Source organism: Methylomonas methanica, assembly GCF_001644035.1.
GTDB lineage: Bacteria > Pseudomonadota > Gammaproteobacteria > Methylococcales > Methylomonadaceae > Methylomonas > Methylomonas methanica_A.
This window is the reverse complement of the sequence record NZ_LUUG01000049.1, coordinates 171,659-228,199: the sequence shown is the minus strand read 5'-3', so window position 1 is coordinate 228,199 and position 56,541 is coordinate 171,659. Positions and strand designations below refer to the sequence as shown.

Genomic DNA, 56,541 nt, shown 5'->3' with positions numbered 1-56,541 from the left:
CGGTTTCGATGATTTTTCCGCTGGCGGCGTCCACTTCAATTTTGGTTTCCAGACCTTTGTCGTTGACGATGTCGAATTCATAAGACGAGCCGCCGTTTTCCTCGACTTCGTATTCGACTTCCTGAATCGTGCCGGGGAAGGCTTTTAGCGCAATCGCCGCAGCATCTTCTTCAGTGACTTTGACATTCTTTTTGAATGCCTGGCTATTCGGATCGGCCACTTCAGATTCTTTTTCAGTCAGCTTGCCGCTGTCGGCGTCGCACATGAATTCCCATTCCTGGCGATTGCTGTCGCGCAATTCCAGTTCATAAGCCCCTTTGCCGGCTACGTTGAGCTTTTCCAGTTTGACCAGTTCGCCAGTTTTTTCTTTTTTTACGGCTTGGATGCAGTTTTCCAGGCCTTGATCGGCTGCCACGGCACTAGCGGACAACATGCTAAAACCGGCTAATACAGATAATGTTAATAATGACTTTTTCATAAGCTACCTCGCAAAAAAAGGAAAAATTCCCGAATAACGGGAATCATACGCTGTTATCGATAATCAAGCCATGGCAATTCGCAAACTTTTTTATATCTTCCCGGTTCTCAAGAGCCAGTTTAAGTTTGATCTGGGTTTGGCAATTGGACACGGTTTTACTGCTGATAGCCAATTGTGTGGCGATGGTTTGTAACGAGCAGCCTTCGGCTAACAGACAGAACACATCGAACTCACGCGAGCTCAGCGAAATAAACGGGTCCAGTTGCTTTTTGATTTGCCGCATGGCCAAGAGCTGAGCAATGTCTTGATCCAGGTAATAGTGACCTTGCACAATCTTGCGGATGATCTCGGCCAACTTCACCGCGTCGGGAAGCGCTGCCAACAATCCCGTCACACCGGCCTGCATATAGGTTACGGCATGGGCGCTGGAATGGCGAAGCAAGACCATAAATTTACTGGAGGGTGCAATGGCTTTTATCTGATCGATCAGGGCCAGATTGTCTTGCAAGGCCGCATCACCATCGATCAGGACTATGTCCATAGCCGCGAAATTCATCGGTTCCGTAGGATTTGGCTCGGTTGTTATGACAACAATACCTTGTTTCTCCAGCTCTTCCGGCTTAAGGCTAATTTCTGCAAACCCTTGCGCGGGTAGCAATAGTCTGATGACTGACACGATATCTTGCCTTTTGTCTAAACGGGTGTAATTGCAAAGCCAAGCCCTTGTGGTACAGAAGGCATTGTTCTCTCTGGCGTCGATGGCTATCGGTGAACTTGCCTTTTGATTAGGGTTTTGCTTTGAGCCTAGCTGTCGTTGGAGATTAACAGAAACAGGGCGTGTTAACGCTGATCTAATGACTATCGATGTTTTTCAGCATCCGTTCTATAGATTGCATGTAGATCTGCACGCTGCTCTCAAAAGCCGGCGAAATGGCGGTAAATTGAAAACCTATCCGATGCGCCGTGGTTATCGTGCTGGTTTTGACATCGATACTGTATTTGGCGAGCAACCCGACGTCGGCGTGGTGATGTTCATGGTCGTGCAGGAATAACATGCAACTGCTGGCTTCAATAGTGACCAATTCCTGCTGTAAATCATGATCCGGATTGAATAAAGCCAGCCCGCATAAGCCAATATCCATGAGCTTGAATACTTTAACGAGGGATTTTTGCTCGCCATTCGCATCGGTCACGTTAAAACCGAATTGGCAATACGTGCCTGCATGCGATTGCGGTACTTTCACCCGATAATAATTACGCCGCTGCCGCCAATACAGCCTATCCGGCAAAGGCATGGTCAACACCGCGCCATGCTCGCCTTGCGCCAATTTGATGTTCAACCCATGGAATGCCGCCTCGATCCCGTCCACCTGGGTGGAGAAATGCACACGCTCGCTCAATAACAAGCGATCAGTCAATTCTTGTTTAGGCGCCACGTCTATCGCCAAGACATTGCGCTTTGGGTCAATTTGCACAATCGCGGTTAGAAACGCTTGATTATCGGCCCCATAGCGAGCGGATAAAATGCAATTACGCTGCTGGATTTCCGTTAGGTAATTGACAATCTGTTTCTGGGTAAAAATCGCGTAGTCGTTTTCCATCGATAGTGATCATCGGGTTTGCAAATATTCGGAAAATATACGTTAAAAAGCGGATTGTTGCAGGCTTGAAACCGGTGGTATTTAATTATTTAATGCGGTGAAGTGTAGACATGTAGGTCAGACGTGTAGGTCAGGGTACGCGACAGCGTTCCCTGACTTAGCGAACTCTATGAATCCAGGAGGCACGGTAACGCAGGAGCAGCCAAATTGTCAGGGAACGCTAGCGTGCACCCTGACCTACGCATTGGCAAATGTCCAAGCAACTCCTGAGAAGAAACTGCCAACATCAATGACCAACATCCGCAGATACCCCGCAAACAACCAGCCGATTTTCATTACGGCGGTTTGTTATCGGCGCAAACCGATACTCGCCGGCGCATCCGAAAAGGAGTTGTTGTTAAGCGTGATGCGCGAAGTCAAAGCAAATATAACATTCCGCATGTTAGCCTATGCCGTTCTCGACGACCATTTCCATTGGCTTATCTTACCGGAGCCGGATAACGACTTTTCCGGCATCGTGCAATCGGTAAAGCTGCGTTTCACCCATCGCTGGAAGCGGGAACATAACGCCAACCAACCCGTCACGCTTTGGCAACGGCGATTTTGGGATCATCTGATCCGCGATACCGACGACCTGCACCGGCATATGGACTACATCCATTACAATCCGGTCAAACACCGGCTAGTATCCGATCCGGCGGCTTACCCTTGGTCGTCGTTTTTGGCCCACCAAGCCAAGGGTCGCTATCCAAAGGGTTGGGGCGTTCAGCAAGCACCCGACAGCATAAAAGCTTTGAATTTTGAGTAAACCGGATTTCGTAGGTCACGTTGGTGCGATACGACTGCATGGATGCAGGAGGTAGGGCAACGCAGGAGCAGTTGCCGAGCGGCTACGTGACATATCGAAGCTAGGTTGTCAGGGAACGCTATCGCGAACCCTGACAACCTGACTATCCAAAGGGTTGGGGCGTTCAGCAAGTACCCGACAGCATAGAAGCTTTGAATTTTGAGTGACTCTTTTGTAGGTCACGTTAGCGCGATACGACTGCATGGATGCAGGAGGTAGGGAAACGCAGGAGCAGTTGCCGAGCGGTTACGTGACGAATCGAACCTAAGTTGTCAGGGAACGCTATCGCGTACCCTGACCTACCTGACTGCATGGATGCAGGAGGTAGGACAACGCAGGAGCAGTTGCCGAGCGGTTACGTGACAAATCGAAGCTAAGTTGTCAGGGAACGCTATCGCGCCCCCTGACCTACGTGGCTGCGATAAGCGTTTCATGTTGATTGCCCAACGATAGCCATGCGCATCCACAATAAAGGTAAGCTCGCGCAGGCCAATGTCCAGAAGGCCTTAAACGAAACAACGAGAATGGATGCTGCTCAAAAAGTGAAAAAATATATCGAAAATAGGAAATAAAGAGATGAGTCCGAATTTCGCCTCAGTGATTTCAAGTGGTTCAAAACTTAAGAAAGATCTGATTTGTTCTGTTTTAACTATTTGTACGCATTATTTATTTAATAAAATTTTATTTGACGTAAATATTTTTGAGCTTTTGGGAGGCAAGGCTGTAGTCATCTTTAATGTAAGTGATTTTCTTGATATTTCATTGGGAAAATATATTGAAAGACTTGGGGTTATGGTTTTTTTTTCCTCCTTGTATGTACTATTTCAAGGTTTATATGCCTTATTCTTTTCTAGTGAACTCTTTTTTGGAAAAGAACTTGGATTTAGTAAGGCAGCGGCCGGCGTCAAAAGTAGAGGTGTTGTTGTAGTTTTTACTTTGTTTTTGTTTAAGATGCTTCAGGTGTTTGTGTGGGCGTTAATAATTCTTAGTATTGATGGAAATAGGTCGGTTCTGGATAACTTTGCTTTATTTTCCGTTTTTATTGTTGGGAGTTTTGTTTTAGGTGAAATGATTTTGTCTTCTATCTTTTCGTTTAGATTTATGTTGAGTTTTATTTGCAATAAAGGGAGGTTTATGTGGTTGTAAAATCTGATTTATTTAATAATAAATATATAGGCTTAGGCATATATTTGATAGAGATGGGTAATACATTCAATGATGCAATGGCCTTGTATCAATCTTATCTCTCACCAGTTTCGTAGGTCACGTTGGCGCGATAGCGGCTACGTGACGAATCGAAGCCAAATTGTCAGGGAACGCTAACGCGCACCTTGGCCTACCTGACTGATATTTAGACGCTTATCTTTTTTTAAGGCGGCTTCTGCGGCCTTGGCTAAATTGGCCTTGCGCTCTTCGGTCAAAACCGATTCGAATTCTTCGGCTTCGAAAGCAGTCAATAGGGCCTGTTCTTCTTGGTCCAGTTTTAAGTTAGTCATGTCCGCCTCGTAGGCAGTGTTTGGTCGCGTTGAGGCGGGCGACGTTAGATTTCAGGAAAATATGTCTGACCGTCGGCTTTTAAGCAGTCCTAATCTCGTCCAGCAAATGTGGATGCCTGTCCAAGACTTTCAGCAGTTTCACTAAAGCCAACGGTGGCTTGGTTTTGCCGGTTTCGTAGCGGGAAAACGCATTGATACCGCCACCGAAAATCTCGGCGGCCTCGCGCTGATCCAAGGCCAGTTTCTTGCGCACTTGAGCAATGAAATTTGGATCGATGATGGATGCATTGACCTGTTTATTAAACTCCAGCATCAGGGCCATGGTCCTTTTGGATTCCTCGGGATCGGTGCAAGCCTCGCCGCAGGCTGGACAAAAGTCGCCGGTGACATCTGGTATCACGGTAGATTTACCTTTGTAAGAGTAAGGCATATCTCGGGTGTCATGCAGCAGTTCGGCCGTTGCGCAGGATGGGCATTTCATAGTCAAAGCTCCTTAAACGAGACGACGAGAACATCGTCGACGACGGTTAATTTCAGATAAACCGGACCTGCGGCCGTCATCGGCCGATACACGTCCTGCCAAATGCGGTGGTCGTGATGGCTAGTCATGCTTTTGTAAAAATCCGCCTGGGTCAGCGACATCAACACGCCAAGCATGCCATCAAAATCAAACCCCAATGCTGTAGCACCTTCGCGGGCGGTTCTGGTAGTTCTCACCTTGCCGGCAGAAATCAAGCTCTTGATAGTAGCAAGCTTGCAATGGGGTGAACTTTTTTCTATATGACTACGAATGCTAACCTAATTGGTTAATTGAGACAACTGGCATTCATTTGCCGACTCAACGATCTTGAAATGCAAAACCAACCGGAGTAGCCGGCAAACTCAACACCGCTTCAGCCCCACCGTCCTCGGCATTGCCAACCTTGATCTCCCCACCATGCAATACAGCCACCTCCCGAACAAAGGCCAAGCCCAAGCCGGTACTCTTACGGCCATTGTTGGGGCGCGGCAGGGAATAGAAGCGTTCGAAGACACGCTCCAGCGCGTAGTCTGGGATGCCGGGGCCGTGGTCGCGGATGCGCAAGATGATTTGTTTGCCGTCGCGGCGGCCGTCGATTTCGATCACTGAAGCGGCGGGTGCAAAGGCCAAGGCGTTGTCCAGTAAATTGGAAATGGCCTGCCGCAATAAAAACTCCTCTCCTAGTACGGGTAAGGGTTCCTCTAGCGACACGGCGGTTTGCAAATTTAGTTGCAGCATTTGCGGGGCTTTTTCGGCCAGGACACTATTCAGCAATTCGCCCAAATCCAATATTTGTGGGTCGGATAACTGTTGACGTTGTTCTAATTCCGCCAATCCCAATAGCCGTTCGATCAATTGATCCAGGCGTTCGGCCTGGTCTTTGGCATTGTCGGCGAAACGGCGGCGGTCGGCATCCGGTAGCGGTTCTTCCAGCAATTCCGCTGCACCACGTATCGCGGCCAGCGGGCTTTTCATTTCGTGGGTCAGGGTTTGTACGTAACGCTCGACGTATTGTTTGCCTTCCAATTCCCGGCGCATGGTTTCCAGGGCATGTGCCAGTGTGGACAGTTCGACGCTGCGCAATTTGGGCGGACTGGCTTTGCCGCCGGACGCGACGCTACGGGCGTAGCCGACCAATAAGTCGATGGCGCGGGTCAAGCGCCAGTTGAATATCGCGCCGAACAGCAAAGCGCCGCCGAACAGCCAGAATGCACCGCGTTGTATGGCATTTTTGCTGGCGTCGACGATGGGTTGCAGCAGGGCGGTGGGGTAGGCGACGGTGACCACGCCGATCAACTTTTCGCCGTCGCGTACCGGCGCGGCGACATGCATGGTCGAGCTGGTTTTATCGCCGGGATCGGCTTGCGACGAGCGCGCGCCGTATTGGCCTTGCAGGGTCAGATACACATCGTTCCAGCGCGAGTAATTTTCGCCAAGTGCCGCACCCGCCGAGTCGAACCGGACAATGCCGGTCGAGTCGGTAACGTAAACCCGGTAATCCAGGCTTTGCTTCGGAAACCCGAAGATGGTCGCTGACACCGGCCGCTTGCTGTAACGTTTGACCGCCTGGGCGAAATGGCCGTCGGCGATGTTACCCTGCAACAAATCCGGCGCGGCCAGTTCGGCCAGCAGGTTGGCGGTATCGACGAGGCTGGCTTCCAGCGCGGTGCGCACGCCGGGGGCGATCTGTTTCACCACCAGCAACAGCACCAACTGCCCGGTCACGGCGACCAGCAGGAAATATCCCAAAAACAGCCGTACCGATAACTTCATCGGCTTTGCAAGCTATAACCCAGGCCGCGATGGGTGCGTATCGGGTCTTGGTCGGCGGCGGCCAAGCGTAGTTTGGCGCGCAAGGTTTTGATGTGGGTATCGACGGTGCGGTCGAACACGTCGCCGGGGTCTTGCCAGATTCTTTCCAACAATTGTTCGCGGGAAAAAATCCGTTCCGGGTGTTCGATCAGCAGTTTCAGCAATAGAAATTCGTAACGGGTCAAATCCAGCAAGTGCCCGTAATAGCGGATGCGGCCGGCTTGGCTATCCAGTTCGAATTGTCCGGCAAGCGTCGCCGCTTGATCAGTGCCGGTGGCCGCACTGAGCCGGCGCAGGATTACCCCAACTCTGGCCGCCACTTCGCGCGGACTAAACGGCTTGGTCACATAGTCGTCGGCGCCGATTTCCAAACCGACGATGCGGTCGATTTCGTCGCCGTGCGCGGTCAGAAAAATCACCGGGATGTCGGAGAAGCGGCGCAACTGCCGGCACAAGTCAAAGCCGTTGCCGTCCGGCAGGCCGACGTCGAGAATAGCCAGGGAGAACGAGTCGGTTTGCAGCCTGGATAACGCGGTTTGCAGCAAGCCGACGTGCTCGGTCTGATAACCGCTGCTGTTCAGCACGTAAATCAAAGTATCGGCAATCGCCGGTTCGTCTTCGACGATTAAGATGCGTTTGGCGTTAGACACAGCGTTAATAGGTCATGCAGGCCGCGCTCAATAAGCCCGCCGCCAGCGCAAAACCGGCCAACACGATGGCGGGTCCCAGTTCGTCGTCGGCGATGCGTTTGCACAGGTCCGCAAAGGCTAGTCTCAGGCCAACGAACACCAACACCTGCAAAAATAAAGCAATACTGGCCCAGATCAACATGTCGATGAACGACACGCTGTTGGCGACGGCCCCGGACAGCGCCAACACAAAGCCGAGCAGTGCGGCGCTAAACGCCACTGCCGGCGCGGTTTTGCCCTCGCGGATCAGCTTGAATTCGGCGTAGGGCGTAATCCACAGATAACAGAACGCAAACAAGCCGGTCAGTGCCGCAGCGGCGACGAAGTGCAGAAAAAAGCCGTTGGCGCCGGCCAGGATGTGAGTGATATCTAGCGATTCCATAGTTAATTCTCGACGAAATAATGCGGGATGAAGCGGCTATTGTTGCCGGTGATTTCGGTTTTGTCTTCGCGGATGCCAATGCCGGCGGGTTGATCGGCGATGATCCAGGAGCCGATCACCGGAAAATTGCCGGCAAAATCGGGTAGCGGCGTATGCCGTTGATAAATGTAAGCTGCGCCGCCGTAACTGCCGTCAGTTTCGATGACGCTGGCGCCACGGCGAATCTGGATGTTGGCGCCTTCGCGGGAATATAGCGGTTTGCGCACATAGTCGCCCAGCAACGGTTGGTCGGCGAAACTAGCCGGCAGCAGGTTGGGATGGTTGGGAAACAATTCCCACAAAATCGGCAGGATGCCTTTGTTGCTGAGCAGAAGTTTCCAGGGTGGTTCCAATATCGCGGGCCGGGCTTGCGGCAGGTAAGGGCCAAACTCCTCGTGCAACAGCCACTCCCAGGGATAAAGCTTGAACAGTGCGCGGATGGGGTTATTGCGCAGATCGACAAAGCGTTCTCCGCTGGAGTCCCAGCCGATTTGATCGATAGCCAGGCGTTGGGTTTGCAGCCCGGCTTGCACGGCGGTATCGCGCAAATATTCCAGGTTACCGCTATCTTCGTCGCTGGTGTCCACGCCGGCAAAATGCAGGCTGGGCTGGCCTTGCCGGTAATGCTGCCAAAAGCCGAGCAGTTTTTCGTGTATCGAATTAAATTGATCGGCGTCCGGATAGCAATCCCGCAACCAGAACCATTGCACCACCGCCGCTTCCAGCAGCGCGGTGGGGGTGTCGGCGTTGTATTCCAGCAATTTGGGCTGGCCGCTACCGTCCCAGGCCAGATCGAAACGGCCGTAAACGCTGGGTTCGCGGCGCTCCCACGAGTCGACGATATAGGGCACGGCCCAATCCGGAACTAACAGCTTGTTGAACAGATTGCGGTCGATGATGGCCTGGACGGCTTTTAGACACAGCGCGTGCAGTTCGGCGGTGGCGTCGTCGAGAATATCGATTTGGTTGGCCGTGAATCGATAACAAGCCGATTCATCCCAGTAGGCTTCGTTGTCCAGGGTGTGATAATTCATACCCACGGCCTCCACCCGCTGCTGCCAGTCGGCGCGGGGAGTTAGCGCTATACGTTGCATCCTTAGCCGCCGAAGGAGCTGTGCGAGCCGCCGAAGAAACCGAAGCCGCCGCGTCTTGTCGAGCTATGGCTGTCCGAGCCGCCATTGCCGCGATAGCTGGAGCTAGAACCGCCGCCGTGGCTGCCGCTGCTTTGGCATTCGACCGGGTTGCCTTTGTCGTCGACGCAATCTTGTTGACGTATCCGAAAATCGTTCGGGTTGCCGGCATAGCTGGCGAGCGATAAACCGCCCAATAAAGCCAAGGACACCTGCATGGAACGGCGGGGAACCGCAGTTTGGACCGATTGGGCTTCCGGGGCGGCTTGCAACACGCTTTCCCAGGTGGATAGCCGGGGATAAAAGTCGTAGTGATAAATTGCGCCTATCGACAACAGCAGATAAAAGTCCAGTCTGTTACCGCACAGCAGAAACAGCGGCAAACCCAACCAGGCCACGCCGTTGGCGATCAATGCGGAACGGAAGGCCTGCTGCTGGGCTTGTGCAACGCGTAAGGAATAGTTCGGCACATTGACGGGTGGCTTAGTCAGCGCTTGCAATAGCGGATACGCCGCCAACGCAATGGCAACAAACACTAAGCGCATCGGCCACGCCGGCCACTGCGGCGCGTAACCGGCAAATACCGGATATTGCCAGTACAGCATGGTTGCATAAATCACATACACCAACAGATATACGCCGGTCAGCACGGCCATGAAACGGAAAGACGACACCGCTTTTTCGAATTCCACGCAGACGGCGCTGTTACTGCTCAACGGACGGCTGGAAAAATTGCCTAACCGATAGATGTTGCGGTGATACGAATCCAGCCATAATCTCAACTCTGGCGACAAAAAATTGCCCGCCACCCGAATAGACTCGCGCCTGTTTTTGTTGGAGCCATGAAAAAAGCGCCAGGATTTCACGCTATCCTGATCCTGGCTATCGGCTACCAACAAGGTATGGGTTGGAATGGTGGTTTCGCCTAGCCAACTACGTTTGACGATTTTGTTTGGATAAAAGCTAATCGATATAGTCGATACAGTGTCAAGAATCACCCAAGCCCAATAAGCGCCTAACAAAATAAAACTAACTTCGAGGATGAAAAAATTGCTCAGAAATCCGGCCCAAGCCATTAGCAAGGCTAGCGCTAATCCCAATAGAGCTAATAGTTTTTTCCAGGAGCTGTAAGTAATGACCAGTTTTTTATTAAGCGACGACGATGGCATAGGCTCGGCTACATAGGGCGATGACGTTAGAATCGGTTACTGGGTAAACGTCGGCGAAGCATAGCCGCTACTCGGCGTTTTTGCTGAAAATAGCGGATGGGAGTCTGTCGCCGGTTATCGATGCTGATTTGGAGGTTACTGGCAAACGTATCTCAGATTTATCTTTGCCTGTTTTGGTGCGTTGATAGTCCGTTTTGGTGCGCAATGTAGGTTTGGCTTAATTAGGTTAGCGGCGCAAAGCTTGCCGAGGCTGCATTTATAACGCTGGCACAATCCGTGCTGCAATTTACGCGGTGCAATGGCGCACCCTCGGTTCCCTTCAACAACGGCGTTGAAACGTTGCTGGTTTTATACCCGCAGCATGGTTTACTCGTCCGTTGTGCCTGCCTTTAATTCCTTCAGGACCTTCGCTTACGAGTAACACACCCGTTTTCAGGGGAGCCTTAGCTTGCGCACACAGGCTTAATCAAACGAATGGCGGTGCTTTTAAAACACCGACATTCATTTTGTTCCCACATTTAAAAGGTGAGTTATGTCCTATCTGGTCCCTTCGGAATTCGTCACTAAGATGGTCGATGCCGGTGAATCCAAAATCTTCATGTCAACCCGCGATACTTTAATCCGCGCCTATATGGCCGGGGCGATCCTGGCTTTGGCGGCAGTATTTGCGGTGTCGATTACCGTGCAAACCAACTCGCCGATCTTTGGAGCGATTCTATTTCCGGTTGGTTTTTGCATGTTGTATTTACTGGGGTTTGATTTGCTGACCGGCGTGTTCGTATTGACACCGTTGGCCTGGCTGGACAGGCGCGCCGGCGTGACGCTGGGCGGCATCCTCAGAAATTGGGGCTTGGTGTTTTTAGGCAATTTTCTCGGCGCTTTGACGGTGGCGGTCATGATGGCCATCGTGTTTACTTATGGATTTTCGGTCGAGCCGGACGCGGTCGGCAAAAAACTGGCTGGCATCGGCGAAGCCCGGACCTTGGGTTACGCCAAATACGGCATCGCCGGCTGGTTTACGATCTTTATTCGCGGCATGCTGTGTAACTGGATGGTATCCACTGGCGTGGTCGGGGCGATGATTTCCACCTCCGTCAGCGGTAAGGTAATCGCGATGTGGATGCCGATTATGCTGTTCTTCGGCATGACGTTCGAACATTCGGTGGTGAACATGTTTTTATTCCCGTCCGGTCTGCTGATGGGCGGTAATTTTTCGATTATGGATTATTTTGTCTGGAACGAGATTCCGACCGTGTTGGGCAACCTGGTCGGCGGCTTGGCCTTTACTGGCTTGACGCTGTATTCCACGCATATCAGAACCGCGCCGAAACGCTCTTTCAACTAATCCTTATTCGATCCGGCCTCGCCGCTGTTAAGCCAGAGGCCTTTTTCTCGCTGTTCAATGGGCAAAGGAGTTAAAGATGACACGCAACGAAGTGACCGAATTGGTCGTTACCCAAAAACTGGCCAAACAACTGAGCTGGGCGCAACTAGCCGAGGCGATTGGTTTAAGTAAGGAATGGACCACCGCCGCATTGCTGGGGCAGATGACCTTGAACGCCGATCAAGCGGCCACCATCGGTGCGCTGCTGGATTTGCCGCCAGAGGCTATCGCCCAGCTGCAAGTGGTGCCGTACAAGGGTTCGCTGCCAACTGCGGTGCCGACCGATCCGTTGATTTACCGTTTTTACGAGCTGGTGAATGTCTACGGCACGACGTTTAAGGCCTTGATTCACGAGGAGTTCGGCGACGGCATCATGAGTGCCATCGACTTTAGTATGGATTTGCAGCGCGAAGCCGATCCGAAAGGCGACCGAGTCAAGATTGTAATGAGCGGGAAGTTTCTGCCGTATAAGAGTTACTGAGGCGGATTTGCCGTAGACCATGTCCGGTCAATTAAACGTCGTCGTCGGTCAATACTCCGATAAGGGCCGCAAGGCGCTGAATCAGGATTTTCACGGCGTTTATATCGCCAAGGAACCGCAGTTAAGCGCCAAAGGCATTGCGATCGCCTTGGCTGACGGCATCAGCAGCAGCGAGGTCAGCCACATTGCCAGCCAAGCGGCGGTGACCGGCTTTCTGGCGGATTATTTTTGTACCTCGGAAGCCTGGTCGGTGAAGAAGTCGGTGCAGCGGGTGTTGACCGCCACCAATTCCTGGTTATACGCGCAAACTCGGCAAAGCCGCGATTGTTACGACATGGATCGCGGCTATGTCTGCACCTTGAGCGCGCTGGTGATCAAATCCACCACCGCGCATCTATTCCATGTCGGCGACACGCGGATTTACCGGGTGCAGGGCGACGAGTTGGAGCAGTTGACCCGCGACCACCGCTTATGGATTTCTCAGGAGAACAGCTATCTGAGTCGCGCCATGGGCATGGATTCGCGTCTGGAAATCGACTATCAAGCGCTGACCGTCAGTCAAGGCGATATGTTCGTGTTGGCGACCGATGGTGTTTACGAATACGTCAACTCCCGGTTTGTGTCCCAAACCATCCGCCAAGCCGGCGACGATCTGGACGGTGCGGCCAAAGCCATCGTTGACGCTGCCTACGAAAATGGCAGCGGCGATAATCTGACGATACAAATTGTGCGCATCGACCAGTTGCCCTTACCCAGCGCCAACGAACTGTATCAGTCCTTAACCGATTTGCCGTTCCCGCCGCAGTTGGACGCCAGAATGGCGTTCGACGGTTACACCATTGTCCGGCAGTTACACGCCAGCAGCCGTAGCCATATTTATCTGGCGGTGGACAGCGAGACCCAGGCGCAGGTGGTGATTAAAACCCCGTCCATCGACTTGCGCGGCGATCCGGCATACCTGGAACGCTTTCTGATGGAAGACTGGATTGCCCGGCGCATCAACAACCCGCATGTATTAAAGCCGTGCGCGCAGACCCGCAAACGCAATTTTCTGTATGTTGCCACGGAGTTCATCGACGGCCAGACCCTGAAACAATGGATGATCGACCATCCGCAGCCGGATCTGGAAACCGTGCGCGGCATCGTCGAGCAAATCGCCAAGGGCTTGCGGGGTTTTCATCGTCTGGAAATGCTGCATCAGGATCTGCGGCCCGATAACATCATGATAGACGGCACCGGCACGGTGAAAATCATCGATTTTGGTTCTACCCGGGTGGCGGGGGTGATGGAAATGGGTATTCCCATCGGTCACCAGCATATGCTCGGCACCGCGCAGTATGCCGCGCCGGAGTATTTTCTGGGCGAGCCGGGCTCGGTGCGTTCCGAGCAGTTTTCCCTGGCGGTGATTGCCTATCAAATGCTGACCGGCAAACTGCCTTACGGCGCGGAAGTGGCTAAATGCAAATCCATGGCTGCGCAAAATAAGCTCAGCTACGACGCCACCTTGTACCGTAACCGGGATATTCCGGGCTGGATCGACGACACCCTCCGCAAGGCCGCGCATCCCGACCCGTATAAACGCTACGAAGACTTGTCAGAGTTTATCTTTGATTTACGCCATCCCAACCCGGCGTTCTTGAACAAGACCGGTCCGGCATTGCTGGAACGCAACCCGGCGGCGTTCTGGAAAGGTGTGTCGTTTATTCTGGCGGCGGTGATTGTCGGTTTGTTGCTTAGGTGAAATGCCAGTCAGCTGAGTTAACGTTCCCGATTTACCGGCAAGGCCGCGATACGCTGTTCGATGTCTTGCATCAGTTGTTTGTAGGCTTCGCCGTCGGTGCCGCCAAAGCGGCGGATAAACTCGGCTTCGCTTAGCGATTCCGGTAAATCGGCGGTGGCCGGCATCATTTGATTTTCATCGGCGCTGGCTAATATTGATTGGATTTTCCGCGCCAGTGCCGGGCTGGTGACGGCTTGTTCGCCCATGCGCGTGCCGGCCCGGTCGGCGGCGATGTCGTTAAACGAAAAGCCGCTGCCGCCGCGCGAATCTTCTATTTCCTTAAACAAACCTACCGCATCGGCTAAAGGCGTGCGGGAATAGGCGGCCAGCATCGCCGAAACCAGGTAATGCTTGGTCAGATCGTCGCGGCCGTTCAGCGTAACCTTGCGCCAAATCGGGCGTGGCCATAACCGTGATTCCGGGACGATTTTGATTAGACGCTGTTGGTTGACGTATAGCGTCAGTACCAATATTAATGCCCGGTTTTCCGCAATCGGGTCGCCGCTGGTGCTTCTTTGTAATGCCAGTTTAAATAGCGGTTTGCTGAGATCAGTGAGACTGAGGCTTTTGTTATCTGCTTGGCTTAGTTCTGCTAAACGCTGCTGATAAGCTTCCAGTCGTTGCAGGTCATCAGGGGTTAGCAATGCGCCGCGCAATTTACCCGGTAAATCGGCCTGCCAACGATATGTGACCGTCAGGCGCTGGGGTTGAAATAGCACGTGTTTGACAATGTTGGCGAAGGCTTGCCGATCCGCCGCCGGTTGTAAGGTGTTGAGCGCCAAACTCAGCAAGGGTTTAGCCAGCACGCCGGGCAGTCGTAGTTTGCCGACAGACAGTTGATCTACGTCCGGTAGGGTGGAGGATTGCTTGAGCTCCAGCGTCAAATTCAGGTATCGGCCTACGGGATTACTGGGCAAACGCAGTGTAGCGTCGATGTGAGCCCGGCCTTTGTCGATCCGTAAGCCCGCCACGCCGTTGGCGTATTGATTGGCCAGGTAATTGATCGCCAGATCCAGTTCCTGTTGATCCAGTGCAACTCTGGCGATTGTGCCGGACTTCAGCCGGCGCGGATCGTTTTGCCGAAAAATCAGTTTGCCTCGGGCAATTTGCTCCGGGGTCAGGTCGGCTCGGGTTTGTAATTTGGGAGTATCGTCAATTGCCAGCCACAGCGTCAGCCCAAACAATACAGGTAATAGCAATACCGTCAGCAGCAAGCTTTTTGCAATCCATTTCATGGGGCGTTCTGTTCAATCCTTGCTGTTGGCAATGGCGAATCTAAGGGTTTAACACCTTGCACCGGCTTTAATTAATGCTGTTTATTTCGCTGTTCTTCATATGCGGACGGACTGATGCCTGCGCTTGCCAGATATTCGCGCAGATGTTTGATTTCTTGCTTATTGCATATGCCGCTGTGATGCGGATGATGCAACACGCCTTCGATGTTATTCAAAGTCACGTGAAAGCGGGCGCCATGGCTGGGTTGCAGGTCGGCACCCAGATGATGCAACAGCGATTCTATTTCCCGCCAATGGATGTTGCCGCTAATCGGATCCTGGAATATCGCGCGTAGCAGATTTAAATGGTGGCTCATGGCTGCATCCTCCTGAATTAATTCGATAGCTTAAGTCTGAACCGGTTTGAGGTTCAACTTGGCTCGCAGCAGCGGTATTTAATGATATTTGTTTCAAAATATGAAACAAATCATCTTATAAATGCCTTATTGTAAATAAATCGCAAAGGTTTATAGTTAAACCGTCTCCAATGAATCGACTGAAACCCAGTCAAGGCGGAAAAATGAACAAGTCAAGCAATCTGTATAAAGACATCGCCACCGGATTGTTTTTTGCAACCGGTATTTTTAGCTTCCTGTCCGGTCAGTTCGTTCTTTCCACACTGTTTTTCGGCGCTGCTTCTCTATTCAGTAATATCCAAGTGGCGAAACCTGTCCGGTTCTAAGTTTTTTCGTAGTACCTCCTCGTTGTAACGCTACACATTCCACAGCCTCCACCCTGCTCAAGGTGGAGGCTTTTTTTGTCGTTAACGGAGCGTTATCCCTCAGTCGGAATCGGATTTTTTTGAAGTATCCGAAACCACGGTATATTCGGCTTCCAGACTTTGTTCATCGGCCTGCGCATTTTTAAGTTTTCGCAGCAACCACCAGCCCCTGATGCCGATTATTGTCAGCGGAATCAGCAGTAAGGCAAAAAACGCCGAAAATACCACGGTGCCGATTATCGCGCCGGCGATCATTGCCGGAATGCTCAGCAGATTGGACAGCTTGCTTTGCGGGGGTGACTCAAGGCGGGGATGCGCAGCGGAGCTGTCGATGCGGATGGTTTTTTTGTAAACATTTAACATATCGGGCACCTATTTAATTGATACGAGGCCGGCCTCGTTCCCGAAAAGGACTAACGGGTCGTCAGTTTTCCAGGGCAAGTATTTTCGCATAACCGCTGCGAACAGATTGGATGTTAAAAAGGTGTCCAACCAATGTTGCAAAGCCGGGTAGGGCGAGTTTGCAAACCAAGCGTTATCCACTGCGGCGAACTGGCGGATAAACGGCGCAATGGCGGCATCGGCCAGGCCAAAATTAGCGCCGCATAAGAAGCGGGTCCGCTGCAAACGGGTTTCCAGCGCGGCTAAAAATACCTCGCCTTGTTGACGATAATCGGCTGACGTTTGTTCCGGATAGCGGTCCGCATATTTGTAGCGGTCTAAATAGTATTTGAATTCGCTGTCATTCCGCTCAATTAATCGCTTCGCATCTTCCGGCGATTGGTCTAGCCAATCTTGCGGATCCTGTTGTGCCAAGGCCCACAGCATAATATCCAGGCTTTGTTCGATGACTTGGCCGTTGCGTAACAGCAGCACCGGTACCGTGCCTTTCGGCGAAATAGCCAACATAGCCTCCGGTTTGTTGCTGAGCTCGATTTCTCTGAGCGCGACGCTTAGCCCCGATACGGCAATGGCCAAGCGTGCCCGCATTGCATAAGGGCAGCGGCGGAAACTGTAAAAGATCGGATAAATCTGTTCTGCGGTGGGGGGCGAAGTAAGCATATGGGGTTTTTATTGAATTTCAGTTCTTTATCGTCCGGATTGCCGGTGACACATTACTGTAAATGATCGTCGATTAAAGTCTGGTAAAATAACTGATTTTTGCGTCAACCTATTTATTTCGTCACACGCCCCAAGCGGCGCCAACGCTCTTTTTACTCCTAATCTTCGGACACTCTCTTGATTTCTACCGCTAATATCACCATGCAATTCGGGGCCAAGCCCCTGTTTGAAAACGTTTCTGTTAAATTCGGCAACGGCAATCGTTACGGCCTGATCGGCGCCAACGGCTGCGGCAAGTCGACCTTCATGAAAATCCTCAGCGGTGACCTGGAGCCGACATCGGGCAACGTCAGCGTCGATGCCAACGAACGGCTGGGTATCTTGCGCCAGAATCAATTCGCTTACGAAGAGCAGCGGGTGCTGGATGTGGTGATGATGGGTCATGCCGAGATGTGGGCGGCCATGTCGGAACGCGACGCCATCTACGCCAATATGGAAGCCAGCGAAGACGATTACATGCGCGCCGCCGATCTGGAATCGGTGTTTGCAGAATACGGCGGCTATACCGCTGAAGCCAAAGCCGGCGAATTATTGCTGGGCTTGGATATTCCGCTGGAGCAACATAACGGCCCGATGAGTGCGGTGGCGCCGGGATGGAAATTGCGGGTATTGCTGGCACAAGCCTTGTTTTCCAATCCTGACATCATGTTGCTGGACGAACCGACCAACAACTTGGACATCAACACGATTCGTTGGCTGGAAAACGTGCTGAACGAACGCAATTCGACCATGGTAATCATCTCGCATGACCGGCACTTTTTGAATAGCGTTTGTACCCACATGGCCGATCTGGACTACGGCGAATTGCGGGTGTATCCGGGCAATTACGACGATTACATGACGGCCGTGACTCAGGTGCGCGAACAATTGTTGGCCGGGAATGCCAAGAAAAAAGCCCAAATCGCCGAACTGCAAACCTTCGTGGCGCGCTTTTCGGCCAACGCTTCCAAGGCCAAGCAAGCCACGTCACGCGCTCGGCAGTTGGAAAAAATCAAACTTGACGAAGTCAAGCCGTCCAGCCGGGTCAATCCGTTTATTCGTTTCGATCAAGCCAAAAAGTTGTATCGCTTAGCCTTGGAAGCCAAAGACTTGGTCAAGGGCTACGGTGCCGAACCATTGTTCAAGAATTTGAACATGATGATCGCGGTTGGCGAGCGGGTTGCGGTAATCGGTCCGAACGGGATCGGAAAATCCACTTTATTGAAAACCCTGGTCGGTGATTTGACCCCCGATAGCGGAGAAGTCAAATGGTCGGAAAACGCCGAGGTCGGTTATTTTGCCCAGGACCATGCGGACGATTTTGCCGAAGATATGTCGTTGATCGAATGGATGGGCCAATGGCGCAAGGAGTCCGATGACGATCAAACCATTCGCGGTACGCTGGGGCGCTTATTATTCTCGCAGGACGAAATCAATAAATCCGTGAAAGTGATTTCCGGTGGTGAGCAAGGCCGGATGTTGTTTGGCAAATTGATTCTGCAAAAAAACAATGTGATGGTGATGGACGAGCCTACTAACCATTTGGATATGGAATCGATCGAATCCTTAAATGCGGCTTTGGAAAACTATCCCGGCACGCTGATTTTCGTCAGTCACGATCGGGAGTTTGTGTCCTCACTGGCCACGCGGATTATCGAGCTGACGCCGAACGGCATCGTCGATTTCAGCGGTAACTATGAAGATTATTTGAATAGTCAGGATATTAGCTAATTTTCCTTGGCGCCGCGCACGAACAGTGTTGCCCCAATATCGGTATACACGTCGTGGTGCATGCTGCCGGTCGGTGCGAGTTGGTAATCGCCGGCGCGCAGCAACACATCGTCGATAAACAAGTCGCCGTCCAGCATCATGTATTCCTGTTCCTCCGGGTGGACGCTTTTCGGAAACCCGGCTTCCGCTTCCAGCCTGTAGAAACACGACTGCCTAGTTTCATCTTGCCAGAGCGGTTTTTTCCAGACGCCCGGCATGATTTCCTGCCAAGCGCTGTTATTATCGGCATACACCGTCAAAGACCGGTCTTGGCCAAACGGCAGCAAACCGCCCAATACCTCCCGCAACACCTCGTGGGTGTCGCCCAATGAGGTACCGCGCAGATAAGCCAGTGCGCCGTGCTGAGAGCTGATGCAGCCATGACGGCTGCCGGCTGGCGAGGCATGGTAATCCAGCGGGCCGAGCCGCAAATCGCCCATTTGCAAATCGCCGCGCAAGACAATGCCTTCCTCCAGACAGTTGTGCCGGTGCGGCACCAGACTCGCGCCCGGAGCGAATTCTACCAGTACCGAGTTACCTTGCCGGCCGCCGTTCCAGAGTGGTTTGACGCGCACGCCGGTCTTAAGCGTTTGCCAGACACCGTCCTTCGCTCGTATAGTCAGCAAACCGGCCTGATTGGCGATGCTCAACGCCGCGCGCGTCAGCAGACCTTGCTTTAGCATGTCATGTCGGCCGGTGCTTAGCTCGATAGGTGACAAGCTGTCCAGCAGCAGCTGATTGAGTTGGTCTTGTTCAGGGTCGTTGGCCTTATTCATATTCAGTTCTTCATCGGATTAATGCGGTTCGGCGACGTTTGCCGCCAAAATATCTTGCAAGCTTAAGAGCGCTCGGCGGATATGCGATTTAACGGTGCCCAAGGGCATACCGCTACATTCGGCGATTTCGTCGTGGCTCAAACCGCGAAAGAACGCCAACGACAATAACTGTCTCGGCGTGGCATCCAGCGTTGCCAGTGCGGCGTGTAATCCATGACCTTGCTCGACCGCCATCAACAGGTTGGGTGGCATATCACTATCTTCGGCTTGGATTAACGCCAAAGTCTCCGGCTCCAGCTCGCATTCCTCGGGATTCAAACCCCGCAGCGCATCCAGGGCCCGGCTGCGGGCAATGGTCATCACCCAGGCTTTGGCGTTGCCTCTGCTGGCATCAAATCTCGGCGCCTGCCGCCAAACCTGCCAAAAAGTATCCTGCGCCACTTCTTCAGCTAACTGGGTTTGTCGGGTAATTCGTAGCGCCAGTCCGTAAACCTGTGCAATCAGTGCGTCGTACAAACAGCTCAGCGCGGCCTGATCGCGATCCACTACTGCAGCGATCCAACCCTGCAAAGAGGCATCGTCCGCGCGAAAACCGTCTAGGGTGTTCCAGTCTTTATTCAATTCAGCGCTCTCGTGTTTATCCTTGTGGTTTTTTCAGGGTGTTGCCCACCCCTTTGCTAGCTATACGCAAAAACTAACAGGTTTGGATGCAACAAGTACCAGCAATTTTTGTTTATATCAGATTATTCAATGCGTTATTAGCTACGTCCAACTGACTGACCCGGGCAGAATCCTGCCGAACCGTATTCGTTGCAACTATTTTTTACGAACGACTCATCCAAACGCCGGTTTGTTGCGTATTTGTGATTGCAGGCGCCTAAGTTTCAGCGATTCCGAGGATGAAAGGATAGAGCGCTTGCCGATGTTTCAACTCAATCGGAGGAATGCAACATGAAAAAAATACTAGTAATAGCCGCACTGGCGGGCGCTGCGGCGCTGCCCGGGCCGGCGCTGCCGGCAGCGTTCGATTTTAACGGCAGCTTTTCGCAAGATAACGATGTCGTGCGTTTTGACTTTAATCTTGGCTTGCCCGGGGCGGTGACCTTGTTCACCTCGTCTTGGCTGGGCGGCGGTTTCGATCCCATCTTAACGCTGTGGGATGGCGGCGGAAATCAAATCCTAGAGCAGGATGACGGTAGTTTGGGCGGCGCGCTGGTGTCGAACGGCGTCACCTACGACTACGGTGAATTCGACAGTTATATCAATCTGAATCTGGCGGCCGGGAATTACATCGCCACCTTGACGCAATACGACAACTTTTCGGTCAGCACACTCTTGGCTGATGGCTTTTTGCGCGACACCGACCCGGTGTTCACGGCTGCCTTTGCTTGCTCCAACGGTCGTTTTTGCGAAGGCTCGCTATTTGATAGCAACAATAACCCCGTCGAACCGAATCGCACCGCGGCCTGGGACGTACATATTCTAAACGTCGATAGCGCCACCGTGAATAGCGTACCGGAACCGCCAACCTGGATGCTGCTGAGCCTTTCCGGCCTGTTTTTGCTGGTTGGTCATTACTCGCGCGCCAGTAAAGCTAAACCGGTATCCGCAGAAGTATCCGTCTGACATCCATTTAGTTATTCAGCCCGTATTAACCATGCAGTCACCCGAACTGCGCGTTTATCTTTTAAAGGAAGCAAAGCTATGAAAACTCCAATTAGCCACACACGCTGGCCGCTGGCGCTATGCATCGCGCTGACAGCCATGCAACCCGCTCAGGCCGCCAACCACCGCGAAGCGCCCTTAACCGCACTCGATAACAAGGCCGACATCACCGATTGGTACGCCTTTGTCAGTTACAACGATCCCAGCAAAGTGACGATGATTCTGAATGTCGATCCTCTTCTGGAACCCAGCAACGGCCCGAATTATTTTCCGTTCGATCCGGAAATTTTGTATGAAATGAAAGTGGATAACAATTTCGACGCCGACGAAGACATTACCCTGCAATTTCGATTTAAAACCGAAAACCGCTTGCCCGGTGTATTTACCGGTTTTGTCGGGGCCGGCACGGGTATTGTCGCACCGGCTAATTCTCCTGGCCCAGTAGCTCCAGGCAGTTTGATCGTACCGCCGGCCATTACCGCACTGGACGGCCCCGGCTCGGAAGGCTTGGGCTTGCGGCAGAGTTATACCGTCACGTTGATCAAAGGGAAGGGTGCCAATCGGCAAGTTATCGATCTGACCAATCAGCAAAAGCTCTACGCGGTGCCCTCTAACGTCGGGCCGCGCACGATGCCCAATTACCAGAATTTGGCCAGCCAGGGGATTTACGATTTAGGCGGCGGGGTTAGCGTGTTTGCCGGTACCGTAGACGATCCGTTTTACATTGATTTAGGTGCCACTTTTGATACGTTTAATTTTCGCGCTGGTGCGTCCGGCGTTGGTGTGCCTGGGGTATTTTCCGAGGATCAACATGTCGCGGAAACCAAAAACTTCGCGCCTGATGATGTGGCCGGCTTTAACGTCAATTCCATTGCCATCGAATTGCCGATTGCCCTGCTAACCCAAGACGGCAAGCAACATACCGCCGGCGAAGCCTTGGCGGTGATCGGTACTTACGCCACTACCTCGCGGCCACGCACCAAAGCCTATGCCGACAGACCAGGCGGCAAACCCAAGCTTGCCAATGCCTATGTGCAGATTCAGCGCATGGGTAATCCCTTGATCAATGAGGTGTTGATCGGTACCGGCGATAAAGACAAGTTCAGCATGAGTGAGCCCAAGGATGACGCCAATTTTGCCGGCTATGTAGTGGATCCGCTGTTGGCTAGAGTCGTCAACGCGGCCTATGGCGGTGCGGTACCCATTCCTGCGCCGCCGCGCGTCAATCCTGCCAACCCCAGTTTCGACCTGGGCCCATTGGTGTTTTATGCCGCACCAATATGCCCCGGCTGTTCTCCAGTTCAACGCGGGCCGGTTGCCGATTTGCTGCGTTTAAACACCGGTATCGGCCCCACACCTTTAAGCGCGCGCAAACGCATGGCTTTCTTGGCTGGCGATACTGCCGGTTTTCCGAATGGCCGCCGGGTATCCGATGACGTTACGGATATTGCCGCGCAAGCGGTGGTTGGGGTTTTGAATCCGGCCTTTAACAGCTTTCCCAATAACCGGGTTGCCGACGGCGTGAATGCTAACGACAGAACTTATCAGGAAGTGTTTCCTTATGTGGCTTTTGCCAATAGCGGCCGGCAAAGTCGCCATGTCGATCCTACCGAATCCGGTTGTTTCGATGCGGTTTCCCTGGCTGTTGGTAGCTGTCCAAATAACTAAGCGGTGTTTTAACGATGGCCGGGGGCGGCTGTACTCGCCCCCGGTTTTGATATGCATGCCAAAGGAGAAGCCAATGAAGCACTGGCTTAGTTTAGGTTTATTGATGTCTGTTGCAGTATTTAGTGACGTGGGTGCGCAACCTTATTTACCCAAGACCGATGATGAAGTCTTGGAAGTCCTGCCGGCCAGGGGCGAGAGTTGGCTGGAAGTTCGTTACTTGCGCAAGCAAGTCGCGGCTCAGCCCAATGACGTGGAACCGGCTTTAGCCTTAGTCAGGCGTTATATAGAACTGGGCCGCGCCGAATCGGACCCGCGCTATTTCGGCTACGCGGAAGCCGCTTTGACGCCTTGGCTGGCGGTCGCGCAACCGACTGCCGAAGTGCTGACTTTGCGAGCAACCTTGTTTCAAAATCGCCATGAATTTCCGGCGGCATTGGATTATTTGAACCGGGCCTTGGCACGCCAGCCACGCCTGGCGCAAGCTTGGCTGACGCGGGCGGCGATACTGGAAGTACAGGGCCGGCACGCGGCCGGCCTAAACAGTTGTTTACCGCTACTGAAATTAGCCGAGCCGCTGATCGGCCAAGTTTGCCTGAATTCGATCTTGAGCGTATCCGGCCAGCTCGATGCCGCCTATCGTCAGTTGGCACAAGCAACAACAACTGCGCAAAGCGCTGCACCGCCGGATAAACAATGGGCGTTGACCACGCTGGCGGAAATGGCTGAGCGACTAGGCAAGGCCGATACGGCTGAAAGCTATTACCAGCAAGCGCTGCAACTGCAGCGCCGCAACGGCTATCTGTTGGCTACCTATGCCGATTATTTATTGGACCGGAATCGTTTCCAAGACGTGGTGGAATTGTTAGCTAACGATACGCGCGCCGACGGTTTGTTACTGCGTCTGGCTTTAGCCGAAAAAGCATTACAGCTGCCAACCGCCACTGCGCACATTGACGCACTGTCAGCCCGCTTTGCCGCCAGCCGCATGCGCGGCGATACCAGTCATCAAGGCGACGAGGCGCGCTTTTTACTGCATCTGTTAAACCAGCCGGAACCGGCGCTGGCACTAGCGCAAGCCAATTGGGCCGTGCAGCGCGAGCCGCGCGACGCGCGCATTTTGTTGGAAGCGGCTGTGGCCAGCGGCAAAAATCAACAACAGCTGCAACCGCTGCTGACTTTTTTAACCGAGTCCAAATTGCAGGATGTGCGACTGCAAACGCTACTCGCGCAAATTGGTGGGAGCGGAGTATGAACGGGCCGGCAAAATTCCTTCACCCCTTAAATACTGTTTGCCCTGGGCCTCTCGACTGCGCTCAGGGCTGGCCTGTCGAAGGGCTGGCCCCGCCAAGCTTAGACGGGTTAAGCTCGAACCGAATACGCGGAATCATTTGGGTCGGGTTAATCATGGTCTGGCTGCTGACTGCAAGTTTTAATGTTTTTGCCCATAAGGCCAGCGATAGTTACATGACGGTGCAGGTTGACGGGCGGCAGATCTCCGGGCAATGGGATATTGCCTTGCGCGACCTGGATTACGCCTTGGGTTTGGATGCAAACGACGACGGTAATATTACCTGGGCGGAGTTGCGAAATAGTCGGGATGTTGTGTATGCCTATGCGCTGAGTCGTTTGCAAATGACGACGGCTAAGCAAGTCTGTTCGCTGCAAGCAGGGGATTTACAGGTGGACGAACACAGCGATGGTCATTACGCCGTATTAAATTTCCGGGCGATTTGTCCGTCTGCGTCCACGCCGTTGTCGATAGACTATCGCTTGCTTTTCGATCTCGACCCGCAGCATCGCGGGCTGATAAGCGTCATTCATGCCGCTAAAACCGATACTGCGATCTTTAGTCCTGACCACCAACGTAGCGAATTTGTGCGGGACGCTGATTATTCCGGGTGGCGGACCGTGGCGCGATTCGGCTACGCCGGGCTATGGCATATCTGGATCGGCTTTGACCATATTCTATTTTTGTTAAGTCTGTTGCTGCCGGCTGCTTTGGCGTGGGAGGGGGGTACTTGGCAGCCAAAACCAGGCTTTAGACCGGTATTTTTCGACGTGCTGGGCGTGGTCACAGCTTTCACGCTGGCGCATTCGCTCACTCTGAGTCTGACCGTGTTGCACTACGTCTCGCTGCCGTCCCGCTGGGTGGAGTCGGCTATCGCCGCTTCCGTGGTGTTGGCGGCGCTGAATAATATTTATCCGGTCTTGGTAAATCGCCGCACCTGGTTTGCCTTTGCTTTCGGCTTGATCCACGGCATGGGCATCGCCAGCGTGTTGTTGGACATGGGCTTGCCGGACACGCAGCGGATGTTACCGCTATTAGGCTTTAATTTGGGTGTGGAAGCAGGGCAGTTGGCGATTGTCGGCGCGGTTTTGCCTTTGATAGTCGGCTTTAGCCGCTACCGGTATTATCCGCTACTAGTCATGAAATCCGGTTCAGCATCCATCGTCACCGTGGCTTTGGTCTGGTTAGCGGAGCGAAGTCTGGATTTTCAGATGAGCATATTTTGAGCGACTTGGCGTATATCGGTGCTGCTTATTCAGTGCGGATGCAGCTGTAGTTGCCCGGTCTTATTGCAAATCAATCTCCGAACCGGATTTTTGCGGATATGACACCGCAGCCAGCGCGGTTTTTTCGATGTGAGCTATCAGCTCGACGATTTGCTGGTCCAACATAAAACGCAGTTCCCATTCCACCGCCAGATCGTCGGCCAGATTGTCGATACGATGATGATCGCTATAGCTTTGCTGTAGACCCGCTTGATGTTTGGCAAGCTCAATTCGGTTGCCAGCCTGCTCGCCTTGCAGAAGTCTTGCGGCATATTCCAGGGCGTTTGCCAGCTCGGCATCGAACGCCCGGCTGAGTTGTTGCAATTCATCGGGAAAATGACTGAAGCGCTGGCCGCTGAGTAAGCGGTAACGTTTCCGGACTTGTAACAAGCCGGATAAATGGCTGGTATCCTTGACAAGCGCTCTCAGCGCAGCCCGTTCATGCACTTTTTCGGCTAAGCGCGCATCGGGTTCCAATACCGCGTGAGCCAACAAGTCTTGCGCGGCGGCCAGCTCTTTTTCCGCCGACAAACGCAGCGGTAAGGTGTAAGTCAGCAAGTGGCTGACATCGGGTAAGCGGCTGGTGAAATTAGCGAGGGTACGTAGCGCCGCTACGCCGTGGTGGCGGGCCAGTGCAATCGAGCGCCGTGGCCACAGCGCGTAATCGATAACGCCCATCACGATGAGTCCGAGCAAGATACCGATGACCCGGTCGCGCGGCAGATATAGGTCGGTGACTTGACCAAAATCATGCAGTACAAACAGCGCAAACGAAAAACCAAGCTGCCGGCCCAGGTAGGCGATGCGTTCGCTGCCGGCGGTAATCCAGGCCGCCAGCGCCCAGAATGGCGCTGTTGCAAACGCAAAGCCGACGATGGTATCGAGCTGAGATTGAAAGACCAATACATAAAAGTAAGCGCAGATCCCACCGACAGCAGCGCCCGACACCCGCAATAACGAAAGCCGGTAGTCGGCGCCGAGACTGGTTTGCGCTGCGACCAGACAGGTAGGAATCGCGGTGTTGATGTCCGGCCAGCCCAGGCTTTCCACAATCAGCATGCACAGGATCGCGCCCAGAGAGAATTTGATGCCAAATTGCACGCTGTCGGCATGCGTTGCCCAAAATTCGTAAGCAAACCAGGCCGGTAGCCAGCTATGTTCCGGGTTGTCGTCGGATTCAGCGTTGATATTTTTACTGTCTGTGGCGACTATCGGTTGATGCAAATCATGCGTCAAGCCGGCAATCCGTTGCAGAGCCCGCCACAGGGCGGTTAACAGCGAGGGATTGGTTTCCCGCGCATAGTTTTGCAATACATCGTCGCGTAACAAGCTTGTAACTTTCGCAGACACATCGCGCGATTCCGCCAGACCATACCGCAATTGGGCACAGGCGCTTTGTAAAGCCCGATAGACATGCAGTTTTTCCGGCGTCAGCGGCTGGGCTCTATATTCCGCGGCCAAGACTTGATTGAGCCAGTCCGCCAACTGCCGCAAACCGTCTATTTCCAGCAGCAGCGCCCGATAAGTCTGGTGGCGCTCGTGCAACGCCGGATGGATCAATTCGGCGTTGGCCAGTAAGCCCAGCAACTTGCCGAGGCTGCCGGCAGCGGCGTGCATGTTTGCTTCCGGCCTGGGGGTATACGCACCGGCATCGGCCAGACGCGCACTGAAAATGTATTCCACCGCCGCCAATTGTGTGGCGATCTCCACTTTTAACAGTTTCAGAGGATCTTGCGGTTTGATGGTCAGATGCACCACCGTCCATGTTCCCAGCGCCAGTACGCCTATGATCGGGATGTTCCATAAAGCGTGATAAATATTTTCATCGGGCGTGCTGGGGTTGTACAGCACCGCCACCGAATACCATAAAGCAATGCCCGTGGGCCAGGCGATCAGGCGGGCGTGAAACAGGGACAAAGCCAATATAACGAACGACAGCGGCAGCAGTAACCAAGGGTCGTTGCCAGCCAACATCAGCGTCAATACCGACACTAAAGTCGTCACAATCAGATAGCCGAGCTGGCGCATTCCAAACGCCAGGGATTGGCCGGCATTGGCGTGGGCGTCGTAGCTTAAGCAAATCAATATGGAAATTGCTCCCAAGGGCGGGATATGCAGGGTTTGGCTGACGAGCGCAATAGTCAGTGTGACGACGAACAAGCGCAGGGCGGCTACACGACGCGCAGCCGAATCTTTGAGTTCGGCTTTGAGAAATTGCCCCAGGCTGGTGCCAAACCAAAGCCGGCCGGGTTTTGGCTGCGAGCTTGAATCAGGCCGGCTGTCGCCGCTGGTCATGACGGCGGCAGGGCTTTACCGGCTCCCTCGGCACTTGCTTCCCGCACCGTGACAAACGCGGTCATGCCCATGCGTAGTGGATGCGCGGGGTCGCGCTCTGCGATCTCGATCCGCACCGGAAAACGCGAAGCCAGAATCACCCAGTTCAGCGTGCGCTCAACTTCCGGCAACACGCCTTGCTGCTTGATATTGTCCGGCGAATTGGCCCAGCCGATACCAGTGACCACGCCGCGATAGCGTTTGCCCGGATAAGCGACCAGAAACACTTCGGCTTCCTGGCCGGGTTTGATCGACCGCAAATAGGTTTCCTTGAAGTCGGCGATCACATACCAGTGGCGGTCGTCCACCAAGGCAAACATTTGCGCGCCGGCCTTGGCATATTCGCCTTCGCGGGTATTCAAATTGGTGACGTAGGCATTAAACGGCGCGCGCACATAACAGTATTCCAGATCGAGTTCGGCGGCGGTGACCATGGCTCTGGCCGCTTCGATGTGGGCGTTGACGTCGCCGACCTGGGCGATTAACGATACCGCCCGGCGGCTATCGCTTTTGGCTTCCTCTATGGCACTGCGAGCCGACAACTCTTTAGCTTTCGCGTCCGCCAACTCGGCGCGCGAAGCCGCATAGCGCGATCGCGCCTGTTTCAGCTGATCGGTGGTGACATATTGTTTATCCGCCAAGGGTTCCAGGCGTTCCAGATAGTTATGCAGATACTCGTCTTCCGCCTCGATTTTTTTCACTTCGGCATTGGCGGCGGCACGCTGGTGTTCCAGGCGTTCGATGGCAATTTCGGCGGAACCGCTGGAAGCGCGTCGGGAATCGACATCTTTTTCCGCGAGCAGCAATTCGGCCTTGGCTTTGTCCAATCTGGCCTGATAAGGGCGTGGGTCGATCACGTACAGCAAATCACCTTGTTTGACATACTGATTGTCTTCGACATGCAGTTCCACAATGCGGCCGCTGACTTCCGGGGCGATGCCGACGATGTTGGCCCGCACCATCGCGTCGTTGGTGCGCGGATTTTGATAGTTGATATGCCACACCGCAGAGCCGGTCGCCAACGCACCCAACACGATGACAATGCCGATGACGCGGCCCAGCAATATCCGGTTTTTCAGGCTTAAGCCTCGGCTATCGTTTTGACTGTTTTCCATCAGGCACCGCCGCTGTTACGCTGCATAAAACACCAGCCAGATGATAAAGGTGCATAAGGCCCACAGGCTGGGCGCGATCAGCAGCGGTGGGCCCAAATGGGGTGCCAAACGGTAGTGCACCAATTGCCACATCAACAGCATGCTGGCCGCCAGCCCGCTGAGGATGCAGATAATCCAGGCCGGCCAGAACGAACCTTCCAGGCTTAGCATGGGATCGCATGCGGTCAGGAAAATCGAGGGACTCGCCAGTAAAAACGTTTTAAGGGAACCTCTAAACATTCCCTCGTCCTCCGGGAGAGGGCTAGGGTGAGGGGGGTAAGTAATTGATTTTAATTCCCTCATCCCAACCTTCTCCCGTGGGGAGAAGGAGGTGTTTTTATTTTTAGAGGCCCACCTAAGTAATCGCCCAGAGATCATTGTGTGCTTCATCTCAAACGTATGAACATTTCGGTACTCGCTAGAATTCATCATCGACTTGTTCAATATGATCGCCGCGAGCGGTGATGACCGCTTCATGCAGCCTCTGTAAATCCGCCTCCAGCTTCGAGATTTCCTCGGGCGCATAGTCGTCGAACAGGCGGCCGATATGGGCCAGATGCTCGGGGAAAGTTTGTTCGTAAACCGCGCGGCCCGCCTCGGTCAAGCGGATGATCTGGCTGCGGCCGTCTTTTTTTGAGGCCGACCTTTCCACCAGCCCCTTATCCTCCAAGCGGCTGACCACGCCGGTGAGTGTGCCTTTGGTAATCAAGGTTTCCTCGCCAAGTTTCTTGGGCTGCATGCCGGCGGTTTTACCCAGCGTAATGATCACATCGTACTGAGGCAAGGTTAATTCGAGCCGGTGAACGTGCCTGGCCGCATAAGACAAAAAGGCCTGGTGGGTGCGGAGCAACTGGCGCAAAACTGTTGGAAATGTAGAGTCGGAGGACATAATGTAAAAATAATTGTTCTAATTAGAATTCGATAATAGCTATAAGCCTATTCACGCTCAAGAAAAACCTGGTGAATCGGTCAGACGGTTTGCTGTGTTGTACTAGAAATGCTGACTGGCCGGCATGAAAGGCGGTCATTTAATGATTATCCGACACTTCCGGATTTTGCTCGCCTGACACATAAACCAGAGTTGCGGCGGAACGTAATAAAGTTGCCCGACTGTCGATTTCGGTAAAGCGGGCACGCGCCAGGTCTTTTTGCGCCGACAATAGCTCTATTACCGTCGAAAAGCCGTGCGTGTAAGACTCTTGGGTGGCGGCATAGGATTCCTCGGCGGCTTTCAACAGAGCCAAGGCAAACTCGCGTTTTTCCAGCGCGGTTTTAGTGTCGGCGTAGGCTTTCCAGATGTCGCGCATTATTTCCAGGCGCAAGGCCTCCAGCTGGGCTTGGGACGCCGACCTTTTGGCCTCGGCTTCCCGTACGGCATTGCTGCGTTCAAAGCCGTCGAACAAGGTCCATTCCACATGCAACATGGCCGTATCGACCATGGTGTTTGCTGAATAACTCTCACCGCCCGCCGGCTTGGTATGCACATTGCCCCAGTATTGATTGCCCACCATGCCGCGTAGCGACACTTTCGGCCAGAATTCCGCTCTGGCTTTTTTAACGTCCGCATCGCGGGCACGCAATTCGGCAAGGCGCGCCAATAAATCGGGACGCTGCTCCAAGGCCTGATCGACAATTTTTTCCACCGATTGCGCCAGTTCTGCGGGCAACGGTAGCTTGCTCAGGTCGACCAGTTGCAGGCTGTAAGCCGGTGAAATCCCCAGGCTCGTCGTTAAATCGGCACGGGTCTGCATGACCGAACCGCGCGCATCTTGCAGGTCATAACTGGATTTTGCCTGCTCTTGCAGCGCCAGCAACAAGTCGGGTTTGGTTGCCAGGCCTTGTTTGAGTTTGGCTTGAACCGAGTCGGCGTTGGTTTTCGCTGACTCATAGGTTTGCTGAGCCGCCGTCACCTTGGCCAAGGCGGCCTGATAAACAAAAAAACTGCTGGCCACCCGATAGGCAATTTCCTGGTGTTTACGGTCGAAGGCAAAATTAGCGGCGCTCAGCCTCTGTGCACCGGCATCGACCAGCGCTTCCCGGCGGCCGAAATCGAATAAGGTCCATGCCAAATCCAGACTGGCGAGAGCCGCGTAACCGTTGCTGACCAGCGCGCTGCCGGGGATGGGAAAGCTGCTAGTAAAATGCTGGCCGAATGCCATTGCCGTCAGGGTTGGATACCAGCTGCTGCGATTTCTTTCCAGGCGCGCGGCGGCCGCTTTTGCTTCCTCCCAGCTAATCCGGGTTTCCGGATGCGTGTGCAGGGCCAAATCCACCAAGGCCGGCAAATCGTAGGTTTGCTTGGTATCGATTCCGGCATCTTCAATTGGAAAACTGGATGTATCCGGCGCTGGCGGGCGGTTTTGGGCTTGATAAGCGTGCCAGGATAGAGCCGACCGGGCAGGGGATGGCGGGGTATTTTCTGCAAGCGCTAGAGGTTTCGGCACGGTGCAGGCGGTCAACAGTATCAATGCTGCAATCGTCCCGCCGCGATAGGCTGGCGCCGAATAGGGCAATATCGCCGAACTGAAAACGAATTTTTTCAAGCTTTTATTGGGTAGTCGAATCACTAGAATTTGGAAAAATCCCCTAGTTATTAATCTATTCTTTGGCCCCGAACTCTATCATTTATTCGGGGCTCGCGAGCAACAGTTGATTCATGCGGTTACTGTTTTATCAAGTCATCACACTTCAAATTTCGGTTTTTTTGATTCCCTCACCCGGAGGGCGAGGGAACGGATGTGCCGAAATTTGCAGTGTGGGAGATATATCCGGTCTTGAGATTAGGACAAAGCCGGTATCTTGCCGATGGGAGGTACAGTTTCAGCCGTCGGCCTGGGCAATTTGCCGTTGTCCCAGTGCCGTTTTGCCGGCTCGACAGCCTTGGGCGGCGCGATCTTGCGGCCCTGCATCAACTCGTCGATCTGATATTTATCCAGCGTTTCCCAATCCAGCAAGGCTTGCGCCATGTTGTGCAGAATCTCCATATGAGCTTTGAGAATGGCCTCGGCGCGCCGATAGTTATTCGCCAAGGTTTGTCTTATTTCATGATCGATCAGCCGTGCCATTTGCTCGGACATCGGTTTGGTCGAACCCATAAAGCCGCTGTCGTTGTCGCCGCAATCCATCGGGCCCAGACGATCGGATAAGCCCCATTTGGTGACCATATTGCGCGCCAATTGAGTGGCGCGTTGTATATCGTTGGAGGCGCCGGTGGTGACTTTGTTTTTGCCGTAAATTAAGGCTTCGGCAATCCGTCCGCCGAACAGGCTGGAAATCTGGCCATCCAGTTTATCTTTGCAGGCACTGTATTGGTCGTGTTCCGGCAGAAACATGGTGATGCCCAGCGCGCCGCCGCGCGGCATGATACTGACTTTATAAACCGGGTCGTGCTCCGGCACCAAACGGCCAACGATGGCGTGGCCGGCTTCATGGTAAGCAGTCATTAACAAATCCTCGCGACTCATGATCATGGTGCGTTTCTCGGCGCCCATGATGGCTTTGTCGCGGGCGCTGTCCAGGTCGTGCATCGTCACTTCCCGCTGGTTGTTACGGGCAGCGAATAGGGCGCCTTCGTTAATCAGATTGGCTAGTTCGGCACCCGAAAAACCCGGTGTGCCGCGCGCCAGATCGTTGATGTTGACATCGTCGGCCAAGGGCACTCGGGTGGCGTGGACTTTGAGAATTTGTTCGCGGCCCTTGATGTCCGGCAAGCCGATCTGCACCTGGCGATCAAAACGGCCCGGTCTCAGTAAAGCCTTGTCCAGCACATCGACACGGTTGGTTGCCGCAATGACAATGATGCCTTCGTTGCCGCTAAAGCCGTCCATTTCCACCAATAATTGGTTAAGGGTTTGTTCGCGTTCTTCGCCGCCGCCGATATTACCGCCGCTGCTGCGCTGGCGGCCGACCGCGTCGATTTCGTCGATGAAGATAATGCAGGGCGCGCGTTTTTTAGCTTGCTCAAACATATCGCGCACCCTGGACGCGCCCACGCCGACAAACATTTCCACAAAGTCGGAACCCGAGATCGAGAAGAACGGCACTCCGGCCTCTCCGGCAATGGCCCGCGCCAATAAAGTTTTACCGGTACCGGGAGGCCCCACCATCAACACGCCGCGCGGAATTTTACCGCCCAAGGCTTCGTATTTGCCCGGATCTTTCAGGAAGTCGACCATTTCCGCCACGTCCTGTTTGGCTTCCTCGGCGCCGGCCACATCGTTGAAACGCACCTTGACTTGATCTTCGGTCATTAATTTGGCCCGGCTTTTGCCAAAGCCGTTTTGCGCGCCGGCACCCTGTTGCTGTTTACGCATGAAATAGATTAATACCCCGATCAACAGCAAGGTGGGAGCCCATGAAAATAAAAGTTGAGTTAGGGTTGACTGGGTTTCAGGTCTTTCGACTTTGATCTTGACGTCATACTCCAATAGATCGTCTATGATCCGCGCATCGCCAGGATTGTATGTGGCAAACCGCGTGCCGTTATGGCGGCGGCCATCGATAGATTTGCCGTCTATCATCACTTCGGCCACGGACTTGCTGCGCACATCCTTGATGAAATCGGAATAGGAAATGTCGTTTTGCGAGTTGTAAGCAGATAGCCTGGGATTGAATGCCGCGAATATTGCGATAGCGATTCCAATCGTTACGGATAGGGCGATTAAGAGCTTTTTCATGATTGCGATCTCCTGTTTAAGATGCAAGGTTCAAGTGATACGCTTGGGCAAGACTTGGGTTTGTGCACGGACGTTTTCCACATCAAGCCAGGTGAGAAGAGAACACTGGTTCGACATAAGAAAATCAGCAATTTTTGCGCCATTAATTCGATATAAAAAGACCCGCATCACCGCTTTGCCAATTGGCGAACAAGTTAACTGTCACGTTTTTCTTTTCGGAGGTAAGAAAACGCCCGGAACATAGGTCCAAGGCCGGCACACGCGCATCAAATGTGCCGGTGTTATCGACAATGCAGGTCGTAAAAGGGAGTATTTACACAAGGCTTGGACCCTTTAATGTTCAAGCCTTATGTCCAATATGCACACAAAACGCCCCTATTTTGTGCGCCGATGCGGCCGGTTGATACATGGCTCATATGCTTAATGGCTGGAAACATAAAGGTTGTGCATTTCCTCATAGCGGCTCAAAGCTTCTTTCAACGATTCGCCGGCCAACTGCAAATCGCCGCCGCGCGCTGCTTTCCATGCGGTATTCAGACGTTTGCCGGCATGTTGGCGTTTGACTTCGAGATCGTTGTTCTCGATGTCTTTTTGCTGTTGTTTGGCATTGCTGACCAACTCGGCTACGGTTTCCTTGTCCGCGCCGTTTTCCACCGCGGAGATGGACGCTTTGACTTTGGAAATGGTGCTTTCCAGAGCGGCTCTTACTTCTTCGTGGCTAAATGTGGCCGCGGAGACAGGAAAACACAGCGCACTGATAAAGGTGATTGCTATGAAGAAAGATATGGATTTTCTAAATGACGTCATGATGTTAGCCTCGGTAAACAAGAAAAAATAAATCGATAGAGAGTTAGGTCTCGGCACTTCAGGATCAAAACGAACTTTTGTTTCGAGAGCTTCGTTTCAATTGTTAGTGTGGGTAAAGTCTATCAGATTATGGTTCTGATTAGAACTTATTTTGTTTTCATTAGAACTACTTGTGTGTTTTTCATCACACTTTTTAATTGAATATGCATAATCGTAACGGTGAGAATTGGTACGAAGGCACGTGCTGGATTGAATTGATCACCAGCAATTCCGTGATTTATTGGTAAGCTAGGGGGATAACTATTCTTATAACCACGCCTCGGAGAAAATAATGACCACGCTACTAAAAATTGCTGCCGCCACTTTGTTAAGTTTGAGCGGCACTGCTGCGCATGCGTATGGCAGCAGTCAGAGTTCGCAGCACTGCGATAAACCGGTGTTTTCGGAGTTTCAACCGGCAACCAATAAATACCTGCAATCGTTTAGCGAGTTTTCGTTGATGGCTTCCGCCAACACCACGCCGACTTCGGTTGTGGTTAATGTCAGTGCCGGCGAAACCAAATATCATTTCACCTCTAAACAACTGCAAATTACTCAACAACCCAGCGGTCGCTTGGAGATAAAGGGCAAAGTGGATAGACCTATAGAAGGTGGTTTCGCGCGCTTGAGCATTACCGCACACAGCAAACCCGGTTGTGAAAAAACCGACGGCTATTTGATTCGCATTCATTGATCGCTTAAATCTCGATTTTCACCCGAGTTTTTTTCCTATCTGGGCCCCTGTGCTAATAAAACGCAAGGGGCCGCAAGACCGCCAGGTTTGCATAGTTAGAAAGCCTTTTGAATGCAACCAGGTTCTCCGCATGATTGCTTTCTAAAAATGTTCGCAAAACTTTTCAGTTTGCCTGGTCGATTTTTAACTTGGCCCTCAAATATCGTCGCTCCCGCGCAGGCGGGAGTCCATTCCTACATGGGATTCGCTGCGCTTTCCAGCGGCGGGAATGACTCAGAGCCTTAACCCTTCAAGACTTCCATAATCGCCAAACTCAACCATGGACGAGCATCCGGCAAGACTTGGTATCTGGTCTATAGTTGCGATTAAGCGGCAGATACAGTGCTGGGACGTTAGACGCGCTCAGAGTAACGCCTCATCCTGGGCCAGCCACGATCCGGACGATTGGTTTTTCCCGGTTGCCGCGCGGTAATTTCCGGAACGGCTAGATAGAGTTAAGCGCACTTCAAGAGATTAATAAGGTGATAACAATGATTACAAAGCCTGGGTTTTATCTGTTTCCGATGCTGTTTTGGGCATCCGCCGCCGCTGCCGATTACAAAACTGATATTGGCTATCAAGCCTTGCTAATTCAATTGGGCGCAAACATACCGACCGGCGATGGTGTCAATGTGGTGCACGCCGAAGCGTCATTAGTCGAATCGAGAGATCACCCTGATTACCCCATCTACGCGCCGGATATTCTTAAAGTCCAATTTGCCGGTAAGACGTTCAGTTTTCCGGGAAATAAAGCCAGTACCTCACCATCGGGACATGCTGACAGCGTCGGTACCAGATTTTACGGTAAGGATTCCATCGCCCACGGCATAAAGAACATTGCCAGCTATGACGCCAACGCCTGGATCGAAAGTCTCATTAGTCCAACTGCCTTGGCTCCCGTCAACGCCAGTCGGATTGCGAACCATAGCTGGATAGGCAAAGGCGACACTGTGCCGGAAACGGCAATGATTTTGCGCTTTGTGGACAGGCAAGTGCAGCGCAACGAATTCATCCAGGTGGTTGGCATGAACAATGGCCTTAGCGACTCGCCCTTATTGGGTAGCGCTTACAACGCGATTGCGGTGGGCCGTACGGATGGCAGACAAGATAGGGGGGCCGATGCGGTGGATTCTATATATATAGCGGGACGGACGCGTCCTGATGTAGTGGCGCCGCAAACCACCACCAGCGGAGCCACGCCCATAGTAGCCGCTGCTGCCGCGTTATTGGTCGAGACCGGCCACAAGGGCGCGGCCAATCTATCGCAGGGATCTATTGATATTGAAGGTGTCGGAACGGTTTATAACGCCGAGCGCGGCGAAACCGTTAAAGCCGCGTTGCTGGCGGGTGCCGACAGAGCGACGCAGAATACTTCAACTACAGACAATATCGTCGATTACCGCAGCAGCGGGCATCAAACCCTGAATGGCCTGGACGATAGATTCGGCGCCGGCCAACTGAATATTTTGCATAGTTACCAAATCATCGCCGGCGGCGAACAAGATAGCCTGGAAGATGGCGGCAACCCGAACGGCATCGGCTTGGCGGGCTTTGATGTCGATACTGAATTCGGCGGCTTGGCTAGCAATAGTCTGGCGACGTATAAGTTCGCCGCCGCAGCGGATTTGAATTTGCAGGCGTCTTTAGTGTGGAATCTTGGGGTATCGAACGACCTCAATCTGACAACTACCTTGCACGATCTTAACCTGGAGTTGTTCGATGCTACGGAGCAAAACATCGCCGCATTCTCGGCAAGCAGTGTCGACAACAGCGAGAACCTGTGGCTTAGTCTGGTCTTCGGTCACCACTACGAATTGCGGGTCAAGTCCGGCGAAGCCAGTCCGTTCATTTGGGATTACGCATTGGCCTGGCATATGAGTCCGCTACAATCCGCACCGGTGCCCTTACCGGGTGCGTTTTACTTGTTCTTTTCCGCGCTCGGCGGGCTTGGCTGGGTGGTTCGCCGCAAACGATTAAACACTGAAGCTTGCTGATTTAAGGAATCTCTGCACAAGCATACTTCATCAACACTTCAATTCGCTCACCACGAATGTAATCAAGCGCTTTGCGCTGAATGTCTCTTCTGCCTAGTAAGTAAGCTGCTTCAGCTAAAAACGTGGTCATGCCGGTATACCCGCTTCAGGCGGGTATGACGCCTAACTGAAGATTCTTGCCAATCAGGTTTTTTTATATCCAGGATAAGTTGCGGCAAATAACTTTGTGCATGAGTTATTTCACGGAAAATTCCCCGCGCATTACCGCCCGTTATGTACGTATCTTTCTGTATTTAAAGAAAAATGTTTTGTGGTCTGAATATTGTATGTGGATCACCGTGCTTAGCCATAGGCGTAGTAACGGCTAACACGGTTAGGGACTTCCAATCATTCATACTCGTTTCTGTCGCGGACTTTGCAAACTAAACGCGCCGCGCGGACTAACCGCTTGCGAATACGCGGGAATGACGAATTTTTAGAGGCCCTGAAAATCAAGTTCCCAATGCGCTCTAATTTCAATCAACATAAAGGTTGTAATCGTGAATAAACTAATAAAATCAATCGGCATCGCTGGATTGGCGGGGTGTGCGCTCATTGCCGAGGCCCAAGCAAATACTCTGGAAGTGTCAGGAACCATTTATAAAGTAAGCGGCGGCACTACTTACGATACTTGGAAAATCAATATGCTGAGTGGAGGTACTTTCAAAGTCGATGTGTTGGCTTATGAGGCCACTCAAAAGCAAACATCCACCGCCGGCTACCAGGAAATCGACCTGAACAACGACGGTGAAATTACTTTTCTGGACCCGGATACGTATATCTACCGCGATGACGGCTTGCTGGATGCCGGCGATATGTTGGCGCGTTGCGACGATTCCGACGGCAATCACTGCCCCGATAGCAGTAATCAGCCTATTTTGACTAACACCGACGGTTCGGCGGACGGTTCGATTTTCTTGCGCGATCCGGCGTTTAACGTAAGCTTGCAGGCCGGCAATTATTTATATCTGGTGGCCGATTACACCTTATCGACCAGTGAAGCTGTCGCGGGTATCAATACTAACGATAACTTGACCTTACCGACTGGGCTCCCAACCCGCGATCACGGCGACTATCGGCTCACCTTGAGCTCCGATACCCTGAATTTTTCTCTGGCGGGCAATACCATCACCGTCTCGCAAGTGCCGGTTCCCGGTGCTGTCTGGTTATTCGGCAGTGCGCTGGCCGGATTGGCGACAGTAGGGCGGCGTAAGATCGCGGCGGTTTGATCTTGGAGCAGCGGGAAGCTTCGGTTTCCCGCTGTTTTATGATCTGGTATCACGCCAAAACTAGCGAACTCCTTACTCGCTGCTGTTCCGAAATTTCCCTGAAAGCCTTTGTTTACGGCAAACCTGACCATGCGTTGCTTAGGTCTCTATCTGGAATCTAATATCTTAATATCAGATATTTAATTCTAAATATATCGTTTTTGTTGGTTACTGGCTTTGCGTAGCATACGCAACGTGGTCAAACAAGGCCCAGCTTGCCGCAAACAGACCGATAACCTATTTTCAGGAGCACCCATGACATTCTCAAAATCAGTAAAGCCTTTACTCTTCGGAATCGCCTTGGCCCTCAGCGGCAACGCGCTGGCCGAACGCACCCTGCTAAACGTCTCCTACGACCCGACTCGCGAGTTGTATAAAGAATATAACCAACTGTTTAGCCAATACTGGAAAACCAAAACCGGCGAAGACGTTACCATCCAACAATCGCATGGTGGCGGCGGCAAACAAACCCGCGCCGTGATCGATGGTCTGGAAGCCGATGTGGTGACCTTGGCCCTGTCCGGCGACATCGATCAAATCCACGAGAAAGCCAACTTGTTGCCAAAAGACTGGCAAAGCAAATTGCCTAACAACAGCTTGCCTTATACCTCGACTATCGTGTTCCTGGTGCGCAAGGGCAACCCCAAAGCCATTAAAAACTGGGACGATTTGGTCAAAGACGGCGTCTCCGTCGTCACCCCCAACCCGAAAACCTCCGGCGGCGCCCGCTACAACTACCTAGCGGCTTGGGCGTTCGCGGAAAAGAAAAACGGCAGCAAGGACGCCGCCAAGGCTTTCGTGGAGAAGCTGTTTAAAAACGTGCCGGTACTGGACTCCGGTGCGCGCGGCTCCACCACCACCTTTGCCGAACGGGAAATCGGCGACGTGCTGATTACCTGGGAAAACGAAGCCTATCTGGTGTTGAAGGAATTCGGCGCCGATAAATTCGAAGTCGTCACCCCGCCGTTCAGCATCCTGGCCGAGCCGCCGGTGGCCGTGATCGAAGCGGTGGCGAAAAAGAACGGCACCCAAGACCTGGCGACCGAGTACCTGAAATATCTCTACACCAAAGAGGCCCAGGAGATCATCGCCAAAAACTTCTACCGGCCGACCGACAAGGATATTGCGGCTAAGTACGCCAAACAATTCCCCAATTTGGAGTTGGTCAGCGTCGCGCAACTAGGCGGCTGGAGTGCGATACAAAAACAACACTTCGACGATAACGGCGTGTTCGACAAGATTTATGGGCGCTGAGAGCGCTTGGGCAGAGGAGGGTGTAGCCATGGTGGAAAATACCATCGAATTGCTCCGTGACGATCTGGAACGGGCTTTGTATCTGGATCTGGACGAGTTCAAACTGGAAATCCAGCAACAGGAAGTTTTGAGCCGGTTTATCGGCCTGAAATTGCGCAGCGAGTTTCAACCGGTATTCGATGCCGGAAAATCCCAGGGACTGCTGGGCTACGAAGCCTTGCTGCGCACGTCCACCGGCTTGGAAGCCGTGAGTCCGGACTTTGCGTTTAGTTGGGCGGATAACCAGGGCAAGCTGGTGAAGCTGGATAGGGTGGCTAGAACCCTGCACATGCTTAACTATCTGAATCTGCCGGCGGAAAAGGGCTTGCTGTTTTTAAACGTACACCCCAAATTGCTGGTTAGCGTGAATACGCATGGCAAGGTGTTCGAACACATTCTGCATCTGCATTCGGTGCCGACCACAAACGTCGTGCTCGAGATTATGGAAAACGCAGTGGAAGCCGATCAACAGTTGCTCGAAGCGGTGGACAATTATCGTGATCGCGGCTTTCAGGTGGCTATCGATAATTTCGGTAGCCGGCATTCCAATCTGGACCGCTTGTGGCGTTTATCGCCCAGCTTTGTGAAGCTGGATTTAAGCATCATCCATCAGGCGCAAACCGACGCCAAAATCCGCCGAGTACTGCCGAAATTAATCGAAATTATCCAGGCCTTGGGCGCGCAAGCGATTATCGAAGGCATCGAAAACGAAGTGCAACTGGATATTGCCTTGGATGCCGGCGGCAAATTGCTGCAAGGTTATTTCCTGGGACGGCCGGCGGCGGCCGGACACTGGCAAAAACCCAGTGCGGTGGTACAAGACAATCCTTTAATGCCCGGTGCGCCGCAGCATTTTGGTAGTTTCAGCGTCCCGGCCCAGCATGGTATGTGACATGCGATGACTGTAAGATAATTTGATGATTTACCGATGACTCGGTGAGATGTGCTCTCCTGTGGCAATCCTGCTAACCCCGCCGTTTCGGCGGGCTTTTTTTAGCGGTTGAATTTGGATTAAAAGCCTGTCCGTTTAGTATCCGTAACTTAAATTGCGGATTTTTTTCAGCTCGCCGTCTTCAAATTCCAATAGCTGCTGAAACTTGCGTGGCCCGAAATTGTAAATCCATTCTTCTATCAGTACTTCTTCAAACTGATCTATCTCCAATGCGCCATAGGGATGCCGCAAGCGGCTGCCACGGATCGCTCTGCGCTGTTCGACGGAATCCGGCTCCCCGCATTTTTCCAAGACCTCGGATTTATAGTCGCCAACTTGGACCAGCTTATGCCCGCAGCGTAGCGCGAATGCATCCCCGGCAAACGCCAGCAGGCCTAATGTCAACAGTATGCCTCTGATTGGCGGACTAGCCATTAAGGACTTACCGTATAACTTTGCGAGTAGCTGCCGCCCTTGCTGCAAACATTCCGGCTGGTGGGCGATTCGCAGGACACATCGGTAAATTCGGCTTTTAACTCGCCGGCCTTTTCCGGTACAAAGTAGAAGCGGAAATTCGGGTCGGCGCTGATCGCAATATCGATCTTCGCGTTGAGTACGGGCTTGCCGTTAAACGTCACTTTCAGTTGATCGATGAAATGCGATTTTCTGATGAATCGGGTCATTTGATCCATCTGCATACCCGTGAGGTTGGGGTGGCTGATCATCAATTGCGTCAAGGCGGGTTGACCGCTTTGCACACCGTCGTCGAGCCGAAACTTAACCTTGCCCAGCCGCTTCATGGCTTCATCCAAGTCCGCGCCGATCGGTGCCGAGCAGCCGCCGCTGGCTTTCACGAATTTTTTGGTCATGCTGAACTTGCCGTCATTGGTTTCGGCCACCGCACGAATGTCGCTATAGGTATTGACGCGCACGCGCAAAGCCAAGTCGGCTTTGCCGCTCTCTGGAAAGAACTCGAATTCGCCGACAAACGGAAACGGGTTTTTATCGACAAACAGCCAGATTTTTTTGATGTATTTATCTTTGCTTTGCGGAAACTTGCTGGTGACTTTAACCGGCACAATCGCCGGATCTTCGGCCCGATAAGGGGCATCCAATTCGATAACGGCATTGGATTCCTCGATATTTTTACCGGCGAAAAACTGGCTTTTCAAAACCGTGTTCCAGGTAATGTCATCGCCTTCCGCGGCAGCGGTCGCGGGCAAAATCATTAAAGCCAACAGATAAATAACGTTGTAAGTTTTTTGCATGCTTTTACTCTCCTCTGTTTAATCTTCCCATTCCAGCTCGGCAAACGCGATGGTGACGTTTTTGCGGTGGAATTGTTCAAATAATTGCCAATTTTTTTTGGCCGGCAAGCCGACGCTATTCAACGCTTGCTCCAAGGTTTTACCTTGCTTAATCATTGCCCTAACTTCGGTTGCCAAGCCAGTCAAATAGGCTTTTTGCGGTTGCAGACTTGCCGGCCAATCTTTTACCAAATGACCGTGGCCGGGCACGACTAATTTGTAGTGATTTTTCTCCAAGCGCCCCATCTCGCCCAACCAGCCTTTGATGCTGCCGTCTATCACCGGAATATGCTCTAAAAACAACAGATCGGCTAGCCAGATAGTCTCGGTAGCTTTGTCGTAAACGCTCAAATCGTTATCGGTGTGCGTGCTCGGATGCGCTGTCAGCAGCAGTTCGCGATTACCCAGGTTCAAAGTCATGGTGTCGTTCACTTCTATATCGGGCGGAATAATATTGTCTTGATTGACCTGAATATCCAGCAATTCCGCAGCGCGTCCGAGGTAATGGTCGCCGCGCGTGGCCATCGCGCGCGCCAGCTTATGATGGCCGACAAACTGCACGCCTGGTTCCTTGAAAGCAATATTGCCGTAGATATGGTCGGGATGCACATGGGTATTGATCACATAACAAACCGGTTTAGCGGTCACCTGCTTGATGGTATTTCGCAATGCGACTCCCTGCTGCGGACTACCGCCGCTATCGATCACAGCCACGCAGCGCTCGCCGACAATAAAGCCGATATTGGCAATCTCGCCGTGATTGTCCCGATCCGGCCAATGATGTGCGGAGGTATGCAGATAGATGCCCGGCGCCACTTGACTGAAAGACAGCGGCGGCAAAGCCATACTGCTGTAACTGGTCAATAGGCCCATTAACAACAACACAAACTTCATTCAGGCGACTCCTATGCGGCGATGCGTTTGAAAAACTCGGTTTCGGAGATAATATCTTGGTTATTTTCAACCCTATCCAGATACACCAATCCCAATAAATGATCGAACTCGTGTTGGAATACTCGGGCCGGAAAATCCTGCAAATCTAAGCGGCAGATTTCGCCTTGCTGATCTTGATATTGCACTTGGATAGCCTGGTAACGCGGCACAAGCGCCCGGATACCCGGTACGCTTAAACAGCCTTCCCAATCTTTATGTAAAGTGCTGTCAACAATTTCGAAACTTGGATTTACCATCAGAATCGGCGACATGTCCGGGGCATGCGGATAACGGGCTGTCGGCCGGGAAGCGATGATCAAAATTTGCCAGGAAGCGCCCAATTGCGGGGAGGCTATGCCGACACCATTGGCCTCCAGCATAGTCTCGTGCATGGTTTCAATCAGTTTATGGAACTCCGGGCAGGCAAAGTCGTCAACAGGCTGCGCCTGCCGCCGCAATACCTCGGCCCCCAGTTGGAATATGGTTGTTGTTGAAGTCATGGCTACAGTGGTTATCGCATCGGCAGGTTGCGGAAAATTGACGTTTCGGGCGCAAGTATACTGCCGATTGACAGAATCTTCCCGCCTTTACTTTGCAAGGCTTTTTTGTGATATTAGCGACAGGCCCATTGCCGAAAATGCAGGGTTCTGGTTGCAAACCATTTATTAGAACAATTCGTTTTTTCCACAGGAGATAGTATGAAGAAAATTAACAAAACCCCATTTGCCATTGCAATCGGCGCATCCCTGTTGCCAACGCTGGCCGGCAATATTGCCCAAGCTGATAGCAATCCATTTGCATTGTCTGAGTTGAGCTCAGGTTATATGCTGACAGCCGAAGCCAAACCAGAAGCGGGTGCCGATAAAATGAAAGACGGTTCTTGCGGGGAAGGGAAATGCGGCGCTGCTATGATGAAAAAAAGCACTGATAGCAAAGCCGCTACCGAAGGCAAGTGCGCTGGTAACAAACCGGCTGCTCCAGCCGCCGACAAAGCCGCTGACGGCAAAAAAATGGAAGGAAACTGCGGCGCTAATATGAAATAAGCGCCGACGACGCCGGCTTTATCCAGATAGGAAAGCCGGCGTTTCTATACGCTAAACCGAAAAACTCTCCCCGCAACCGCAGGTGCCTTTTACATTGGGGTTATTGAATTTAAAGGCCTCGTTAAATCCTTCCTTGGCATAATCCAGCTCAATGCCGCTCAATTTATCCAGATCAGCCTGTTTCACCAGCACTTTTACATCGTATTGGTCGAACACTACCTCATCGGCTTCGGCTTGATCGGCATAATCCAATACATAAGCATACCCTGAGCATCCCGAGGTTTTAACGCCCAATCTCAAACCTAAGCCTGTTCCGCGCTTTTGTAACTGTTTTTGGATTTGCCTGGCGGCACTTTCGGTAACGGTAATAGCCATTGCTAATTCTCCTAACTAATTTGCTATCGATGCTTTTAAGACATCGACGAATTGATCGACTTCGGTTTCGTTATTATCTTTACCCAAGCTGACGCGGATGGCTGACCGGGCCAAAGAAGCTTCCACACCCATGGCTGTTAACACCGGGCTGATTTCGCCTGAAGACGCGGAACAGGCCGAGCCGCTGGAAACCGCGACATTTCGCTGATCCAACTGCATTAACAGCATTTCGCCGCTAATGCCGGGAATACCAAACTGCACGGTATTCGGCAGTCTTTTGACTTGTTCAGCAAAGATCACCAAGCCTGGAATTGAGCGTAGGGCCTGCTCCAAGCGCATTCTCAGCGCCAGCATGCGAGCTTCCCTTAAGCCTAATTCCATCTTAGCCAATTCGGCCGCTTTGCCAAAACCCACTATCGCCGCCACATTTTCCGTACCGGCCCGTGAGCCATGCTCCTGATCGCCCCCGCGCAGCCAGGGCTTTAAAACAAAATCTTCCGCGACTACCAACGCACCGCAGCCTTTTGGTCCGTATATTTTGTGACTGGATAAACTCATCAATTTAACGCCCAGTTCTCTGAGCGAAAATGGTATTTTACCCAAGGCCTGGACTGCATCGGTATGCAGGTTGACACCGCGCTCAGCCAATCGTTCGGCGATGCCCGCAACGTCCTGAACGACGCCGGTTTCATTGTTCGCCAACATCACCGATGCCATGTCGCCGGCTTGCCAATTTGCTTTATCCAACGCGAGTAATGGCACACTTCCGGTGCTATCTACCTCAAGCGTTTGCAAATCGCGAAAACACTGCCGGTAGTGCGCGGCGTTCTCGAAAATAGAGGGATGTTCGATAGCCGAAATTGCCAGCCCCAAGCTCCGGGCGTTGGCTAGCGCCAAAGCATTAGCTTCAGTGCCGCCGCTGGTAAACACTATCTGCGCTCCCGGCGCATCAATTAGTCCTGAGATTTGCTCCCTGGCGGTATCGATGGCGCTGCGGGCTATGCGGCCCAGCTTATACAGACTGGATGGATTGCCGTACATGCCATGCAAATACGGCATCATTGCTTCCACCACCCGCTCATCGCAGCGGGTGGTGGCGTTATGATCCAGATAGATCATTAAGCGATGCGTTTTTCCTGCCGGGGTTGCATTTCGATGACATGCTCCACATGTTTACTCTGTCTTTTGGCCACGTCACTGACAAAATCGCGTTCCAGCAATTGTCCAAGACTAATTTCTTTTAAGTACGCGCGAATTTGCTCGCTCAAGCCCATCCACAAATCATGCGTCAGACAAGGTTCATCGTTATGGCAATTAGCTTTGCCACCGCATTTGGTGGAATCGACCGGCTCGTCGACTGCTTCGATAATGTCGGCAATATTAATATCTCGGGCGCTACGGCTGAGCGTATAACCGCCACCAGGTCCTCGGACGCCTTTCACCATGCCGGCCTTGCGCAAACGAGCAAACAATTGTTCAAGATAAGACAAGGAAATGGTTTGCCGTGTCGCAATGTCAGTCAAAGTTACCGGGTTGGATTGACTGTGAAAAGCCAAATCCAGCATCGCGGTGACCGCGTAACGCCCTTTTGTGGTAAGCCGCATCTCAAACCCCTTACAAACTAATGAAAATAATGCTGACTATAAATAAACCCAGTAATTTGGTCAAGTATTTACAGCTGTCTAAGCTCTCGCATTCCACCTTGGTAAATACGCCGTTATTGAAATCGCTTCTTTGCTACGAGCTGGTAGCTATAGGGCATAAAGTCATCTTGCTGGCTAATGCCATTAATTCCTTTCGCAAACAAGTTGACCAGTAAAATAATGATCGGTGCCAATACAGAAAAAATCACGGCTGGTTTTTTTTGAGCGATCCATCCGAAGACAACTTTGGTAATGGCGATATTCGTCAGCAAAGCCGCTGTTTCAATCGGCACGCCTTGAGCATTGCAACGCTCAATGTCCAAACCATGTTTATTCGCGAGCGCGGCAAAACCATAGTGGGTCAATCGCGAATAGTCTCTGGGTTCGTCGTGCAAGGGGTACAAGAACGGAATTTGAACTATCAAACTGCCACCCGGCCTTAACACCCGACTAATTTCGCAAAGAGCATCTTCGGCGGAAGGCAAATGCTCCAGCACATCCAATAGCAGTACCACATCGATAGCTGAGGTTTGTATTGGCAAATGACAAGCATCACCAAAAACATCAGGTACCGAGCCATACCAATCGGTAGCTGTTTCGAAATAGTCCAAACCTATGTAATTACAATTTTCCGGTAACAACTGACGAGGCCATTTGTTAAAGCAGCCTACGTCGAGTACGGTCTTGTCGCTACCAATGGATTTAATGTACTCGGCAGTTTTATTCTTGCTTTGCGTTAACAACCATTGGGGGTGAAAAGGTGTGTTCAGCAGCGGCTTGAGGAGGTTTTTAAATGCTCTGATATTCACGAATGTTCACCAGTAATTTTTTGATTTGTGAACATTACCCAAGAGACATGCCCACACCATCTCATAGCTATTGCTTATCCTTAATTTCACAGTCGTCCAATGCCGGCATGGCTTGGCGATGGCAATTGATGCCGGCATCGTTCAATACCTGTTGCATATCGGCTATTTGCTTATCGAGCTGATGGATGTGATCAAGCATCAGGTTGATGGCATTGGCTATGGGATCCGGCATATCGCTAGTGGCGCCATATGCATCAAAACCGATTTTCTGCGCCATTGCATCGCGCCGCGCTTTTTCTTGCTTGGCTTTCGCATCGACGATATGCGCGGGAATGCCGACTACCGTCACACCCATGGGCACCGATTTCACCACCACCGAATTGGAACCGACTCGCGCGCCATCGCCGATTTCAATCGGCCCCAGTACCTTGGCTCCGGCGCCTATCACCACGCCGTTGCCTAATGTGGGATGGCGCTTGCCTTTGTTCCAACTGGTACCACCTAAGGTCACGCCGTGATATAGCGTGCAATCGTCGCCAATCACCGCCGTTTCGCCGATCACCACGCCCATACCATGATCGATAAAAAACCGCCGGCCGATTTGCGCGCCGGGATGTATTTCGATGCCGGTCAGCCAGCGGCCCAAGAACGATACATAACGGCCTGCCCATCTGAAGCCGCGTAACCACAACCAATGACTGCAATGGTGAATTAGTACTGCGTGAAACCCAGGATAGGTCGTTATCACTTCAAAAGCCGACTGCGCGGCCGGGTCTCGGGCAAATACGCAGTTAATGTCTTCTTTGAGTCTGGCCAGCATGGCGTTATTCGGCGTTATGATTTTGCGAGAAGCGCAGAATGCCTCTCAGGATATCCAACTCTTTGGTATCGAGCTGGGTCCGGTTAAAGATACGCCGCAAACGACGCATGATTGACTTAGAGCGCTCCGGGTGCAGGAAGCCAATATCCGCCATAGTCTGCTGGAGGTGTGTATAAAAGGCTTCCATTTGTTCGGCCGTCGCCAAAGGCTCTTCGCCGATATCGCCCACCTTGCTGACCATCTCCTGGCCGGACGCGACGAACAATTCGTAGCACACCACTTGCACTGCTGCTGCCAAGTTCAGCGAGCTATATTCTGCATTGCAGGGTATCCGCAACAGATAATGACATAAGTCCAATTCATGGTTTTTTAAACCGGAGTTTTCACGGCCGAATACCAAGGCTATATTTTGCTTTGGTAATGCACCCACCCATTTTTCGGCTGTTTGCCTGACAGTCAAACTTGGCCAACTGATGGTTCTATCGCGCGCACTAGACCCCAATACAATCCGGCAATCGGCAATAGCATCTGGCAAGGAATCGAAGACAGTCGCCGTTCTAAGCAGATCGTCGGCCCCGGACGCTCTGGCAGTGGCATCGGCATGCGGAAAGCTCTTTGGAGAAACCAAGCGCAGTTGATCCATCTGCATATTTTTCATGGCTCTAGCCACCGCGCCGATGTTGCCGGGATGGGAAGTTTCCACTAAAACCACTTTAAAATGTGATAGCAATGCCCGGCCTCTGCGGCTAAAAAAGCAGCGATTCTAGCAAAATTTGCTATCCTATCCGAGTTTTCTAACTGCTCATTTTCAATTCGATCTATGCACCCGATGCTAAATATTGCCGTCCGCGCAGCGCGGAACGCCGGCGACCTAATCCAACGCTCTTCACAAAATATCGAGAAACTCACCATCGATCAAAAAAGCCGTAACGACTACGCCTCCGAAGTTGATCGGGCCGCCGAGCAGGAAATTATCAAAGTCATTCGGGCCGCGTTTCCCGACCATGGCATTCTGGCCGAGGAAAGCGGTGAACATAAAGGTAACGACTACACCTGGATAGTCGACCCTCTGGATGGCACCACTAATTTTTTACACGGATTTCCGCAGTATGCCGTGTCTATTGCGCTAAAAAACAAGAACAAACTGGAATTGGGCGTGATTTACGACCCCAGCCGCGACGAACTATTCACTGCCGAACGCGGTGGCGGGGCAATGCTGAACAATCGCAAAATCCGGGTTACCAAACAAAGCAGCATGCGTGGCGCCCTGATCGGCACCGGCTTTCCGTTTAAAACCATGGAAAATATCGAGCCCTATTTAGGCATGTTTAAAGCAGTCTGTGCCGACTCAGCTGGCATCCGCCGCGCCGGAGCCGCCGCACTGGATATGGCCTATGTGGCCTGCGGCCGTCTGGATGCGTATTGGGAAATCGGCGTCAAGGAATGGGATATTGCCGCCGGGGTATTGTTAGTGCAGGAAGCCGGCGGTGTCGCCACGGATTTTTCCTTTAATGACAAATACTTACAGTCCGGCAACATTATCGTTGGCAACCCCAAAATGCATCAATTGATGTATCACGCCATCGAGCCGCATGTACCGGCGCGCTTAAAATAAAGCTCAATTCGGCATTTAGCCTAGAATTGTTATCGTCTTGCCTTTTCTTTTATACTTACCGGCTAATCAAATTATAAGAGGCCATCATGGAAAAACCCTTTATCCTGCACATGCTGACTACAGCCAAGAATTTAAGCCCGTTCGACGTCAATATGGCGATGGACGCAGGCTGGATTTCAGCAATCCCCTATATCAACGTTGAACCCAGCGAAGTCAGGGGCTTGGTCCAAGATGCCATTTTCTCGCGTAGCCCCAAAGGCTTGTTGCGCACCGCTATTTTCATCGGTGGCAGGGAGACCAAGCAAGCAATGGATATGTTGAAAATGGCAAAGAATTCCATGGTACCGCCTTTCGAAGTATCGGTATTCGCCGATCCTAGCGGTGCATTCACCACAGCGGCGGGCATGGTTGCTGCTGTAGAGAAAGAACTGGCTGAAAAATTCGATACCACGCTGGAAGGTAAAAACGTTATCGCCCTGGGCGGTACCGGTCCGGTCGGTCAAGCGGCTGCGGTGATTGCCGCTCAAGCGGGCGCTAAAGTCAGAATCATCGGCAGACAATTGGATAAAGCGGAACGCACCGCAGAGCTATGCAGCGAAGAATTTGGCGATGGCAAAATCACGGTGCTGGCAGGCGCCGACGCCGATAAAGCCGAATACATGAAAACCGCCGATGTTGTTTTCGCAACGGGTGCGGCGGGCATTGAATTGCTTAGCACCGAAATAATTGCCAAAGCTGCGCAATTGAAAGTAGCCGCCGACGTAAACGCGGTACCGCCTGCCGGTATTGCTGGGGTTGATGCATTCGATAACGGCAAGCCTTTAGCCGGATCTACCAGTGGTGCGGTAGGCATAGGCGCATTGGCGATAGGCAATATCAAATACCAAGCGCAAAGCCGTCTGCTGAAAAGAATGTTGGAAAGCGATCAACCGCTATTTTTGCATTTCGAACACGCTTTTGAAGTCGCTCGCGAATTCATCAAATCGTCTAAGTAATTAGCTAAGCTCCCCAAAGTCTGCCTATCACAGAGGGTAAGGTAAAAATGGCAAAACGCAGCATACTTCACATGTTCGACCCAATGCCAAACAATAGTCCGTTTGACATTAACATGGCACTCGACGCAGGCTTTGATGTACTGATGCCGTATTCCAACGTCAAACTGGAGAGCATTCACAATTTGACCCAAGATGCGATTTTTTCGCGTAGTCCGTCGGCTAGTAAAAAAACCGCGATATTTATCGGCGGCAGAGATATGGGTATGGCTATCGACATGTTGCAGGCCACCAAACCGGCCATGGTGCCGCCGTTTGAGGTTTCAGTATTTGCCGATCCCAGTGGAGCTTGTACCACAGCGGCAGCCTTAGTAGCCTGCGTGGAAAAAGCGCTGAAAGAACATCATGGCAAGGAATTGAGGGGCTGCAAGGCGGTTGTTTTCGGCGGCACCGGTCCGGTCGGTATCGCCACCGGCGTGATAGCGTCCTTGCAAGGCGCAGAAACAATTTTGGTGGATCATCTATCAATAGATTCGGCTAAAGACGCGGCCAAACAATACAACCGGCGCTTTGGCGCCAGCATGACTGGCGGTGTTGCCCATAATGACGAAGAAAAAGCAGCGTTAATAGCCGATGCAGACGTGGTATTTTGCACCGCAAAAGCCGGTATCCGCGTCATCAATGCCGCAGTGCTTGCGCAAGCCAAGCAATTGAAAGTGGCCGGCGACGTCAATGCGGTACCGCCATCCGGCATAGAAGGCATTGCATTAAACGATTTATCGGCGCCGTTAACCTTGGCGAATCAGTCCACTAATGCCGTTGGGGTTGGCGCGCTGGCGATAGGTAATGTTAAATACCAGTTACAACACGAATTGTTAAAAATGATGCTGGAAGCTGAGAAACCGGTATTTCTGGATTTTCGGGAAGCGTTTACCAAAGCTCGCACCTTGGTTTAAGTATTTCAGGGATGTTTGTTAGCCGAACACGCATCCCTGCTATTTAAAGGGCATCCAAATAATTAAATTTGACCGCCAGCCTGGTTAATTCCACATCGTTTTTTATATTCAACTTGCGATACAAGCGATAGCGATAAGTATTGATGGTCTTATCGCTCAGTTGCAAGGCTTCCGACATTTCCTGAATACTCTTGCCACACAAGATCAAACGCACCACTTCAGCCTCGCGCTGGGAAAGCTGTAAAAAAGGCGAAACATCCGCGCCGGGCAAAAACTGAAAAGCCAAATTACTGGCCACATCCTGGCACAAATAGCGCTTGCCGGAAATTACCGATTTAATTGCCGCGACCATTTCGCTGACCGGCGAAGCCTTGGATACAAAGCCGACAACACCCAGTTTCAGCAACTGTTGCGGTATGGGGCCGTCGTTATGCACCGATAAGGCGATGATTTTAATCGTGGGCCGCGATTGCAGTATGCGCCGGCATGCTTCAAATCCGCCTATGCCAGGCATATTAATATCCATCAAAATGACATCGGGCGGCTCTTGCTCGGCAATGCGCAACGCTTCCTCGCCACAATTACAGACGGCGACCACAACGATATCCTTTTCAGCTGCCAACAAAGCTTCTATGCCGCTCCTAACAAGCTCATGATCATCAACTAGCAGTACTTTAATCATAACTTCCTTTTTATCGGTCTTCTATCCAGCCAAGTTTCCCAAATTTCATCAACAACAGCAACGCTAAAAGTTAGTAGGATAGACCCAAATGGCGTCGTTGATTCGTGGTTTTAGCGTTTAGCCGTTAAAATAGCGGTTTTGATAAACCAACCTCAGGGCCAATATGCGCACTTCCCAATTTCCTCTTAGTACCGTCAAAGAAATACCGGCCGACGCCGAAATAGCCAGTCACAAACTAATGATACGCGCCGGCTTGATCCGCAAACTCGCCGCCGGGGTGTATACCTGGCTGCCGCTGGGTTTGCGGGTATTACGTAAAGTGGAGCACATTGTTCGCGAGGAAATGAATAAAGCCGGTGGTTTGGAAGTACTGATGCCGGCATTGCAACCCGCCGAGTTATGGCAGGAAACCGGGCGTTGGGAAAAATACGGACCGGAATTGGCGCGACTGAAAGACCGTCACGACCGCGAATTTTGTCTGGGCCCGACGCACGAGGAAATTATCACCGATCTCGCTCGTCATGAATTGAAAAGCTACAAACAGTTGCCTATCACGTATTACCAAATTCAAAGCAAATTTCGCGACGAGATCCGTCCGCGTTTCGGTGTGATGCGTTCGCGCGAGTTCATCATGAAAGACGCGTATTCGTTCCATCTCGATCAGGAATCGCTACAAGCGACCTACGACGTAATGTACCAAGCCTACACCAATATTTTTAACCGCTTTGGCTTGAAATTTCGGGCAGTGATAGCCGACTCCGGCTCAATTGGCGGCGCGGTTTCCCATGAGTTCCACGTACTGGCCGAATCCGGCGAAGATGCGATAGCCTTTTCCACCGCCAGCGATTACGCCGCGAATGTCGAAAAAGCCGAAGCCTTAATGCCGGAGGGGACAAGCGCTGAGCCGACCCAAAGCAAAGCGTTGGTTGATACGCCAAATCAGCACAGCATCGAAGACGTCAGCGGCTTTTTTAAGGTCGATGCCAAGCAATGTCTGAAAACCTTGATCGTCAGGGGCGAGAACGATAGCTTGGTTGCGCTGTTACTGCGTGGCGATCACGAATTAAACCCGATTAAAGCCGAAAAAATCGACGGTGTACTGTCGCCACTGCAATTTGCCAGCGATGAAGAAATTCTCGGCGCCTGCCACTGCAAACCCGGCTCGATAGGTCCTATCGGCCTGAGCATAAAGATAGTCGCTGATCGTAGCGCGACCTTGATGTCCGATTTTATTTGCGGCGCCAACCAAGACGGCAAACATTATCAAGGGGTCAATTGGCAACGCGACTTAGAATTGCCGGAGCATATTGCAGACTTGCGCATGGTGATCGAAGGCGACCCGAGTCCGGACGGCAAAGGACAAATTACCATTGCTAGAGGCATCGAAGTGGGCCATATTTTTCAGCTGGGCACGAAATACAGCGAAGCGATGAACGCCGCCATTGTTAACGAAGCCGGAAAAAACCAAATCATGATCATGGGCTGCTATGGCATTGGTATCTCGCGAGTGGTCGCGGCGGCTATAGAACAAGGTCATGATGAGCGCGGCATTATCTGGCCCAACGAACTGGCGCCTTTTCAAGTGGCTATTTGCCCGATGAATATGCATAAGTCCGATCGCTTGATCGATACGGTCGAGAAAATCTATAAGGATTTAACGGATGCCGGCATCGAAGTATTACTGGACGACAGAAAAGTTCGTGCGGGATTTATGTTCTCGGACATGGAATTGATCGGCATTCCGCACCGGATTGTAATCGGTGACCGCGGCCTGGATAGCGGCACTGTCGAATATCAAGGCCGAATGGATAAAGAAAGCCAAAATGTTGAGTTTGGCAATCTAGTCAGCTTTATTAAAGACAAGCTTGCTTAGTGTTCATTAGATTTTAAGCCGACGAAAAAGGGCGCAAATTGCGCCCTTTTTATTTACTGTACTAGACGCTTGTTAGCGTACCAGAGTAAACATGGATTTTACCGCGCCGCATTTAGGGCAACCCCAATCTTCCGGTACGTCTTCCCAGCGAGTACCGGGCGCGACGCCGTTGCGTGGATCGCCCAATTGCTCGTCGTAAATGTGGCCGCAGGTTTTACATTTGTATTTTCTATACTCTGCCATGGATTGATTCCTCGAATTGTAATCACGGTTTAAAGAAAGCCCGGCGATTGTAGCTGATGCTCTGTGCACAAAAAACCACGAAGATTTGGAGGGGATTGTTTGGGATACCTGAAAGTCGTCCGGCCGGGTTTAATTGGTCTATCCTTAAAACGACTTAATTGCATGATTTTTATAGATAAATATCATTTTTACCCTGTTCAGTACTTGGCCGATTCAGAGCGTGCCCCATGATGGGATGGTCTTCATTCTGTCGTATTCGCAATGATCTTATGAATTCGTTTGGTGCTAATGCCGATGATGACCAAAATAAACGGAATCGATACACCCTCCACCAGCTCGGCATCAACATGCCATCCTAAACTGTGCAACGCTTCGGCGATTTTGCCGATTAGGCTCGCAGCATAATAGGTGATGGCTACCATCGAAATGCCTTCAACCATTTGTTGCATGCGCAACTGCATTTTTGCGCGCAGGGCCATGGACGATAGCAAGCCCTGATTCTGCCGCTCGATAATAATGTCCACTTTGGTACGCAACAACTGGCTGGCATTGCTAACACGTTCGGAAACGAGTGTGAAGCGGTGGGATACGGAGTTGCAGGTATGCATCGCCGGCTCCATCCGCCGTTTCATGAATTCGCCCAAGGTTTGAATGCCTTGAATCCGCACTTCGCGTAAGTCTTCCAGACGTTGGCCGACCAATTGATAGTATGCGCTGGCTGCGGCAAAGCGAAATTGATGCGTGGAAATATTGTTCTCCACTTCAGCCGCCAACGCCGTTAACTCATCCAGTAGCTTGGCGTCATCGTTATCCGGCTGGGTCATCGAATTGGTGATGGTATACAGCTGCCGATCAGCCTTTTTTAATTCCGGATACAGTTTGCGCGCGATAGGAAACGCCAACAGCGCCATCACCCTATAAACTTCAATATCGAACAAGCGATGTAACAAGCGCCCGGCCTGCGCGGTTCTTAAGTTTTGATTCACCACCAAAAAACGGCTAAAGCCATCGACATGAATCCGAAAATCGGTAAACACGGCCGCCGCACCGCCGGTTACTTTTGAGCCGACGATTGGGTTGCCGGCAAAGTAGGTGGTTAGTGGCGATAAATCCATTTCGTCTTGGTAATTAACGTCTGCCGCCGACACGACGCTGGCGTGAGCGGCAACGATCACTCTTCCGCTGATCTGTGATAACCAATCGACCGGGACTTTTTTTAAAGCAGGGTCTGCAAACGGCTCCGCGGCGGTGTCGTAGGCATAAAAGCTATAGGTGCTGAATTCGCCGTGTTGCTCCCAGCTCATTTGAAATGCGTCGAAGCTGGCGCTAAAGTGATCGGCATCTTGGTCGGGCGGCGTAGTTCCAAACCGCTCGCAGAGCGCTTTCAAATGCCGACGTTCCTGCATTTTCTCGTCGCTTGATAGCGATAACGCCAAGTAACTGGCCCTAACCGGCAAGCTGAGAATAGACGAGGCCCTAGCATGCACTTCGTTGTGCAAGATAAACCGTTGCGGATGATTTTCGGGGATCTGAAATAAGGTGGTCACGAGTAAATTGGGTGGCATTAGAGGTTAGCGTCTATAGCGTTTACCGGTGAATATAACGTAGAGAGGGGTAGGTTGCTACTGCCTATGTGAAAGCGCGCTATGGGCGATGAAAAACCCTAGTGTTTGCCTTGCTGGCGTTCCTATTCAAGTTTGTTGATGAAGCGGGTTGTGCCGAGCAAGTTTTTGATTTGATATAGGCATATCGATCTTGCCAAGCCTAGCGCTTCCGGCGCAGACCGTTTTTTTGTTGTCCCGCCGATTCATCGGTTTAACTAATCGGTTGCGGCTTTTATGTCCGCCGCTGTGCATTACTCCAATTTGGTAAATTTGCTCACAAAGCTGATTTGGCAGTTTTGACCTGTTATCCCAGACGCAAAGCTCCTTTGGTGACGTAAGTAAGAGTCGTACATTGCACAGCCATCATGCGAATGAAAGTTTATAAAAGGGTCGTAGCCTTTTTGGGAAAAAAAGGAATGACAGAGCTGCTGAGACAATGTCAGTTGATTTTGGGGTTTAATTGGTTTTTCCATGTTGTTCTCCAATGATTTGCAGTCGAGATACCATACGCTTTCTAGCAAAAAGCTTCTGTGAAACGCGGTTCGTAGTTAAAAATATTTTGTGTTTTTATCAAAAAAATGGCGAGAAATCAGCCTGAGTCACTAAAGCTGAATTTTTTGTTTTACAGGGCAGCTGGATCCACACACCAAAACCGTTAAATTGTGTACGTTTCCCCCAGTTGTCAGGCGATTCCAGGTGTTTTTATGGCTGTCGGGAAAATCCTAAAAGTGCCAAAAATAAGCAGAGCAAGCAAGATTTCAACCTGGATTGAGTGGCAAGTCTATGCGGTTTGATTGTCAGCAAGCTTCTCCTTTGTAAGTAATCCTTGTGGCAAAATGTCGGCAAAAGCAAATTAGAAATGTGACAGAGTGCTATAATCACAGAAACCCGTTGGTCACTAGCCTTCGGAATCATCACTATCCGAATGATGTTGAATCAGGAGATTATGGATGCTGAGACATAATTTAGAAAATCAAGACAATAAGCAAGACGACGTCGAGCTGTCTCGACGCAGCTTCTTTGGGCGTCTGGCTGTTGGTGC

The 56,541-nt window shown here is 52.0% G+C and carries 60 protein-coding genes (2 of these 60 only partly in view); 22 read left to right on the top strand and 38 right to left on the bottom strand.

Annotation, left to right across the window (positions count from 1 at the left end; all coding sequences use genetic code 11):
• The 3 genes from A1332_RS05030 to A1332_RS05020 all read right to left on the bottom strand — a co-directional run.
• On the bottom strand, window positions 1-478 hold the 5' portion of the coding sequence (locus A1332_RS05030; protein ID WP_064007458.1) for a PepSY domain-containing protein. It extends 47 nt beyond the left edge of the window; the window shows 478 of its 525 coding nt (coding positions 1-478); it begins with the start codon at window positions 476-478; its stop codon lies beyond the left edge, outside the window.
• A 43-nt stretch (window positions 479-521) separates the two neighbouring features.
• Window positions 522-1,154, bottom strand: a complete 633-nt coding sequence (locus tag A1332_RS05025; protein WP_064007457.1) for a response regulator transcription factor — start codon at window positions 1,152-1,154, stop codon at window positions 522-524.
• A gap of 175 nt (window positions 1,155-1,329) precedes the next feature.
• Complete coding sequence (locus tag A1332_RS05020) at window positions 1,330-2,079, bottom strand: flagellar brake protein (RefSeq protein ID WP_064007456.1); 750 nt, start codon at window positions 2,077-2,079, stop codon at window positions 1,330-1,332.
• 289 nt (window positions 2,080-2,368) lie between these two features.
• On the opposite strand from A1332_RS05020, the gene A1332_RS05015 reads away from it, so the two are divergent.
• Both A1332_RS05015 and A1332_RS05010 read left to right on the top strand, forming a co-directional pair.
• On the top strand, window positions 2,369-2,887 hold the full coding sequence (locus A1332_RS05015) for an REP-associated tyrosine transposase (protein ID WP_064007455.1): 519 nt from the start codon (window positions 2,369-2,371) through the stop codon (window positions 2,885-2,887).
• Window positions 2,888-3,502: 615 nt separating this feature from the next.
• Window positions 3,503-4,072, top strand: coding sequence for a hypothetical protein (locus A1332_RS05010; protein ID WP_064007454.1), 570 nt, complete (start codon window positions 3,503-3,505; stop codon window positions 4,070-4,072).
• A 173-nt stretch (window positions 4,073-4,245) separates the two neighbouring features.
• On the opposite strand, the gene A1332_RS25230 is transcribed toward A1332_RS05010, so the two are convergent.
• From A1332_RS25230 to A1332_RS04975, 8 genes are all read right to left on the bottom strand, one after another.
• Window positions 4,246-4,422, bottom strand: coding sequence for a hypothetical protein (locus A1332_RS25230; RefSeq protein ID WP_157203940.1), 177 nt, complete (start codon window positions 4,420-4,422; stop codon window positions 4,246-4,248).
• 79 nt (window positions 4,423-4,501) lie between these two features.
• On the bottom strand, window positions 4,502-4,903 hold the full coding sequence (locus A1332_RS05005) for a type II toxin-antitoxin system MqsA family antitoxin (protein WP_064007453.1): 402 nt from the start codon (window positions 4,901-4,903) through the stop codon (window positions 4,502-4,504).
• Window positions 4,904-4,905: 2 nt separating this feature from the next.
• Window positions 4,906-5,202 (bottom strand): type II toxin-antitoxin system MqsR family toxin, encoded by a 297-nt coding sequence (locus A1332_RS05000; RefSeq protein ID WP_064007452.1) that lies wholly within the window; start codon window positions 5,200-5,202, stop codon window positions 4,906-4,908.
• A 58-nt stretch (window positions 5,203-5,260) separates the two neighbouring features.
• On the bottom strand, window positions 5,261-6,715 hold the full coding sequence (creC, locus tag A1332_RS04995; protein ID WP_064007451.1) for a two-component system sensor histidine kinase CreC: 1,455 nt from the start codon (window positions 6,713-6,715) through the stop codon (window positions 5,261-5,263).
• On the bottom strand, window positions 6,712-7,404 hold the full coding sequence (gene creB / locus A1332_RS04990; RefSeq protein WP_064007450.1) for a two-component system response regulator CreB: 693 nt from the start codon (window positions 7,402-7,404) through the stop codon (window positions 6,712-6,714). Before creB ends, creC begins: the two co-directional genes overlap by 4 nt.
• Before the next feature lie 4 nt (window positions 7,405-7,408).
• Window positions 7,409-7,825: a DUF350 domain-containing protein gene (locus A1332_RS04985; protein WP_064007449.1), complete on the bottom strand. Its 417-nt coding sequence runs from the start codon at window positions 7,823-7,825 to the stop codon at window positions 7,409-7,411.
• A 2-nt stretch (window positions 7,826-7,827) separates the two neighbouring features.
• Window positions 7,828-8,958 (bottom strand): glutathionylspermidine synthase family protein, encoded by a 1,131-nt coding sequence (locus A1332_RS04980; protein WP_064007448.1) that lies wholly within the window; start codon window positions 8,956-8,958, stop codon window positions 7,828-7,830.
• A gap of 2 nt (window positions 8,959-8,960) precedes the next feature.
• Complete coding sequence (locus A1332_RS04975; RefSeq protein WP_064007447.1) at window positions 8,961-10,163, bottom strand: hypothetical protein; 1,203 nt, start codon at window positions 10,161-10,163, stop codon at window positions 8,961-8,963.
• A 532-nt stretch (window positions 10,164-10,695) separates the two neighbouring features.
• On the opposite strand from A1332_RS04975, the gene A1332_RS04970 reads away from it, so the two are divergent.
• The 3 genes from A1332_RS04970 (at window position 10,696) to A1332_RS04960 (ending at window position 13,769) form a co-directional block, all read left to right on the top strand.
• Window positions 10,696-11,508 carry a formate/nitrite transporter family protein gene (locus tag A1332_RS04970; protein ID WP_064007446.1) on the top strand — a complete coding sequence of 271 codons (813 nt, stop codon included), beginning with the start codon at window positions 10,696-10,698 and terminating at the stop codon, window positions 11,506-11,508.
• Window positions 11,509-11,584: 76 nt separating this feature from the next.
• Entirely contained in the window at window positions 11,585-12,028 is a 444-nt protein-coding gene (gene cynS, locus A1332_RS04965; protein WP_064007445.1) for a cyanase, read from the top strand.
• 19 nt (window positions 12,029-12,047) lie between these two features.
• The gene (locus A1332_RS04960) at window positions 12,048-13,769 is read left to right on the top strand and encodes a bifunctional protein-serine/threonine kinase/phosphatase (RefSeq protein WP_064007444.1); all 1,722 of its coding nucleotides are present in this window, start codon (window positions 12,048-12,050) and stop codon (window positions 13,767-13,769) included.
• 17 nt (window positions 13,770-13,786) lie between these two features.
• Here the strand turns inward: A1332_RS04960 and A1332_RS04955 are convergent, their stop codons facing one another.
• Window positions 13,787-15,043: a hypothetical protein gene (locus A1332_RS04955; protein ID WP_064007443.1), complete on the bottom strand. Its 1,257-nt coding sequence runs from the start codon at window positions 15,041-15,043 to the stop codon at window positions 13,787-13,789.
• 71 nt (window positions 15,044-15,114) lie between these two features.
• Window positions 15,115-15,399 carry a type II toxin-antitoxin system HicA family toxin gene (locus A1332_RS04950; protein WP_064007442.1) on the bottom strand — a complete coding sequence of 95 codons (285 nt, stop codon included), beginning with the start codon at window positions 15,397-15,399 and terminating at the stop codon, window positions 15,115-15,117.
• 203 nt (window positions 15,400-15,602) lie between these two features.
• On the opposite strand from A1332_RS04950, the gene A1332_RS24640 reads away from it, so the two are divergent.
• Complete coding sequence (locus A1332_RS24640) at window positions 15,603-15,764, top strand: hypothetical protein (RefSeq protein ID WP_197491395.1); 162 nt, start codon at window positions 15,603-15,605, stop codon at window positions 15,762-15,764.
• Between the two features lie 99 nt (window positions 15,765-15,863).
• Here A1332_RS24640 and A1332_RS04945 read toward each other — a convergent pair whose 3' ends face one another.
• Window positions 15,864-16,166 (bottom strand): hypothetical protein, encoded by a 303-nt coding sequence (locus A1332_RS04945; protein ID WP_064007441.1) that lies wholly within the window; start codon window positions 16,164-16,166, stop codon window positions 15,864-15,866.
• Window positions 16,167-16,175: 9 nt separating this feature from the next.
• Window positions 16,176-16,865 carry a glutathione S-transferase gene (locus A1332_RS04940; RefSeq protein WP_082879535.1) on the bottom strand — a complete coding sequence of 230 codons (690 nt, stop codon included), beginning with the start codon at window positions 16,863-16,865 and terminating at the stop codon, window positions 16,176-16,178.
• A gap of 177 nt (window positions 16,866-17,042) precedes the next feature.
• Between A1332_RS04940 and A1332_RS04935 the strand changes: the two genes are divergently transcribed.
• A complete protein-coding gene (locus tag A1332_RS04935) occupies window positions 17,043-18,635 on the top strand; it encodes an ABC-F family ATPase (protein ID WP_064007440.1) in 1,593 nt (530 codons plus the stop codon).
• Here A1332_RS04935 and A1332_RS04930 read toward each other — a convergent pair.
• Entirely contained in the window at window positions 18,632-19,450 is an 819-nt protein-coding gene (locus A1332_RS04930) for a cupin domain-containing protein (RefSeq protein ID WP_064007439.1), read from the bottom strand. The two genes, A1332_RS04935 and A1332_RS04930, sit on opposite strands and share 4 nt — an antisense overlap.
• Before the next feature lie 18 nt (window positions 19,451-19,468).
• Window positions 19,469-20,071, bottom strand: a complete 603-nt coding sequence (locus A1332_RS04925; protein WP_082879534.1) for an RNA polymerase sigma factor — start codon at window positions 20,069-20,071, stop codon at window positions 19,469-19,471.
• Window positions 20,072-20,401: 330 nt separating this feature from the next.
• Between A1332_RS04925 and A1332_RS04920 the strand changes: the two genes are divergently transcribed.
• The 4 genes from A1332_RS04920 (at window position 20,402) to A1332_RS04905 (ending at window position 25,297) form a co-directional block, all read left to right on the top strand.
• A complete protein-coding gene (locus A1332_RS04920) occupies window positions 20,402-21,076 on the top strand; it encodes a DVUA0089 family protein (RefSeq protein WP_064007438.1) in 675 nt (224 codons plus the stop codon).
• Window positions 21,077-21,154: 78 nt separating this feature from the next.
• Window positions 21,155-22,783 carry a DUF4331 domain-containing protein gene (locus tag A1332_RS04915; protein ID WP_064007437.1) on the top strand — a complete coding sequence of 543 codons (1,629 nt, stop codon included), beginning with the start codon at window positions 21,155-21,157 and terminating at the stop codon, window positions 22,781-22,783.
• Between the two features lie 73 nt (window positions 22,784-22,856).
• Window positions 22,857-24,035: a hypothetical protein gene (locus tag A1332_RS04910; RefSeq protein WP_064007436.1), complete on the top strand. Its 1,179-nt coding sequence runs from the start codon at window positions 22,857-22,859 to the stop codon at window positions 24,033-24,035.
• A 152-nt stretch (window positions 24,036-24,187) separates the two neighbouring features.
• Entirely contained in the window at window positions 24,188-25,297 is a 1,110-nt protein-coding gene (locus A1332_RS04905) for a HupE/UreJ family protein (RefSeq protein WP_064007435.1), read from the top strand.
• Window positions 25,298-25,357: 60 nt separating this feature from the next.
• Here A1332_RS04905 and A1332_RS04900 read toward each other — a convergent pair whose 3' ends face one another.
• The 7 genes from A1332_RS04900 to A1332_RS04870 form a co-directional block, all read right to left on the bottom strand.
• Entirely contained in the window at window positions 25,358-27,631 is a 2,274-nt protein-coding gene (locus A1332_RS04900; RefSeq protein ID WP_064007434.1) for an FUSC family protein, read from the bottom strand.
• Entirely contained in the window at window positions 27,628-28,785 is a 1,158-nt protein-coding gene (locus tag A1332_RS04895; RefSeq protein WP_064007433.1) for a biotin/lipoyl-binding protein, read from the bottom strand. Before A1332_RS04895 ends, A1332_RS04900 begins: the two co-directional genes overlap by 4 nt.
• Window positions 28,786-28,800: 15 nt before the next feature.
• Complete coding sequence (locus A1332_RS04890) at window positions 28,801-29,064, bottom strand: YtcA family lipoprotein (RefSeq protein WP_064007432.1); 264 nt, start codon at window positions 29,062-29,064, stop codon at window positions 28,801-28,803.
• 178 nt (window positions 29,065-29,242) lie between these two features.
• Window positions 29,243-29,608: a MarR family winged helix-turn-helix transcriptional regulator gene (locus A1332_RS04885; RefSeq protein ID WP_231886470.1), complete on the bottom strand. Its 366-nt coding sequence runs from the start codon at window positions 29,606-29,608 to the stop codon at window positions 29,243-29,245.
• Between the two features lie 244 nt (window positions 29,609-29,852).
• Window positions 29,853-31,367, bottom strand: a complete 1,515-nt coding sequence (locus A1332_RS04880) for a TolC family protein (protein WP_231890212.1) — start codon at window positions 31,365-31,367, stop codon at window positions 29,853-29,855.
• Window positions 31,368-31,604: 237 nt separating this feature from the next.
• Window positions 31,605-33,500: an ATP-dependent zinc metalloprotease FtsH gene (gene ftsH, locus A1332_RS04875; protein WP_064007429.1), complete on the bottom strand. Its 1,896-nt coding sequence runs from the start codon at window positions 33,498-33,500 to the stop codon at window positions 31,605-31,607.
• Between the two features lie 420 nt (window positions 33,501-33,920).
• The gene (locus tag A1332_RS04870; protein WP_064007428.1) at window positions 33,921-34,307 is read right to left on the bottom strand and encodes a hypothetical protein; all 387 of its coding nucleotides are present in this window, start codon (window positions 34,305-34,307) and stop codon (window positions 33,921-33,923) included.
• Window positions 34,308-34,638: 331 nt separating this feature from the next.
• Between A1332_RS04870 and A1332_RS04865 the strand changes: the two genes are divergently transcribed.
• Both A1332_RS04865 and A1332_RS04860 read left to right on the top strand, forming a co-directional pair.
• Window positions 34,639-35,040, top strand: coding sequence for a hypothetical protein (locus A1332_RS04865; RefSeq protein ID WP_064007427.1), 402 nt, complete (start codon window positions 34,639-34,641; stop codon window positions 35,038-35,040).
• Between the two features lie 530 nt (window positions 35,041-35,570).
• Window positions 35,571-37,073 (top strand): hypothetical protein, encoded by a 1,503-nt coding sequence (locus A1332_RS04860; protein ID WP_064007426.1) that lies wholly within the window; start codon window positions 35,571-35,573, stop codon window positions 37,071-37,073.
• Window position 37,074: 1 nt separating this feature from the next.
• Here A1332_RS04860 and A1332_RS26270 read toward each other — a convergent pair whose 3' ends face one another.
• Complete coding sequence (locus A1332_RS26270; RefSeq protein WP_269454638.1) at window positions 37,075-37,203, bottom strand: hypothetical protein; 129 nt, start codon at window positions 37,201-37,203, stop codon at window positions 37,075-37,077.
• Between the two features lie 409 nt (window positions 37,204-37,612).
• On the opposite strand from A1332_RS26270, the gene A1332_RS25910 reads away from it, so the two are divergent.
• The 3 genes from A1332_RS25910 to A1332_RS04845 all read left to right on the top strand — a co-directional run bounded on the left by A1332_RS25910 (window position 37,613) and on the right by A1332_RS04845 (window position 40,565).
• The gene (locus A1332_RS25910; RefSeq protein ID WP_064007425.1) at window positions 37,613-38,341 is read left to right on the top strand and encodes a VPLPA-CTERM sorting domain-containing protein; all 729 of its coding nucleotides are present in this window, start codon (window positions 37,613-37,615) and stop codon (window positions 38,339-38,341) included.
• Window positions 38,342-38,635: 294 nt separating this feature from the next.
• The gene (locus tag A1332_RS04850; protein ID WP_064007424.1) at window positions 38,636-39,634 is read left to right on the top strand and encodes a sulfate ABC transporter substrate-binding protein; all 999 of its coding nucleotides are present in this window, start codon (window positions 38,636-38,638) and stop codon (window positions 39,632-39,634) included.
• Window positions 39,635-39,662: 28 nt separating this feature from the next.
• Window positions 39,663-40,565, top strand: a complete 903-nt coding sequence (locus tag A1332_RS04845; protein ID WP_064007423.1) for an EAL domain-containing protein — start codon at window positions 39,663-39,665, stop codon at window positions 40,563-40,565.
• A 135-nt stretch (window positions 40,566-40,700) separates the two neighbouring features.
• Here A1332_RS04845 and A1332_RS04840 read toward each other — a convergent pair whose 3' ends face one another.
• The 4 genes from A1332_RS04840 to def are packed head-to-tail and all read right to left on the bottom strand — an operon-like array spanning window position 40,701 to window position 43,344.
• Entirely contained in the window at window positions 40,701-41,039 is a 339-nt protein-coding gene (locus A1332_RS04840; RefSeq protein WP_064007422.1) for a DUF2845 domain-containing protein, read from the bottom strand.
• Window positions 41,039-41,872 carry a quinoprotein dehydrogenase-associated SoxYZ-like carrier gene (locus A1332_RS04835; protein WP_064007421.1) on the bottom strand — a complete coding sequence of 278 codons (834 nt, stop codon included), beginning with the start codon at window positions 41,870-41,872 and terminating at the stop codon, window positions 41,039-41,041. Before A1332_RS04835 ends, A1332_RS04840 begins: the two co-directional genes overlap by 1 nt.
• A gap of 18 nt (window positions 41,873-41,890) precedes the next feature.
• Window positions 41,891-42,805, bottom strand: a complete 915-nt coding sequence (locus A1332_RS04830) for a quinoprotein relay system zinc metallohydrolase 2 (RefSeq protein ID WP_064007420.1) — start codon at window positions 42,803-42,805, stop codon at window positions 41,891-41,893.
• Between the two features lie 11 nt (window positions 42,806-42,816).
• On the bottom strand, window positions 42,817-43,344 hold the full coding sequence (gene def, locus A1332_RS04825; protein ID WP_064007419.1) for a peptide deformylase: 528 nt from the start codon (window positions 43,342-43,344) through the stop codon (window positions 42,817-42,819).
• 198 nt (window positions 43,345-43,542) lie between these two features.
• Between def and A1332_RS04820 the strand changes: the two genes are divergently transcribed.
• Window positions 43,543-43,887 (top strand): hypothetical protein, encoded by a 345-nt coding sequence (locus A1332_RS04820; RefSeq protein WP_064007418.1) that lies wholly within the window; start codon window positions 43,543-43,545, stop codon window positions 43,885-43,887.
• A gap of 51 nt (window positions 43,888-43,938) precedes the next feature.
• Here A1332_RS04820 and A1332_RS04815 read toward each other — a convergent pair whose 3' ends face one another.
• From A1332_RS04815 to A1332_RS04790, 6 genes are all read right to left on the bottom strand, one after another.
• The gene (locus A1332_RS04815; protein WP_064007417.1) at window positions 43,939-44,262 is read right to left on the bottom strand and encodes a HesB/IscA family protein; all 324 of its coding nucleotides are present in this window, start codon (window positions 44,260-44,262) and stop codon (window positions 43,939-43,941) included.
• Between the two features lie 15 nt (window positions 44,263-44,277).
• Window positions 44,278-45,381 (bottom strand): cysteine desulfurase family protein, encoded by a 1,104-nt coding sequence (locus tag A1332_RS04810; protein ID WP_064007416.1) that lies wholly within the window; start codon window positions 45,379-45,381, stop codon window positions 44,278-44,280.
• Window positions 45,381-45,866, bottom strand: a complete 486-nt coding sequence (gene iscR / locus A1332_RS04805) for a Fe-S cluster assembly transcriptional regulator IscR (protein WP_064007415.1) — start codon at window positions 45,864-45,866, stop codon at window positions 45,381-45,383. The genes A1332_RS04810 and iscR overlap by 1 nt, the downstream gene beginning before the upstream one ends.
• Before the next feature lie 113 nt (window positions 45,867-45,979).
• Window positions 45,980-46,714: a class I SAM-dependent methyltransferase gene (locus A1332_RS04800; protein ID WP_082879533.1), complete on the bottom strand. Its 735-nt coding sequence runs from the start codon at window positions 46,712-46,714 to the stop codon at window positions 45,980-45,982.
• Window positions 46,715-46,781: 67 nt separating this feature from the next.
• A complete protein-coding gene (cysE, locus tag A1332_RS04795; protein WP_064007413.1) occupies window positions 46,782-47,534 on the bottom strand; it encodes a serine O-acetyltransferase in 753 nt (250 codons plus the stop codon).
• A gap of 4 nt (window positions 47,535-47,538) precedes the next feature.
• On the bottom strand, window positions 47,539-48,264 hold the full coding sequence (locus A1332_RS04790) for an RNA methyltransferase (RefSeq protein ID WP_064007412.1): 726 nt from the start codon (window positions 48,262-48,264) through the stop codon (window positions 47,539-47,541).
• 90 nt (window positions 48,265-48,354) lie between these two features.
• Between A1332_RS04790 and A1332_RS04785 the strand changes: the two genes are divergently transcribed.
• The 3 genes from A1332_RS04785 (at window position 48,355) to A1332_RS04775 (ending at window position 51,097) form a co-directional block, all read left to right on the top strand.
• Window positions 48,355-49,149, top strand: a complete 795-nt coding sequence (locus tag A1332_RS04785; RefSeq protein WP_020485389.1) for an inositol monophosphatase family protein — start codon at window positions 48,355-48,357, stop codon at window positions 49,147-49,149.
• Window positions 49,150-49,235: 86 nt separating this feature from the next.
• Complete coding sequence (locus A1332_RS04780) at window positions 49,236-50,144, top strand: NAD(P)-dependent methylenetetrahydromethanopterin dehydrogenase (protein WP_064007411.1); 909 nt, start codon at window positions 49,236-49,238, stop codon at window positions 50,142-50,144.
• Between the two features lie 47 nt (window positions 50,145-50,191).
• A complete protein-coding gene (locus A1332_RS04775; protein WP_064007410.1) occupies window positions 50,192-51,097 on the top strand; it encodes an NAD(P)-dependent methylenetetrahydromethanopterin dehydrogenase in 906 nt (301 codons plus the stop codon).
• A gap of 43 nt (window positions 51,098-51,140) precedes the next feature.
• Here A1332_RS04775 and A1332_RS04770 read toward each other — a convergent pair whose 3' ends face one another.
• Complete coding sequence (locus A1332_RS04770) at window positions 51,141-51,779, bottom strand: response regulator (protein WP_064007409.1); 639 nt, start codon at window positions 51,777-51,779, stop codon at window positions 51,141-51,143.
• A gap of 163 nt (window positions 51,780-51,942) precedes the next feature.
• Here A1332_RS04770 and A1332_RS04765 point away from each other — a divergent pair, with 163 nt between their 5' ends.
• The gene (locus A1332_RS04765) at window positions 51,943-53,652 is read left to right on the top strand and encodes a proline--tRNA ligase (protein WP_064007408.1); all 1,710 of its coding nucleotides are present in this window, start codon (window positions 51,943-51,945) and stop codon (window positions 53,650-53,652) included.
• A gap of 72 nt (window positions 53,653-53,724) precedes the next feature.
• Here the strand turns inward: A1332_RS04765 and A1332_RS04760 are convergent, their stop codons facing one another.
• Both A1332_RS04760 and A1332_RS04755 read right to left on the bottom strand, forming a co-directional pair.
• Window positions 53,725-53,895: a rubredoxin gene (locus A1332_RS04760; RefSeq protein ID WP_020485394.1), complete on the bottom strand. Its 171-nt coding sequence runs from the start codon at window positions 53,893-53,895 to the stop codon at window positions 53,725-53,727.
• A 242-nt stretch (window positions 53,896-54,137) separates the two neighbouring features.
• Entirely contained in the window at window positions 54,138-55,460 is a 1,323-nt protein-coding gene (locus A1332_RS04755) for a DUF3422 family protein (RefSeq protein WP_064007407.1), read from the bottom strand.
• 989 nt (window positions 55,461-56,449) lie between these two features.
• On the opposite strand from A1332_RS04755, the gene A1332_RS04750 reads away from it, so the two are divergent.
• Window positions 56,450-56,541, top strand: the start of a protein-coding gene (locus tag A1332_RS04750; protein WP_064007406.1) for a YcbK family protein. Its footprint extends 892 nt past the window's final position; the window shows 92 of its 984 coding nt (coding positions 1-92); it begins with the start codon at window positions 56,450-56,452; the stop codon falls past the right edge of the window.

Excerpts from the sequence above, each read along its gene's own strand:
- A1332_RS26270 (WP_269454638.1), bottom strand. The coding sequence starts at position 37,203 with ATGACCACGTTTTTAGCTGAAGCAGCTTACTTACTAGGCAGAAGAGAC.
- A1332_RS04780 (WP_064007411.1), top strand. The coding sequence starts at position 49,236 with ATGGAAAAACCCTTTATCCTGCACATGCTGACTACAGCCAAGAATTTA.
- A1332_RS04775 (WP_064007410.1), top strand. The coding sequence starts at position 50,192 with ATGGCAAAACGCAGCATACTTCACATGTTCGACCCAATGCCAAACAAT.
- cysE (WP_064007413.1), bottom strand. The coding sequence starts at position 47,534 with ATGCTGGCCAGACTCAAAGAAGACATTAACTGCGTATTTGCCCGAGAC.
- A1332_RS04785 (WP_020485389.1), top strand. The coding sequence starts at position 48,355 with ATGCACCCGATGCTAAATATTGCCGTCCGCGCAGCGCGGAACGCCGGC.
- A1332_RS04985 (WP_064007449.1), bottom strand. The coding sequence starts at position 7,825 with ATGGAATCGCTAGATATCACTCACATCCTGGCCGGCGCCAACGGCTTT.
- A1332_RS04865 (WP_064007427.1), top strand. The coding sequence starts at position 34,639 with ATGACCACGCTACTAAAAATTGCTGCCGCCACTTTGTTAAGTTTGAGC.
- A1332_RS04930 (WP_064007439.1), bottom strand. The coding sequence starts at position 19,450 with ATGAATAAGGCCAACGACCCTGAACAAGACCAACTCAATCAGCTGCTG.
- A1332_RS04920 (WP_064007438.1), top strand. The coding sequence starts at position 20,402 with ATGAAAAAAATACTAGTAATAGCCGCACTGGCGGGCGCTGCGGCGCTG.
- A1332_RS05020 (WP_064007456.1), bottom strand. The coding sequence starts at position 2,079 with ATGGAAAACGACTACGCGATTTTTACCCAGAAACAGATTGTCAATTAC.
- A1332_RS05010 (WP_064007454.1), top strand. The coding sequence starts at position 3,503 with ATGAGTCCGAATTTCGCCTCAGTGATTTCAAGTGGTTCAAAACTTAAG.
- A1332_RS04975 (WP_064007447.1), bottom strand. The coding sequence starts at position 10,163 with ATGCCATCGTCGTCGCTTAATAAAAAACTGGTCATTACTTACAGCTCC.
- A1332_RS05015 (WP_064007455.1), top strand. The coding sequence starts at position 2,369 with ATGACCAACATCCGCAGATACCCCGCAAACAACCAGCCGATTTTCATT.
- A1332_RS04945 (WP_064007441.1), bottom strand. The coding sequence starts at position 16,166 with ATGTTAAATGTTTACAAAAAAACCATCCGCATCGACAGCTCCGCTGCG.
- A1332_RS04900 (WP_064007434.1), bottom strand. The coding sequence starts at position 27,631 with ATGACCAGCGGCGACAGCCGGCCTGATTCAAGCTCGCAGCCAAAACCC.
- creC (WP_064007451.1), bottom strand. The coding sequence starts at position 6,715 with ATGAAGTTATCGGTACGGCTGTTTTTGGGATATTTCCTGCTGGTCGCC.
- A1332_RS04915 (WP_064007437.1), top strand. The coding sequence starts at position 21,155 with ATGAAAACTCCAATTAGCCACACACGCTGGCCGCTGGCGCTATGCATC.
- A1332_RS04910 (WP_064007436.1), top strand. The coding sequence starts at position 22,857 with ATGAAGCACTGGCTTAGTTTAGGTTTATTGATGTCTGTTGCAGTATTT.
- A1332_RS04765 (WP_064007408.1), top strand. The coding sequence starts at position 51,943 with ATGCGCACTTCCCAATTTCCTCTTAGTACCGTCAAAGAAATACCGGCC.
- A1332_RS04845 (WP_064007423.1), top strand. The coding sequence starts at position 39,663 with ATGGTGGAAAATACCATCGAATTGCTCCGTGACGATCTGGAACGGGCT.
- A1332_RS04760 (WP_020485394.1), bottom strand. The coding sequence starts at position 53,895 with ATGGCAGAGTATAGAAAATACAAATGTAAAACCTGCGGCCACATTTAC.
- A1332_RS24640 (WP_197491395.1), top strand. The coding sequence starts at position 15,603 with ATGAACAAGTCAAGCAATCTGTATAAAGACATCGCCACCGGATTGTTT.
- A1332_RS04755 (WP_064007407.1), bottom strand. The coding sequence starts at position 55,460 with ATGCCACCCAATTTACTCGTGACCACCTTATTTCAGATCCCCGAAAAT.
- A1332_RS04905 (WP_064007435.1), top strand. The coding sequence starts at position 24,188 with ATGGTCTGGCTGCTGACTGCAAGTTTTAATGTTTTTGCCCATAAGGCC.
- ftsH (WP_064007429.1), bottom strand. The coding sequence starts at position 33,500 with ATGAAAAAGCTCTTAATCGCCCTATCCGTAACGATTGGAATCGCTATC.
- A1332_RS04820 (WP_064007418.1), top strand. The coding sequence starts at position 43,543 with ATGAAGAAAATTAACAAAACCCCATTTGCCATTGCAATCGGCGCATCC.
- A1332_RS04870 (WP_064007428.1), bottom strand. The coding sequence starts at position 34,307 with ATGACGTCATTTAGAAAATCCATATCTTTCTTCATAGCAATCACCTTT.
- A1332_RS04890 (WP_064007432.1), bottom strand. The coding sequence starts at position 29,064 with ATGTTTAGAGGTTCCCTTAAAACGTTTTTACTGGCGAGTCCCTCGATT.
- A1332_RS04810 (WP_064007416.1), bottom strand. The coding sequence starts at position 45,381 with ATGATCTATCTGGATCATAACGCCACCACCCGCTGCGATGAGCGGGTG.
- A1332_RS04955 (WP_064007443.1), bottom strand. The coding sequence starts at position 15,043 with ATGAAATGGATTGCAAAAAGCTTGCTGCTGACGGTATTGCTATTACCT.
- A1332_RS04895 (WP_064007433.1), bottom strand. The coding sequence starts at position 28,785 with ATGGAAAACAGTCAAAACGATAGCCGAGGCTTAAGCCTGAAAAACCGG.
- A1332_RS04940 (WP_082879535.1), bottom strand. The coding sequence starts at position 16,865 with ATGCTTACTTCGCCCCCCACCGCAGAACAGATTTATCCGATCTTTTAC.
- iscR (WP_064007415.1), bottom strand. The coding sequence starts at position 45,866 with ATGCGGCTTACCACAAAAGGGCGTTACGCGGTCACCGCGATGCTGGAT.
- A1332_RS05005 (WP_064007453.1), bottom strand. The coding sequence starts at position 4,903 with ATGAAATGCCCATCCTGCGCAACGGCCGAACTGCTGCATGACACCCGA.
- A1332_RS04950 (WP_064007442.1), bottom strand. The coding sequence starts at position 15,399 with ATGAGCCACCATTTAAATCTGCTACGCGCGATATTCCAGGATCCGATT.
- A1332_RS04960 (WP_064007444.1), top strand. The coding sequence starts at position 12,048 with ATGTCCGGTCAATTAAACGTCGTCGTCGGTCAATACTCCGATAAGGGC.
- A1332_RS04830 (WP_064007420.1), bottom strand. The coding sequence starts at position 42,805 with ATGAAGTTTGTGTTGTTGTTAATGGGCCTATTGACCAGTTACAGCAGT.
- A1332_RS04770 (WP_064007409.1), bottom strand. The coding sequence starts at position 51,779 with ATGATTAAAGTACTGCTAGTTGATGATCATGAGCTTGTTAGGAGCGGC.
- A1332_RS04840 (WP_064007422.1), bottom strand. The coding sequence starts at position 41,039 with ATGGCTAGTCCGCCAATCAGAGGCATACTGTTGACATTAGGCCTGCTG.
- A1332_RS04850 (WP_064007424.1), top strand. The coding sequence starts at position 38,636 with ATGACATTCTCAAAATCAGTAAAGCCTTTACTCTTCGGAATCGCCTTG.
- A1332_RS25230 (WP_157203940.1), bottom strand. The coding sequence starts at position 4,422 with ATGACTAACTTAAAACTGGACCAAGAAGAACAGGCCCTATTGACTGCT.
- def (WP_064007419.1), bottom strand. The coding sequence starts at position 43,344 with ATGACTTCAACAACAACCATATTCCAACTGGGGGCCGAGGTATTGCGG.
- A1332_RS04835 (WP_064007421.1), bottom strand. The coding sequence starts at position 41,872 with ATGCAAAAAACTTACAACGTTATTTATCTGTTGGCTTTAATGATTTTG.
- A1332_RS04970 (WP_064007446.1), top strand. The coding sequence starts at position 10,696 with ATGTCCTATCTGGTCCCTTCGGAATTCGTCACTAAGATGGTCGATGCC.
- cynS (WP_064007445.1), top strand. The coding sequence starts at position 11,585 with ATGACACGCAACGAAGTGACCGAATTGGTCGTTACCCAAAAACTGGCC.
- A1332_RS04815 (WP_064007417.1), bottom strand. The coding sequence starts at position 44,262 with ATGGCTATTACCGTTACCGAAAGTGCCGCCAGGCAAATCCAAAAACAG.
- A1332_RS04860 (WP_064007426.1), top strand. The coding sequence starts at position 35,571 with ATGATTACAAAGCCTGGGTTTTATCTGTTTCCGATGCTGTTTTGGGCA.
- A1332_RS04980 (WP_064007448.1), bottom strand. The coding sequence starts at position 8,958 with ATGCAACGTATAGCGCTAACTCCCCGCGCCGACTGGCAGCAGCGGGTG.